The organism is Enterococcus ureilyticus (genome assembly GCF_001730315.1).
In the GTDB taxonomy this organism is placed as follows: domain Bacteria; phylum Bacillota; class Bacilli; order Lactobacillales; family Enterococcaceae; genus Enterococcus_L; species Enterococcus_L ureilyticus.
Genome location: NZ_MIKC01000006.1, coordinates 1 through 57,671 on the forward strand (window position 1 = coordinate 1; position 57,671 = coordinate 57,671).

Annotated in this window: 40 protein-coding genes and 1 pseudogene (1 of these 41 running past the window's edge); 30 read left to right on the forward strand and 11 right to left on the reverse strand. The window is 36.1% G+C overall.

The window, feature by feature from the left end; all coding sequences use genetic code 11:
• Positions 1–417: 417 nt before the first annotated feature.
• On the forward strand, positions 418–1,209 hold the full coding sequence (locus tag BCR24_RS04405) for an LssY C-terminal domain-containing protein (RefSeq protein ID WP_069639357.1): 792 nt from the start codon (positions 418–420) through the stop codon (positions 1,207–1,209).
• A gap of 43 nt (positions 1,210–1,252) precedes the next feature.
• Here BCR24_RS04405 and BCR24_RS04410 read toward each other — a convergent pair whose 3' ends face one another.
• A complete protein-coding gene (locus BCR24_RS04410) occupies positions 1,253–1,870 on the reverse strand; it encodes a YczE/YyaS/YitT family protein (protein WP_069639430.1) in 618 nt (205 codons plus the stop codon).
• Positions 1,871–1,935: 65 nt separating this feature from the next.
• On the opposite strand from BCR24_RS04410, the pseudogene BCR24_RS17370 reads away from it, so the two are divergent.
• From BCR24_RS17370 to BCR24_RS04420, 3 genes and pseudogenes are all read left to right on the forward strand, one after another.
• Positions 1,936–2,064: pseudogene (locus BCR24_RS17370) on the forward strand (DUF3788 family protein); the annotation flags it as partial.
• A gap of 102 nt (positions 2,065–2,166) precedes the next feature.
• A complete protein-coding gene (gene yeiL, locus BCR24_RS04415; protein ID WP_083244308.1) occupies positions 2,167–2,841 on the forward strand; it encodes a transcriptional regulator YeiL in 675 nt (224 codons plus the stop codon).
• A 179-nt stretch (positions 2,842–3,020) separates the two neighbouring features.
• Positions 3,021–4,280 (forward strand): MFS transporter, encoded by a 1,260-nt coding sequence (locus BCR24_RS04420; RefSeq protein ID WP_069639358.1) that lies wholly within the window; start codon positions 3,021–3,023, stop codon positions 4,278–4,280.
• 222 nt (positions 4,281–4,502) lie between these two features.
• On the opposite strand, the gene BCR24_RS04425 is transcribed toward BCR24_RS04420, so the two are convergent.
• On the reverse strand, positions 4,503–5,105 hold the full coding sequence (locus BCR24_RS04425) for a hypothetical protein (protein ID WP_069639359.1): 603 nt from the start codon (positions 5,103–5,105) through the stop codon (positions 4,503–4,505).
• A gap of 31 nt (positions 5,106–5,136) precedes the next feature.
• On the reverse strand, positions 5,137–5,928 hold the full coding sequence (locus BCR24_RS04430; protein ID WP_069639360.1) for a MurR/RpiR family transcriptional regulator: 792 nt from the start codon (positions 5,926–5,928) through the stop codon (positions 5,137–5,139).
• Between the two features lie 161 nt (positions 5,929–6,089).
• On the opposite strand from BCR24_RS04430, the gene BCR24_RS04435 reads away from it, so the two are divergent.
• From BCR24_RS04435 to BCR24_RS04450, 4 genes are all read left to right on the forward strand, one after another.
• Complete coding sequence (locus BCR24_RS04435) at positions 6,090–7,538, forward strand: glycoside hydrolase family 1 protein (protein WP_069639361.1); 1,449 nt, start codon at positions 6,090–6,092, stop codon at positions 7,536–7,538.
• A 202-nt stretch (positions 7,539–7,740) separates the two neighbouring features.
• Positions 7,741–8,589, forward strand: coding sequence for a PRD domain-containing protein (locus BCR24_RS04440; RefSeq protein ID WP_069639362.1), 849 nt, complete (start codon positions 7,741–7,743; stop codon positions 8,587–8,589).
• 4 nt (positions 8,590–8,593) lie between these two features.
• Positions 8,594–10,453, forward strand: a complete 1,860-nt coding sequence (locus tag BCR24_RS04445) for a beta-glucoside-specific PTS transporter subunit IIABC (protein WP_069639363.1) — start codon at positions 8,594–8,596, stop codon at positions 10,451–10,453.
• A gap of 79 nt (positions 10,454–10,532) precedes the next feature.
• The gene (locus BCR24_RS04450; RefSeq protein WP_069639364.1) at positions 10,533–11,963 is read left to right on the forward strand and encodes a family 1 glycosylhydrolase; all 1,431 of its coding nucleotides are present in this window, start codon (positions 10,533–10,535) and stop codon (positions 11,961–11,963) included.
• A gap of 73 nt (positions 11,964–12,036) precedes the next feature.
• Here the strand turns inward: BCR24_RS04450 and BCR24_RS04455 are convergent, their stop codons facing one another.
• The gene (locus BCR24_RS04455) at positions 12,037–12,273 is read right to left on the reverse strand and encodes a hypothetical protein (protein WP_069639365.1); all 237 of its coding nucleotides are present in this window, start codon (positions 12,271–12,273) and stop codon (positions 12,037–12,039) included.
• A 21-nt stretch (positions 12,274–12,294) separates the two neighbouring features.
• The gene (locus BCR24_RS04460) at positions 12,295–12,882 is read right to left on the reverse strand and encodes a TetR/AcrR family transcriptional regulator (protein WP_069639366.1); all 588 of its coding nucleotides are present in this window, start codon (positions 12,880–12,882) and stop codon (positions 12,295–12,297) included.
• 225 nt (positions 12,883–13,107) lie between these two features.
• Between BCR24_RS04460 and BCR24_RS04465 the strand changes: the two genes are divergently transcribed.
• The 5 genes from BCR24_RS04465 to BCR24_RS04485 all read left to right on the forward strand — a co-directional run bounded on the left by BCR24_RS04465 (position 13,108) and on the right by BCR24_RS04485 (position 16,399).
• Complete coding sequence (locus BCR24_RS04465; protein ID WP_083244309.1) at positions 13,108–13,842, forward strand: ABC transporter ATP-binding protein; 735 nt, start codon at positions 13,108–13,110, stop codon at positions 13,840–13,842.
• Complete coding sequence (locus tag BCR24_RS04470) at positions 13,839–14,522, forward strand: ABC-2 transporter permease (RefSeq protein ID WP_069639367.1); 684 nt, start codon at positions 13,839–13,841, stop codon at positions 14,520–14,522. The genes BCR24_RS04465 and BCR24_RS04470 overlap by 4 nt, the downstream gene beginning before the upstream one ends.
• An 80-nt stretch (positions 14,523–14,602) precedes the next feature.
• Positions 14,603–14,830, forward strand: coding sequence for a hypothetical protein (locus tag BCR24_RS04475; RefSeq protein ID WP_069639368.1), 228 nt, complete (start codon positions 14,603–14,605; stop codon positions 14,828–14,830).
• A 17-nt stretch (positions 14,831–14,847) separates the two neighbouring features.
• Positions 14,848–15,051, forward strand: coding sequence for a hypothetical protein (locus BCR24_RS04480; RefSeq protein WP_069639369.1), 204 nt, complete (start codon positions 14,848–14,850; stop codon positions 15,049–15,051).
• Between the two features lie 106 nt (positions 15,052–15,157).
• Positions 15,158–16,399 (forward strand): MFS transporter, encoded by a 1,242-nt coding sequence (locus BCR24_RS04485; protein WP_069639370.1) that lies wholly within the window; start codon positions 15,158–15,160, stop codon positions 16,397–16,399.
• A gap of 85 nt (positions 16,400–16,484) precedes the next feature.
• Here BCR24_RS04485 and BCR24_RS04490 read toward each other — a convergent pair whose 3' ends face one another.
• Positions 16,485–17,171, reverse strand: a complete 687-nt coding sequence (locus BCR24_RS04490; protein WP_069639371.1) for a 4'-phosphopantetheinyl transferase family protein — start codon at positions 17,169–17,171, stop codon at positions 16,485–16,487.
• Positions 17,172–17,477: 306 nt separating this feature from the next.
• Here BCR24_RS04490 and BCR24_RS04495 point away from each other — a divergent pair, with 306 nt between their 5' ends.
• The 8 genes from BCR24_RS04495 to BCR24_RS04530 all read left to right on the forward strand — a co-directional run bounded on the left by BCR24_RS04495 (position 17,478) and on the right by BCR24_RS04530 (position 44,473).
• Positions 17,478–26,921, forward strand: coding sequence for a non-ribosomal peptide synthetase (locus BCR24_RS04495; protein ID WP_069639372.1), 9,444 nt, complete (start codon positions 17,478–17,480; stop codon positions 26,919–26,921).
• Positions 26,914–34,512: a non-ribosomal peptide synthetase gene (locus tag BCR24_RS04500; RefSeq protein WP_069639373.1), complete on the forward strand. Its 7,599-nt coding sequence runs from the start codon at positions 26,914–26,916 to the stop codon at positions 34,510–34,512. The genes BCR24_RS04495 and BCR24_RS04500 overlap by 8 nt, the downstream gene beginning before the upstream one ends.
• Before the next feature lie 2 nt (positions 34,513–34,514).
• Positions 34,515–40,154 (forward strand): non-ribosomal peptide synthetase, encoded by a 5,640-nt coding sequence (locus BCR24_RS04505; protein WP_069639374.1) that lies wholly within the window; start codon positions 34,515–34,517, stop codon positions 40,152–40,154.
• A gap of 26 nt (positions 40,155–40,180) precedes the next feature.
• Entirely contained in the window at positions 40,181–40,876 is a 696-nt protein-coding gene (locus BCR24_RS04510) for a thioesterase II family protein (RefSeq protein ID WP_069639375.1), read from the forward strand.
• A 325-nt stretch (positions 40,877–41,201) separates the two neighbouring features.
• Positions 41,202–42,215 carry a lipoate--protein ligase gene (lplA, locus tag BCR24_RS04515; RefSeq protein ID WP_083244314.1) on the forward strand — a complete coding sequence of 338 codons (1,014 nt, stop codon included), beginning with the start codon at positions 41,202–41,204 and terminating at the stop codon, positions 42,213–42,215.
• Between the two features lie 15 nt (positions 42,216–42,230).
• Positions 42,231–42,962, forward strand: a complete 732-nt coding sequence (locus tag BCR24_RS04520; protein WP_069639376.1) for a methionine ABC transporter ATP-binding protein — start codon at positions 42,231–42,233, stop codon at positions 42,960–42,962.
• Complete coding sequence (locus BCR24_RS04525; RefSeq protein ID WP_069639377.1) at positions 42,959–43,633, forward strand: methionine ABC transporter permease; 675 nt, start codon at positions 42,959–42,961, stop codon at positions 43,631–43,633. The genes BCR24_RS04520 and BCR24_RS04525 overlap by 4 nt, the downstream gene beginning before the upstream one ends.
• Positions 43,634–43,651: 18 nt before the next feature.
• Positions 43,652–44,473: a MetQ/NlpA family ABC transporter substrate-binding protein gene (locus tag BCR24_RS04530; RefSeq protein ID WP_069639378.1), complete on the forward strand. Its 822-nt coding sequence runs from the start codon at positions 43,652–43,654 to the stop codon at positions 44,471–44,473.
• A gap of 124 nt (positions 44,474–44,597) precedes the next feature.
• Here the strand turns inward: BCR24_RS04530 and BCR24_RS04535 are convergent, their stop codons facing one another.
• On the reverse strand, positions 44,598–44,780 hold the full coding sequence (locus tag BCR24_RS04535) for a hypothetical protein (RefSeq protein WP_069639379.1): 183 nt from the start codon (positions 44,778–44,780) through the stop codon (positions 44,598–44,600).
• A 1-nt stretch (position 44,781) separates the two neighbouring features.
• Complete coding sequence (locus tag BCR24_RS04540) at positions 44,782–45,990, reverse strand: MFS transporter (RefSeq protein ID WP_069639380.1); 1,209 nt, start codon at positions 45,988–45,990, stop codon at positions 44,782–44,784.
• A 252-nt stretch (positions 45,991–46,242) separates the two neighbouring features.
• On the opposite strand from BCR24_RS04540, the gene BCR24_RS04545 reads away from it, so the two are divergent.
• The 4 genes from BCR24_RS04545 to BCR24_RS04560 all read left to right on the forward strand — a co-directional run bounded on the left by BCR24_RS04545 (position 46,243) and on the right by BCR24_RS04560 (position 49,468).
• Entirely contained in the window at positions 46,243–46,899 is a 657-nt protein-coding gene (locus BCR24_RS04545; RefSeq protein WP_069639381.1) for a Crp/Fnr family transcriptional regulator, read from the forward strand.
• A gap of 170 nt (positions 46,900–47,069) precedes the next feature.
• The gene (locus BCR24_RS04550; RefSeq protein ID WP_069639382.1) at positions 47,070–48,008 is read left to right on the forward strand and encodes a helix-turn-helix transcriptional regulator; all 939 of its coding nucleotides are present in this window, start codon (positions 47,070–47,072) and stop codon (positions 48,006–48,008) included.
• 436 nt (positions 48,009–48,444) lie between these two features.
• The gene (locus tag BCR24_RS04555; protein WP_069639383.1) at positions 48,445–49,065 is read left to right on the forward strand and encodes a type 1 glutamine amidotransferase family protein; all 621 of its coding nucleotides are present in this window, start codon (positions 48,445–48,447) and stop codon (positions 49,063–49,065) included.
• Positions 49,058–49,468, forward strand: coding sequence for a DUF3224 domain-containing protein (locus BCR24_RS04560; RefSeq protein ID WP_010761591.1), 411 nt, complete (start codon positions 49,058–49,060; stop codon positions 49,466–49,468). The genes BCR24_RS04555 and BCR24_RS04560 overlap by 8 nt, the downstream gene beginning before the upstream one ends.
• Positions 49,469–49,977: 509 nt before the next feature.
• On the opposite strand, the gene BCR24_RS04565 is transcribed toward BCR24_RS04560, so the two are convergent.
• Positions 49,978–50,250: a hypothetical protein gene (locus tag BCR24_RS04565; RefSeq protein WP_069639384.1), complete on the reverse strand. Its 273-nt coding sequence runs from the start codon at positions 50,248–50,250 to the stop codon at positions 49,978–49,980.
• A gap of 979 nt (positions 50,251–51,229) precedes the next feature.
• On the opposite strand from BCR24_RS04565, the gene BCR24_RS16650 reads away from it, so the two are divergent.
• Positions 51,230–51,328 carry a type I toxin-antitoxin system Fst family toxin gene (locus BCR24_RS16650; RefSeq protein WP_141707030.1) on the forward strand — a complete coding sequence of 33 codons (99 nt, stop codon included), beginning with the start codon at positions 51,230–51,232 and terminating at the stop codon, positions 51,326–51,328.
• Between the two features lie 313 nt (positions 51,329–51,641).
• Here BCR24_RS16650 and BCR24_RS04570 read toward each other — a convergent pair whose 3' ends face one another.
• Positions 51,642–51,983: a type II toxin-antitoxin system PemK/MazF family toxin gene (locus BCR24_RS04570; RefSeq protein WP_069639385.1), complete on the reverse strand. Its 342-nt coding sequence runs from the start codon at positions 51,981–51,983 to the stop codon at positions 51,642–51,644.
• Positions 51,983–52,213 carry a type II toxin-antitoxin system PemI/MazE family antitoxin gene (gene mazE, locus BCR24_RS04575; protein ID WP_069639386.1) on the reverse strand — a complete coding sequence of 77 codons (231 nt, stop codon included), beginning with the start codon at positions 52,211–52,213 and terminating at the stop codon, positions 51,983–51,985. Before mazE ends, BCR24_RS04570 begins: the two co-directional genes overlap by 1 nt.
• Positions 52,214–52,455: 242 nt before the next feature.
• Here mazE and BCR24_RS04580 point away from each other — a divergent pair, with 242 nt between their 5' ends.
• The 4 genes in view from BCR24_RS04580 to cas7c are tightly spaced (at most 45 nt apart) and all read left to right on the forward strand, a layout consistent with a single transcriptional unit that may run on beyond the window.
• Entirely contained in the window at positions 52,456–54,885 is a 2,430-nt protein-coding gene (locus BCR24_RS04580) for a CRISPR-associated helicase/endonuclease Cas3 (RefSeq protein WP_069639387.1), read from the forward strand.
• 45 nt (positions 54,886–54,930) lie between these two features.
• Positions 54,931–55,662 (forward strand): type I-C CRISPR-associated protein Cas5c, encoded by a 732-nt coding sequence (cas5c, locus tag BCR24_RS04585; RefSeq protein WP_069639388.1) that lies wholly within the window; start codon positions 54,931–54,933, stop codon positions 55,660–55,662.
• On the forward strand, positions 55,662–57,584 hold the full coding sequence (cas8c, locus tag BCR24_RS04590; RefSeq protein WP_069639389.1) for a type I-C CRISPR-associated protein Cas8c/Csd1: 1,923 nt from the start codon (positions 55,662–55,664) through the stop codon (positions 57,582–57,584). Before cas5c ends, cas8c begins: the two co-directional genes overlap by 1 nt.
• Positions 57,585–57,587: 3 nt before the next feature.
• Positions 57,588–57,671, forward strand: partial view of a type I-C CRISPR-associated protein Cas7/Csd2 gene (gene cas7c / locus BCR24_RS04595; RefSeq protein ID WP_069639390.1) — the start only. The gene runs 780 nt beyond the window's last position; only the first 84 of its 864 coding nucleotides appear in the window; its start codon is at positions 57,588–57,590; its stop codon lies off the right edge, out of view.

Sequence of the window (57,671 nt, forward strand, 5' to 3'; positions counted from 1 at the left end):
AGACGACTTAATTCTAAAGGATATCAGGGTGTCTTTTCTATTATTTTGCATTAAAAAGATGCCGGTGATTTCTCACCAACATCAGAAAGTATAGAGCTTTTATTGGTTACTTCTTTTTTTATGTCTTAGTTTAAATGCTATCAGACGACTTTATTTCAGAATAGAGTATAATTTAATTAAACGAAAAAACATTTTTTCATTTTGATAACTGCCATTAAAGAAAGGATCGAAAAAACAAGAGCAATGCTTACAACAACTGAATACCAAAAAGGCGATGAATAATATAATTGAGATGAGCTTGGAACAAAAGATTAGTTCTGTTATACATTTGAAGGAGGACTGGATAATTATAATCGATAGGTCTCTTATAACCTAGAAAAATAGAGCCATAAGTTATATAAAAAGGAGAGAGAGTAAATGAAAAAGCAAACGGTGTTAAATAGTATATTTAGAGTATTTCGTTTCATTGTAATCGTGATTATTGGTTATTTAGTTTATCAGTCGTTATTTGCAGAAATTTTAACTAAAAAAATCCATCTATTTTTCTATATTGCGTTATGGCTATTTAGCTCTTATCTAGTGATTCCTTATATTAATAAATTATTGACAGGTCGCTATCTGCCAGATTATTTCATTGGTCGTTCAAGAACCAGTGATGGTTTGCTTGGTGATCCTATCAATCTTGCCTTTATTGGTACAAAAAAAGAATTAGAGAAACTTTTTCTAGAAGCAGGATGGACAATTGCGGAGCCATTATCGGTAAAGTCTAGTCTGCATATGATCACTGCAAGTGTTTTTGGGAAGTCATACCCTAAAGCACCTGTCAGTTCGCTATTTCTGTTCAACAAGAAACAAGATATAGCTTTTGAACGAGAGATAAATAATAACCCTAGAAGAAGACATCATATTCGTTTTTGGCAAACTCCAGAAAATTGGTATTTACCAGGTGGAAGAGAGGCAGACTGGTTAGGAGCCGCTACTTATGATAAAAAAGTAGGATTCTCATTTTTTACTGGACAGGTCACACATAAAATCAATTCAGATATTGATAAAGAACGAGATTTTGTTTTAGATTCGTTTAAGCAATCGAGTCAAGCCGTCTCAGTTGAGGTTGTGGAGCATTTTACAACGAGTTATCATGGTCGTAACGGTGGTGGAGATGAAATATTTACGGATGGTGCCTTACCATTTATTAAAATAGACAAATAAGAAAGAGCGCAGAATGAGCAATCACGTTTTCTGCGCCTTTTCTTTAATTGTTTCGTTTGAGTAAGTAGATTTCGTAATTAGCTTTGGTAAAAGAGATGACACCAGATAATAAGACTAAGCTGATCAGCGTCCCTTCCCTGACAAAAATCGGCAGATCATAAATAAATGAAAGGGCTAAGGAGCTAGCTACTGAAAACAAATCAATACCATACCTGAACTTAGCGAAAGAATAGCCAGTCAATTCTGATAAAGCAATACAGACACTTTCAATAGGAAAAGGTAACACCCCAAGGGAGATCACCATTCCAGTTGCAAAACCTGCAACGCATGTACCAAGAACAAAGACTGCTAACCGAAGCAAATAATTATTCAAACTCAGTGGAGCGAGTACTGTATATGTAAAGAAATTGATAATACTTCCCAAGCAAAGGACTGAAAGAAACATCAATAAATACTTCAAAAAATGTTTTTCCTTAGATAGCAACATATACAGAATCAAAGAACAAGTATTTAATAAGACGGTGATTGTCCCAACTTTAATTTCATTGATTGAAGCAATCGCTACATTGAGCGAATTGAAACTACTAACACCGATCTCGGCCTTTAAGGTTAAACTGATGCCAATACCGCTAAGTGTATAAAAGAACAATGAAGATATCATTTTTTTCACTATGAACCCTCCTAATATAAAAGCGAATCAAGCGTCGTTAGCACTGACAAAAAAGAATGAGGATGGGACAGAAGTGTTAAACCCCGAGAAATAAGAGGGAATTCACGAAAATTGTTCTTCAAATTTTTGTGAATTTCAGCTTATTTCCGAAGGGGTTGCTTCTGCTCCCACCGTTTATCCTGATTCCACGTGAGCGGGATATGACTCGAAGAGTTATGTCCCACTCACAATTTAACGGATAATCAGTCATAATAATAGGAGATATCTCACATTTTAAGGAGAATGACATGAAAAAAATCCATTTAGAGCAACTGAATGAAGTAATTGGAGAAAATAAAATTGATTTATCTACTTACTTTTCCGAAACAATACTCAAACAAGCCAAACTTTTTATTTATGATAGTAAAGAATACATTGTTCGTTTTGATAAACAAGTAGAGCATCTCTTTTTTGTCATTGAAGGTCGAGCTAAAATTTACAAAATACATGAAAATGGTCGACGTTCGCTGATTCAATTTTTAGGTGATGGAGATTTTATCGGAGAACTGTCTTTATTAGAAGTCGAAAAACAAGTCAAAGATGTGCAAGCAATCGACCGTTGTGTTTGTTTAACGCTGCCCTATCAGAAGGTAAAACAAGATTTGCTAAATGATCCTCATTTTTTAAGAATTCTTGCACAGTATTTAGGTGAAAAAGTTCTGCTAAGAGTAGAGCATTTTTCAAATAATCAAAATTATGAATTAAAGCATCGTTTAGCGGCATATATGCTGCAGACAGAAGTTGAGGGAGTCTACACTGAAAAACAAACGGAAACTGCTGAATATTTAGGGGTTAGCTATCGACATCTGATGTATACATTGACTGAATTTCAAAAGAATGAAGTGGTTATAAAAGAGGGAAAAAGCTATCACTTGAATCAAGCCAAACTAAAGCAACTAGCTCAAGGATTGAGCGATTTTTAAAAGTATCAAGAAGGACCGAATCTAATAACACTGATCTGTAATAATCAGCCGAAAGTCCTAGAAAAACTAGTTCTTTTGAATGAGTAGGAAACTACCATAAAATGGTAAGCTTATAAGTGATATAAAAGTAATCGCTTTATTGTCAGATGGACACAGAAAAGGATGTTAGGAGAGAGAAAATGAAAAAGGGTCAAAAGAATATTCTATATTTGATATTGGGACAAGTTATTTCGGTGTTTGGAGGTGCTATTTTACGATTTGCTTTATCACTTTTCGTGTTGGATCAGACCGGACGAGCAGATATTTTTGCAACGGTTTTGGCGATTTCGAGTATCCCTGTTTTATTTGCACCAATCGGTGGTGCAATCGCTGATCGATTTGATCGACGGATGTTAATGGTTTTGATGGACATTGCGAATGCAGTATTGGCTGTGTTTCTATTTTTTGTTTTAGGGATGAATCAATCGATTTTCATGATAGGAGCGCTGTTGTTCCTCTTATCGATCGTCGGCAGTTTTGACACGCCAGTTGTTACCGCCAGTATTCCTTTATTGGTAGAAGAAAGCAAGTTAGAAAAAGTGAATGGGTTAGTGAATGGCGTTCTTTCCATGTCTAATGTTGTGGCACCGATTATTGGCGGTATTCTCTATAGTATTTTAGGTGCTCAGGTACTGGTTGCGTGCAGTGCACTTTTTTTCCTTTTGGCAGCTGTGATTGAATCCTTCCTTCAAATTCCGTTTGAAAAAAGAGCGTTAGAAAAGGGGTTGCTCACAACACTGACCTCAGATTTGATTGAAGGCTTTCAAGAGGTCCGCAAAAATTCAGTAATTTTAAAATCGATTCTGATTGCGGCGCTTGTCAACTTTGTGTTAGCATCATTTTTTATTGTAGGTACGCCTGTTATATTAAGAGTAATGCTACAGGCCAATGATTCGATGTATGGTTTTGGCATGTCTTTAGTCAGCCTTGCAACAATTTTAGGTGCTGTATTTGCTGGTTTTTTTACAAAGAAATTACGTCTGAACAACCTGTATCTTACGTTTACATTATCAGGATTGTTGTTGTTTGCTATGAATCTTGGGTTAACTTTCGCCGGGACACCTTCTGGGAATGTACTAGGGTTTGTCTTATTTGTGATCACAGGTATTCCAATTGGTATGTTGATGAGTGTTATCTCGATTTACTTGATTTCCATGGTCCAGCGAGTGACGCCTAAAGAAAATCTAGGAAAAGTGATGGCAACAATTGTGGCATGTGCGCAATGTGCAGTTCCATTAGGACAAATAATGATTGGCATGATCTTTAAGCAAACGACAAGCAATGTCTTTTTGCCGCTAACCTTCATAGCTTGTAGCGTCTTGTTGCTCTCTTTTTTATGTTATTATTTGTTCAGAAAAACTGTAGAAACCGATATTTATGGAAGAAAAGAAATGATTTAAATAAGAAATTGAACACCTTTGTAAGAAGAAAGTTGCTTTTTTTTAAGTGCTTTTTTCTTCTTTCTTTAATTTAAAGAAAGTACAACGCTGCCTGTAACGAATACAAAAGCAACAATGGTGAGGGATAGAGTGAAGTGGTGGACTCTGGGGAATCGAACAGTGTAGGCCTTGGGAGTTAGATAAAAAATCTAGGCACAACAGTGATTGTTAGCCTAGATTTTTTTATTCAGGTGGTGTATCTAAATATTCGTGAATAAAATCAGCATATTTAGATACAATAAACTGACCTTTCTCCATTAAAACATAAATCCCGGGATCGACCATATTTACGATATAATCAGCGGTAAATTCCTTTTTCAATACTTGGATAGCGCGTTCTTTCGTATCATATTGGTTGAGACCATTTTCCTCTAAAACTTCATTTAGCTGAAATAAAGACCAATAATCAATAACAGATGCATCATTTAAAATATCTAGATAATCAGCAAATAATAGTTGATTCGTTGCTTCTACGGGATCAATTCCAAACTCCATTTCAAAGAACTCTGGAAAACACCCAGTAGTCGAGTCTTTTTCATTGACCCAATCAAGTAAAAGCACTTCACCAGGTAATAAACCATCTGCATTTCTGATCATATTTTCTTTCGGAACAATTTTGCCACTACCATCTGCAATTGTTTTTAACCATTCATCAACGTTACGGTCAGCTGACATCGCTGGAAATTCAGGATAATCTTCATAAATAGCGACGATTTTAGCGACTTCCTCATTTAAATCAACCACTTCTTTTGGCTCTTCCTTTTTAAAAAAATCAAATATACCCATAATTCCTCCTATAATAACAATCTTAATTTATTTACTGATACAAACTTGCATAGCGTCTTACAAAATAATCTAGAAAAAAAGTCAACGGATAATTTCCAATACGCACATAATTTGTCGTCGTTACATTGACAGCTAAGTCAAATTGGTTGGTCAAAGTATTTTGTGTATGCTGTGTCAAAAGAATCGACCGTGCGGGACTGTCGCTGATTTTTCTCATTAGCTCACTACTGCGATTAAGGACAGAACCATAAGATGAAATAACGATCACCATCGAATCTGTGCTAAGGTCTTCAATAAAAGCTTGCTGTGTTTCTTCTGTTTCTCCTACCAAGACTAATTTTTGGCTGAGTAGAAAAGAGGTTTGTAAATCTTTAGCTAAATCTAAAGTGGAACTGTAGCCGATAAGAACGATTTCTTCAGCATGATGGATATCAGCCAAGATCTGATCCACTTGGTTTATATCGATCGTTTGTAAAACATCATTGATTGCTGTGCTGATTTCATTTCCATAAGAAGCGAGATAACTTTTGGGATCACTAGTCAAATCTGCTAATTCCTGTTCTTTCATCCGTAAACCACTATGCTTTCTCATTGTTCCTAAAGAAACTAACGATTCCCGTAAAGAGGCAAAGCTGGAAACACCGAAGTGACGACAAAAACGTGTTAGTGTTGCAGGTGAGACGAAACAAGATTCTGCAATTTCAGTAATCGTCATCATTCGAATTTTGTCAAGATGAGTAAAGAGATAAATGATGATTCGTGAATAGGTTGCATCTCGCTTATTCGTATTTAAATAATGGAGAAAATCAAATAGATCAAGCATCAAAAAACTCCTTCGTAGCGATTCATTTTCGCAAACATGAAAATGAATCGTAATAATGAAAATCGTATCAGAAACATAAAAATAGCTCGGGCTCTTCTCATGGTAAACTAAAGTTGTTAAATCAATTATACACTAAATCAATGATTGAGAGGATGGGAAATATGAGCGGATTTCCACAAAATTTTTTATGGGGCGGCGCAACAGCAGCTAATCAGTTTGAAGGGGCATTTTTAGAAGACGGTAAGGGCTGGTCAACAGCTGATACTGCACGTTTTATCAAAGAAAACGGAATAAGTATGGCAGAATTACTTAAACCAACGACCAAAGCAGATGTTGAGTTTGCGATGAATGACAAAGAAGGAGTCTATCCGAAACGTCACGGCATCGATTTTTATCATAGATATAAAGAGGATATTGCCTTATTTGCTGAGATGGGCTTTAAAACGTTCCGTTTATCGATTTCTTGGCCGCGCATTTTTCCAAACGGAGATGAGTTAGAGCCAAATGAAGCTGGTTTAGCTTTCTATGATGCGGTTTTTGATGAGTGCTTGAAATATGATATAGAACCACTCGTAACGATTTCTCATTATGAGTTTCCTTTAGGATTAGCATTTAAGCAAAATGGATGGGAAAGTCGTAAGACGATTGAAGCGTTTGAACGTTATGCACGTGTTCTTTTTAATCGCTACAAGGACAAAGTGAAATACTGGTTGACCTTTAATGAAATCAATATTATTGGAATGACAGGCTATTTAAGTGGTGGAATCTTAGCTGATGGAGAAAAAAATATGCTGCAGGCGCAATACCAAGCAGCCCATCATCAATTTGTAGCAAGTGCTCTAGCAGTTAAAGCCTGTCATGACATTATTCCAAATGCGAAAATTGGTTGTATGTTAGCAAGAATGGAAGCTTATCCGGAAACCTGTCATCCGTTAGATGTAATGGAAAGTGTGAATAGTGATCACAATAACTTATTCTATTCAGATGTTCAAATTCGTGGATATTATCCAAGTTATATGAATAAATTCTTTCGTGACCATAATATTACGATCAAAAAAGAAGCAAGTGATGATCAAATTCTGAAAGAAGGAACAGTCGATTATATGTCTTTCAGCTACTACATGAGTAGCATTGCGTCCCATAAAAAAGAGGGCAATATTACAGAAGGCAACTTACTGGGGTCTAAGAAAAATCCCTACTTAGAAGCAAGTGAATGGGGTTGGCAAATTGATCCAGTTGGCTTACGTGTAACCTTGCATAAGCTATATGATCGTTATCAAATTCCATTATTTATCGTAGAAAACGGGTTAGGTGCTAAAGATGTTGTCGAAGCAGACGGCAGTATTCATGATAGCTATCGTATTGATTATTTAAGAAGTCATATTGAACAAATGGAACAAGCCATCAATGAAGGTGTGGACTTAATGGGCTACACGCCATGGGGCTGTATCGATTTAGTCAGTGCAAGTACGAGTGAAATGTCCAAACGTTACGGCTTCATTTATGTGGATTTAGACGATGAGGGAAAAGGCACCTTGGATCGCTCTAGAAAAGATTCTTTCTATTGGTACAAAAAAGTAATTGAAACAAATGGCGGCAATCTGGATTAAGAGAAGAATACCGAAATATATTCAATGTAAGCGTTGCTTATTTTAGCTGAATGGATTATACTAAACACAAGAGAAAAAACTGATAATGACGATGTAGTCATTTATAGAGTATGTTACTGAATAATGCAGGCAGAACTCAGATTACCTAGGAATGTCCTTTCCTGGGTAGTTTGAGTTTTTTTTCTGGAAAGGAGTATATCAAGTGAAAGTAAGTCAAATTTTAAACAACAACGTAGCAATCGTAAGCCGTGGAGACAACGAGGTCATCGTCTATGCCAAGGGTTTGGCGTTTAGAAAAAAAGTCGGTCAAGCCATCCATGAAGATGAAATTGAAAAAACGTATGTGTTAGATTCTAATGATATGTTGGAGCACTTTAGTTATTTGTTGTCTCATTCTGATGCGAATCATATCACTTTAGTCAATCAAATCATTGCTTACGGGGAAGAAAAGTTGGGTGAAAAATCAAATGACTATCTCAGTTTGACCTTACTGGATCATATCGAATTTGCATTGAAACGTGCAGCCAAAGGACAATTTATTCGCAGCCCATTAACTTGGGAAGTAAAGAAATTTTATCCGCAGCATTTTGACATTGGCATGTATGCATTGAACTTGATCAATGACCAATTCCAAGTAACATTTCCAGAGGATGAAGCTGTTTCGATTGCGTTACACTTTGTCAATCTGCAGGAGGATAAGAATAATCTAGACGAAACGATCCGCTCAATGGAGAGTTTAAGAGATATCTTATCGATCATTCAGTATCATTTTCAGATTAAATTAGATGAAGGCTCTTTGAATTATATGAGGCTGATGACCCATCTGCAATACTTTATTCAACGAATCATGACTCAAAATAGTGATGAGGAAAGTGATTCAATCTTAAATGAACAAATCAAGCTCTTGTATCCTAGTTCGTTTGAATGTGTGCAGAAAATCAGAGTCTATGTTCAGCAAAAGTACAGCTGTGATCTAACGATCGATGAAGAAACCTATCTTATGCTCCATATCCATCGAGTGACGCATCGGAGTCAAAAAGAGAGGACATAAGAAAATGAAATATCAAACATTTAATGAAGACATCATCCGCCTAGTAGGTGGGAAAGAGAATATCCAAGCGGTCGTTCACTGTATGACCCGTTTACGTTTTACCTTAAATGATCGCTCAAAGGCTGACACAGAAGGATTAAAGGCGCTAGATGGCGTAATCGATGTTGTCTCTAATAACGTAGCTTACCAAGTGATCATTGGGACACATGTTAGTGAAGTTCACGCAGAATTGATCAGTATGTTGGGAATAGCACCCAGCTCAGATGAGGAAACAGAAGTAAAAGAGAAAAAAAATCCGTTAAAAGCAGCAATGGACTTACTTTCTGAAACAATGACACCTGTGATCGAGCCGATTATTGCTTCTGGATTACTAGCTGGTTTTTTATCATTATTTTCAATCACAGGGCTGATTTCTGCAGATAGCCCAACGTATCAATTATTAGATTCGATTCGTTCAGCAGTCTTTTTCTTTTTACCAATTTTAATTGCTATGTCTTGTGCAAAGCGCTTAAAAGCGAGTCCTTATTTGGCAGTAGCGTTAGCAGCAACGCTTGTTTCAAGTTCAATCAATGATGTAGCAGGTTTGAGCATCTTTGGGATTCAATTACCGCAAATGGTTTATGCGAACTCATTTATTCCAATTATTTTAGCTGTTTGGTTTATGGGACAATTAACAGTATTATTAAAAAAATATGTTCCGAAGTTTTTACAATACTTTTTAAACCCATTATTGATCATGGTGATTTGTTTGCCAGTAACATTATTAGTATTTGGACCGATCGGGATTTGGATTGGCGACGGTATTGGTTGGTTCTTTGAAGTCTTACACAATACATTTGGTAGCTGGATCGTTGTGATGCTTTATGCAGCATTCCAACCGTTCTTGATCATGTTAGGTGCTGGAAACTTCATGATGCCTTTAGCACTGAATTTTGTAAACAAAATGGGGTACGACCCGATTTTCTTAGCAGCAGCGACAATTTCTGATTTAGCTGTATCAGGTGCCATGTTAGGTTACTTCTTAAGAGCAAAGGATTCTAAACAGAAACAATTATTTGGGACAGTGAGTTTTAGTGCGTTGATGGGTGTCACAGAACCAGCGATTTATGGTGCCTTTATTAAATATAGAAGACCGTTTATTGCCGTTATGATCGGTGGTGGAATGGGTGGTTTGTTTGCAGGTCTAATGAACGTAAAAACCTATTCTATTGTTTGGGGCTTGATGGGGCTACCATCGTATGCGGATAATCAAGATTTCTCTAACCTGATTTTTATGATCATCAGTGTAGTGGTTGGTTTTGTAGCAGCGGGTGTTGCTGCTTACATTTTAGGGATTCCTCAAGAAGAAAAAGAAGTCCAGTCAAAAGAACCATTAAAAGAAACTGAACAAGTCTCAAATACGACCTTAAAGAAAGTTCCCCTGGCTTCAGTTGTAGAAGGAAAATTGGTTCCATTAGCTGAAATCAACGATCAAGCATTCTCAACGGGTGCATTAGGTAAAGGATTAGGAATTATTCCAAGTGATAGTCAAATCGTTGCACCTGTTGCAGGTGAAGTATCAGCTGTTTTTCCAACGAAGCATGCAATCGGCATCAAAACAGAACAAGGCGTAGAAGTACTGATCCACATCGGTATCGATACAGTAGAACTTGATGGCAAACACTTTGATACGATCGTGGAACAAGGCGATTATGTAAAACAAGGTCAATTACTATCAACAGTTGATTTTGAAGGAATCAAAAATGATGGGTATGACCCAACTGTTATCGTGGTTATTACAAATACAATGGATTACTTAGACGTGATACCAGCAACACAAGAAAATTTATTCGCCGATGATGAGTGTTTGACCGTTATTTTATAATATCTAGCTTTGCGGGCTATCTATCAATTTCTAAGAGCTGAGCGAGCCCGCGTTGCTTTTAATTTAAGGAGAATACACAATGAAAAAAAATGAATTTTTATGGGGCGGCAGTATTGCTGCTCATCAATGTGAAGGTGCTTGGGATCAAGACGGTAAAGGTGTGGCGATCATGGATCTGGTCACGCAAGGAAGTCATGAAACTCCTCGTGAAATTTGTCAGACAATTGAGGCAGATAAATATTATCCATCACATGATGGGATCAATTTTTATCATAGCTATAAAGAAGACATCGCTTTATTTGCTGAGATGGGTTTTAAAGCACTACGCATTTCCATCGATTGGTCAAGAATTTATCCTAAAGGCGATGAAGCAAAAGCTAATCCATTAGGGGTTCAGTTTTATCAAAAAGTAGTCGATGAATTATTGAAAAATGGCATTGAACCGATCGTGACATTGTATCATTTTGAAATGCCCGTTCATTTAGTCAGAGAATATGGCTCATGGACGAACAGAAAAGTCATTGACTTTTATTTAAACTATTGTCAAACAATGTTTGAAGCGCTAAAAGGCAAAGTCCGTTATTGGGTAACGTTTAACGAAATGAACCATATTGATCCTCAAACAGAAGCATCAGATATTTTTACCTATATTATTGCTGGATTGAAATACACTGAGATGGAAAACAAAAAGCAAACGTTAGCAACAATCAGCTACAATATGACATTAGCTAGTGTAGAGGCTGTCGCGTTAGCTCGAAGAATCGATCCAACGAATCAAGTTGGCTGCGTTTTTGGTTTGACACCAGCCTATCCGTTAAATTGTGATCCGCAAAATGTTATGAATTCGTTGAAAGAAACAGATCGTGAATTTTATCAGATCGATGCTATGTGTATGGGGAAATTTCCAGCGTACAAATTGAAAGAATACAAGGCTCAAGGCATTGAGCTAGAAATTTCTAAAGCCGACCAAGATGCTTTTGCAAAAGGCAAGTTGGATTTTATAGGACTAAATTATTATTCTTCAAGTGTGGCCCATTATGAAGGGGACGACGATAATGAAGAAACTTTATTCGGCGGTGTTCAAAATCCGTATCTTAAACAGAGTAAGTGGGGTTGGGCAATCGATCCGACTGGATTAAGATATCTTTTAAATTATGTATATAGACGCTACGGGTTACCGATCATCATTACGGAAAATGGCTTAGGCGCAGTGGATCAGGTGGAAGCTGATGGTTCGATTCAAGATGATTACCGCATCGATTATCTCCAAAAACATTTAGAACAAATGGAAAAAGCAATCGTTGAAGATTATGTAGATTGTTTTGGCTATTTAATGTGGGGACCAATTGATTTAGTCAGTGCAACAACTGGTGAAATGAAAAAACGCTATGGGTTTATCTATGTAGATAAAAATGATGATCAGACAGGAACTTTAGAACGCAAGAAGAAAAAATCATTTAAATGGTATCAAGAAATGATTAAGCAAAACCCAAATTTTTCAACAAAATAAATACAAAAAAAGCGTGTGTCAAAAAATTTATTTGGCACATGCTTTTTTTATTCCTGTAAGTGAGTACTACTATTTACTTATCTCGACCAATTTCTTCGTTTAAAAATAATGCAGAAAGAACTGAGAGGCCACCTATTACACAATAACTTTTCTTTTTTGAAAGGAGACCATAGCAGAAAGCCGTTGTCCCTAATAAAAAATTGACAGCAGATGCCTTGGCTAGTCGGTCGTCATTTGGTGTGGGTAAAGAAACATTGACATCTAAAGCGTCGTTGACTTTGTTTAAAGTAGTGTTGATTTCTGATAACATGCTTATTCCTCCTTTATAGTGCTATTCAATCACATTATCAATGGTAGAGTTTAAAATAAACTCAAAAATAGTCTCGAAATCATCGGTTACCCTGTTGCGGATAATAATAATACTTAACAAAGTATTGATGATTTCAAAGGCTTTTTTTTCGCTTACCTTAAGTTTTAGATTGGCAATGTGTAATGCCTCTTCAAAAAACTTCCAGTTGTCCGTTTCAAGTTCAGCGATGAGATCTGGTGGTAATTTGCCAATAAAAGCTAAAAAATCAGGATTAGAGAAATCATAAAGAAAAGGCGAGTTTTTGTATTCTCTAAATAAGAATTTCATTGCTTCGACAAAACCTTCTTTAGATGGTTCCGCATATAAAATGTTGCGCCAATTTGTTTTTAAGCGATTTTGAACTCGATTTAATGTATCAACAAATAAATCTTCTTTTGTGCCATATAATAAGTAAAATGCGCCAGTAGAAATGGCTGCTTTAGAGGTCAATTCAGCGATATTCGTTTTCTTATAACCATTGATCCCCCAGCTTTTTTCACATTCCATACAGAGAGTACTTCTTAGTTCTGCCCGCTTTTCTTCTGAAAATCCCTTAGTACCTGTCTTCATTAGTAGCCTACTTTCTGACTGTTGAATAAATTTCTATTAATATTCATAATTGTAGATTAAATAAAAAATTTGTCAAGTTTTTATCATGCGAATCCATCAAAAAATAGAACATTCATTTATTAATTTCAGCAAAAATGTTATAAAGACTTGACAGAACTTTAGACAAGCATTATCATGTGAATATAAAGTTATGAATATTCACAAATAAATATTCAAGAGAAATGAGTGAACTGGTTATTGGATAATGTGTTGGAGATCAAACAACTGACGAAAACATTTGGTGAACAACTTGTTTTAGATGATGTCTCGCTGTCCTTAAAAAAAGGGATGATTTACGGTTTGTTGGGTGCGAATGGTGCTGGAAAAACAACAATCATAAAAGCTATTTTTGACCTTGTAAAACCGAATAGTGGGGAGATTTATCTGTTTAACGAGAAGATGCCGCAAGCTGTGGATCAATTTAAGAAACTTGGCAGTATCATTGAAACACCTGTTTTTTATGAAAATATGACGGTAGAAGAAAATCTTCTGCTTCATTGTGACTACATGGGAGAACAGTTTAAGGTCAATGTAGATAAGGTATTACAAGATGTTGGCTTAAGTGAGGCGAAAGGGAAAATGATCGATCAGCTCTCACTAGGAATGAAACAACGTTTAGGATTAGGTCGAGCACTTTTAAATGAACCACAGCTATTGATTTTAGATGAACCGATCAATGGATTAGACCCAGAAGGAATTATTGATTTTAGAAATTTGATTTTACGTATCAATCAGACCTATGGAACCACTGTTTTGATTTCTAGCCATATCTTGATTGAAGTATTCAAAATAGCTGATACGATCGGGATTGTCGCGAAAGGTAAGCTGATTAAAGAAGTGGGTAAAAAAGAGTTGGAAGAGATGGATATGGACATTGAAGAATACTATCTATCCTTAGTTAAAGGAGGAGGGAATGAATGAGCAAACTATTAAAAATCGAATTAAAAAAAATTAATTTGAAAAGCCAAATTATTTCGTTGCTCGCGATGAACTGCATCGTCTTACTTCTTTCGATTTTTACGTCGACATTACTAGCAAATCCAAGTGAAGGTACGCCAACAGGTGTAGCTATGCAACTGACGACTTCTGAGTTAGCCCTACTGATTACACGAGCTGTTCTAATTGTATGGCAATCGATTTTGATTGTTCAAATCATTATTGAGGAGTACAAAACAAAAACAATCACCGTGTTATTTACTTATCCATATAGTAAAAAACAAATGATTCTAGCTAAATTCTTGCTTGTTTTCTTATTGACAGCCGCATTTGCCGTATTTTCTACAGTATTTCAAGAAATCAGTATTTATTTATTAAGTCGACAGCTTACATTTGTCACGTTTATGCCTGAAAGCTTATGGTCTGTAGTAATCGTGCTTATTTCTAACATTTGTTTAGGATTTTTACCTTTATTTATTGGGATGAGGAATAGTTCGGTTATTGCAACAATCGTTTCATCATTAGTGATTGTCGTGATTGGTTCTAATTCGCAAGCTTCACCTTCAGGATTACTAGGAATTCCTGTTGTTTCGTTATTTCTGGGAGTGGTTAGCCTGATTTTGCTAGTCATAACTTATCGCTCAATGTTAGTAAAAGAAATTTAAGATTCTCAAGTTTCGTAGTCGATTTTTTTATCAAAACAGACTAAGTACACTATATTTTATATTAAGGGAGAGTATTAATCATGCCAACTAAACTTTTAGACAATTCATTTATCAAAATTCCTGATCAGTCCGTTCTAATATATGTATGGATCGGAACCATTATTTTAGGAATTATATTACTTATTATCGGATTGGTATTAGGCAAAAGAAATAAGAGTAAAAATAAAAATCTTTCTAAAGTCTTGATTTGGGGTGGGATCGTTATTGTTCTGGCTCAAGGTGCACAGCTACTAACAAGTTTACTATAGGGAAAGGGATGATAAGAATGGATCAAATGACTCGTTTTTTTGAAAATATCGGTGAAAGTTTAGGAATCAAAGTGAAATTACCAAGAGTGACGAATAAATATTCGCTCATTAGTTTGCTTGTTATGATCGTTAGCCTTGTGTGTTTAAAATTCTCATTCGTTTTTTTAATACCAGGCATTTTAGCTGGAGCAAACTTTTTGTTAGTCAATATGAAACGCTAAGAGCATGATGTACCAGTTTTTTGGGGAAAATACCGTAGCCAATTCTTTCTATTTCCCTGTTAAAACTGGTCTAGCTCTTTTAGCTTTTAAATTTAGGAGGCAAAAAATGGAGATTGAAAGTCGTACGATTTGGAGTAGGAATTTTGCTTATATCATTATGGGGCAAACCCTATCTGTTTTAGCAAATTCTGTAATGAAATTTGCGTTATCCCTATATATTTTAGATCTAACAAAGTCTGCTGCATTGTTTGGTACGCTTTTAGCAGTATCGATCATTCCAACAATTATTTTTTCCCCAATTGGTGGTGTTTTAGCAGATAATTTCAATAAAAAAAATATGATGGTTATTATGGATGGTTTGTATGCCTGTGTTGCGGTACTAGTTTACTTTTCAGTCGTTTCAAAAGCGAGTATTGCGGTCGTTGCTATTTGTTTGCTCTTGATGTCAGTTGTGTCAGCATTTGAAACGCCGATTGTCCAATCAAGTATGCCATTGTTATTTAAAGAAAATAATTTGTTGAAGGCAAACTCAGTTGTGAATCAAATTCAGTTGTTTGCAAATTTTGTTGGGCCGATTCTTGCTGGTTTTCTATATAGCTTAGTGAGAATTGAATGGATATTTATTATGTGTTTTATTTTATTCTTTGGTGCTGCGGCTATCGAATGTTTTATCAAAATTCCTATTTTGACAGTTAAATTTGAGAATGGTGCCATTGCAACGGTTATTAAAGATTTGAAAGAAAGCTGGTTGTTTATTAGGAAAGAAGAACCAGCAATTATAAAAATTATCGTAGTTTTAGGTGCTATCAGCTTCTTTATATCTGGGTTGTTATTTGTTGGTATCCCTTATATTATTCGAATCGTTTTGGATCTGGATAGTCAATATTTGGGTATCAATCAAGGCTTGATTTCTTTAGCTGGAATTGCTGGAGCTATCATGGTAGGTGTACTTTCAAAAAAATTAAATATGAAAAATAGTTATTTGATTGTTGGGTTATCGAGCCTGTTAGTTCTTCTCATGGGGGTTATTTTTACGATCGATATGCCTGCTACAGTAACGTTTGCACTATTTACATTTATGATCATGTTATTACAAGCTTTGTTTACCTTATTTTCAATTTTTGTTGTTTCTAATATACAGGCGAATACACCTGTTCAGTTAGTTGGAAAAGTAATGTCTTATGTAACGACATTAAGTTTATGTGCGCAGCCGCTTTCACAGGCTGTATATGGTTTTTTATTTGATATTTTTTCAAACTCGGTCTATATCCTATTTCTATTTACAGGGTTAGTCATGTTGTTAGTTAGCTATTTTTCAAAGAACTCGTTTAAAAATTTTAATCAATGAAAAGAGCGGTTAACACTGCAAACTAGGTGACGTTTTGTGCTTAGCTTATCACTTATAAAATGATAAGCTAAGCATTTTTTTGCATTTAAAAAGGTATAGTTTCAATCAACTCAGTTAGAGTCAAACGTTTTTCATTATTTTCTGAAAGAATTGGGGAACAAAGCCCAAATTTATAGTGCTTTTCAATAGACTGTGAAGAAAATTGAGCATTATTTTTTAAATGTGTTGAAAGAGAAATCGTTTTTCCGCTTAATGAAAATGAATAACTGTCCAAAGGAATCGATAGACCGCAACCCATTTTTTTACTAAAAGCTTCTTTCAGGGTCCAGATAGAATAAAAGGCATCTAAACGTTTTTGCTCGCTTCCTTTAGAAAAAATATAGTCTTGTTCTGAAATAGAAAAAAATGTAGCAATCTCTTTAATATTAATTTGCACCATCTTCTCAATATCTATCCCTACAGGAGCACTGCTGATTGAGCAAGCAACATAACTAGCAGAATGAGTCAAATTAAAAAAGATAGTTGGGTGAGAAATTAAGAAGGGCTTTCCCAATTTAGACGTTGAAAAAGTCAATTCAGAAAGAGTTAATCCACAATAATTGGATAGCATAGAGCGTAACAAGATGCCCGCTGTAAGTGAGCGTAGTCGGTCATCGGGGAAGCAGAATTTCGCTATTTTGTATTGCTTTTCCAATTCAAGTAAGTGGTACCATTTAGAGTAAGTATCTGTTTTTAGTGAACAATCTAGCTTCATTAAATGTGTAATTAGCATATGGACTCCTATACAAAGACTAGTGGATCGATTATTTGAAGTATCGTAAGTATATTTTACATTTTGGTAAATGTCAAATTTACATATCATTGGTATATAAGTTGTATATAAAGATGAAAAATAAGATAAAAAGAATAAGCACTAATTTTTTATTGAAAAATACGTTTGACATTTAGTGAAAAATTTAATAGAATTTGAATTAAAATAACTGAATATTCACGTGTTTAAATTCAAAAAGTAATCGCTTATGAATTTGAAATAGAATTTTCAGCCTTTTTAATATAACAAAATGGAGTGGGTTATGAGTTGGAAAATATACTGATTAATCTATTAGGAGAAAGCGAATATGAAAAAGTTATTCATGAGTTTAATCCAAATAGAAATACGAATTATAAAGATTTGGATTTAGTAACATGGTTTGAACTGGAAGTTCAAAAACATCCGCAAAGAGATGCAGTTAGTATTAGTGGAGAGACTGTGACGTATGAACAATTAGATCAAAGAGCCAATCATATTGCCAAAATATTAGTAGAATCTGGCGTTGGACAAGAAGATCTGATTGGTATTATTTTGAATCGTTCAATTGAATTAGTTAGCACCATTTTAGGTGTTCTCAAATCAGGCGCTGCTTTTTTACCCATAGATCCTGAGAATCCAGAAGAAAGAATCAAGTATATAATCGAAGATAGCCATGTCAAACAAATAATTACAGATAACAATTCAAAAGAAAAATGGGCAACCTCACTAACTAAAAAAGTGATTAGTCCTAACTTTACTACTGCATGCAACAAAGCACCAGCTTTATCTTATTCCCCAAGTCAACTAGCATATGTTATTTATACCTCAGGTACAACAGGCAATCCTAAAGGCGTTATGGTCGAACATAAAGGCTTAGTAAATTTTATTAAGTGGAAACTTGGAACAACAAATTTTGACAAAAAAAGTGTCATGTTACAAAAAGCGACCTGTTCATTTGATGCTGCAGTGGGAGAGATTTTTTTAGGAATCTTGGGAGGTGTCAAGTTACAATTATTAACAGATCAAGAAAATAATAATTTTAGTTTGCTGCTAGATGTTATTCAAAAAAATCAAGTCACACATATGGTTATGATTCCTACAGTACTCTCTGTTTTTTTAGATTATGTGGTCGAAGTGAACAAAGAGTCTTATTTATCTTGCTTGAACACTTTATATATTGCTGGTGAAAAATTAGAAGAAACGCTAGTGAAAAAAATTTGCACAGTGACTTCTCTAAAAAAAGAGAATATTTATAATTTGTACGGCCCAACGGAAGCCTCGATCGGATCAACTTACTTTCATTTAGCTGAGCTGAAAGAGCAAACGGCTGTTTCAATTGGTAAAGGGATTGATAATGCAACAATTTATATTATGAATGGCGATCAACTTTGCGGTGTCGATGAAGCAGGAGAACTGTGTATTGGCGGTGCTGGAGTGGCTCGTGGTTATTTGAATCGTCCAGAATTAACAGCAGAAAAATTTGTTGATCATTATTTTGGTCTACCTGGGAAAATATATAGAACAGGAGACTTGGCTAAATGGCAAAGAGATGGGAATTTAGAATATTTAGGACGAATTGATGAGCAAGTCAAGATCAATGGATTAAGAATAGAACTAAGCGAAATTAAAAATACCTTAGCTAGTTATCCTAAAATTGATGATTCAGCTGTAATTGTTTCTGAAGACAATCAATTACTTGCTTATTACGTTTCTAAAGAAGACTATCAAGAAGACCATTTAAAAGCATATTTAGAGAAAAAATTACCGCTGTATATGGTTCCAAAAAGATTTATAAAAATAGCTGTATTACCTGTAAATAGTAATGGTAAATTAGACAAAGAGAAGCTCCCAGCTATTGAAGATGAACCTAGTGTTTCAGTCCAAACGATCGTAGCAGCTAAAACAGAAAACGAACGTATCCTTATTGAGGTCTTTTCAGCTGTTTTGAATAATAAAAATATTGGGTGTAATCATAACTTTTTTGAAATTGGTGGCGATTCAATCAAAGCAATTAGGATTGTCTCTAAATTAAGGGAACTTGGCTACAATTTAAGTGTTCCTACAATCATGGGTGAAAAAAATCTAGGGGCTATTGCAACTTATATGGAATCTATCCAGCTTGAATCAGTCGAACAAGATGAGCAAATGATTGTGGGGGAAACACCGTTATCTCCGATTCAACAGTACTTTTTTGAGAGTAAACTACCAGAACCAGAACATTTTAACCAGACTTTTTTATTAGAATGTGCCAATCTGCAACCTGACATTTTTGAAAAAGCGCTGCAAGCGGTTTGCAACCATCATGATTTGTTAAGAGCTGTTTATCCAGATGATAAACAAATCATCCAGGAGCCCAATAATTCAGCTTTATTTGAGATGCGTTCATTTGATTTAGCTTGTGAAAAAGCAGATGCTATTTCTGAAAAAATAGAAGAATTAAGTAACAAGCTGCAAGCAAGTTTACATTTAGCAGAGGGTCCATTGATCAAAGTGGGTATGTTTCATACAAAGGAAACATCTTACATTTCATTGATCGTCCATCATTTAATGGTAGATGGCATTTCTTGGCGTATTTTAGTAGAAGATATCAATATAGCCTATAAACAAATTTTAGAAAACAGAGCAGTTGAACTCCCAATGAAAACAGCATCGTTTTCTAAATGGTGTCAGACCTTAGAAGACTTTAGTACCTCAGAAATGCTGGAAAAAGAGCGACCGTATTGGAATAAAATCAGTAAACTAGCCCAACAAGCAAATACGCATTTGTGTGTTCCGCAAAATGATCTTGGTACTGGTTTGGATGAAATCTCGTTATCTAAAGAGTTAACAGAGAATCTTATTTTACATTCCAATAAATCATATAACACAGAAATCAATGATTTATTAGTAACAGCGTTATTTAGAACCATAAACAAACGGACTAAAGCGAACACAATCAGTGTACGAATGGAAGGACATGGCCGTGAACCAATTCATAAGCCAATCCACATTGATCGAACAATCGGTTGGTTTACAACGATATACCCAGTGGTTTGTACTGAGATCGGTAGCACTTTACAACAGGATATAAAAAGAGTCAAAGAAAATCTACGCCGTATCCCCAATCATGGTTTAGGCTATAGTATTTTAGACTGCTATGACGAGCAATTTGAAGGAGTCCAAACTGAAATAACGTTTAATTATCTAGGCGATTTTGAACAAGAATCATCTGATTATGCGATTCAAATCAATCAAGTTGAATATGGCTATCAAATCGCAGAAAATAACCATTTTGGGACGCCAATTTCGATCGATGGTTCATTGAATAATGGGATTATTTCGTTTGTTTTCATTTATGATAAATCACAATGCAGTGAAGCCATGATTAATGAGTTGAAACTATCCTTTGAAGAAGAATTAGCATCAGTAGTAGACCATTGTCTTAATCACGCATTACCGGAAAAAACAGCTTCTGATTTTGGTGAGACCGAATGGAATGAAGAGGAATTTAGAAGCGTAGAAATAGCTTTTGCAAAGCAGAATGCTCAAATTGAAAAAATTTACCCTTTAACACCACTACAAGAAGGGCTATTGTTTCATGAATTCGAACAACAATCAGCAAGTGCCTATATCGTTCAGTCCTTGTATGGATTAGGCGATATCAAGGTAGCAGAGTTTAAACAAGCACTTAATTTGTTGGTACAAAAGCATAGTGCGTTAAGAACGACTATTGTTTATAAAGAGGTTAGTGTTCCTAGACAGGTTATTCGTCAACAAGCTATTTGTGCTATTGAAATCATTGATTTGACAGAGTGTTTAGCGAATGAGAAGGCTTTAGAAGCAATCAAAAAAGCAAATATCCAACGAGGTTTTGATCTTGAAACAGATGCTTTATTTCGAATTAAGTTAATAAAGAGTGCGCCAAATAATTACAAAATGTTGATGAGTTTCCATCATATTATTTTGGATGGATGGTGTAATGCCATCTTACTGAATGACTTACGAGACTTCTATGATCAATTATTGGCAGGACAGATTTACGAAGATATCAAGCAAAGACTTGAGCCAGATTATGCTCATGCGGACTATGTGAGTTATTTAATGGAGAGGCCAACGTCTGAGTCAAAAGAATATTGGCATAGATTACTAGAAGATTATACAACGGTTGCAAGTATTTTACCGACAAATGCGATAACTGTCACTTCTGACCAAAATCAAGTCAAACATATTTTGAATACGCGAGAAAGTGAGCAGATTCGATCTTTAGCAAAGTCATTAAATACAACCGTTAATACCATTTTTGAAGCAGCTTGGGGACTGTTATTGCAAAACTATACCAATACTGAGGATGTTGTTTTTGGTCAAGTCGTTTCAGGTAGAAATAGTCCAATCGCTAATATTGAGGATAAAGTTGGCTTGTTTATCAATACGATCCCAGTTAGAGTACAAAATCAAAAAAATACTGACTTTAAGACAGTTGTTACTAATTTGCAAATACAATTGAATCAAAGTGGTGCCTATGACTTATATCCCTTAAGTGAGATTCAAAAAGAACATAAGCTAGGAAATAAGCTTGTACAAACAATCGTTGCGTTTGAAAACTATGAGGAAAATGAGTCACCTAAACAAAAAACACCGCAATTTTTATTAGAAGATATTAGAGAAGAGACAAACTATGATCTGACCTTATCCATTCAAAATGGTGAAACATTCGCAATCAGCCTTTTATTTGATGTTGCAAAATATACAGAGCAAGGCGTAGATCACATTCTGACCTATTTTTGTCAATTGATGAAATCAGTGATAAAAGCGCCAGCACAGCCAATTTCGACAATTGATTTTCTTCCGAAGAATCAGCGAGAATTGATTACCAATCATTTCAATCAAACACCTACAAGTTATCCTGAAAATCGTTCGATTACGGAAATGTTCACAGAAGTTTTATCAAACTATCAAAACCAAACTGCCGTTTCTTCTGAGGACCAAGCATTGACTTATGAACAATTGGATCAACGTTCAACGAATTTAGCACATAAATTGAGAAGTCTTGGTGTTGTCACAGGAGATTTAGTGGCTGTTGTGGCAGAACGGAAAGTAGAAACGGTCATGCTTTTTTTAGGAATTTTAAAAGCTGGTGGGGCATACTTACCAATCGATAGTAATAGTCCGATAGAAAGAATCAATTTCGTTCTCGAAGATGCTAAATGTAAAGTGTTGTGTGATTTTGGACAACAATTAATTGGTACGGAAGAACTTGTGACTTGCACAGTTATCACAAATGAAGCTTTTGATACTGGGGACACAACTAACGCACTCCCTCAAAATAGTGCAGAAGATTTAGCTTATGTTATCTACACTTCTGGTACAACGGGGGTTCCTAAAGGGGTTATGATCACGCATAAAAATGTCTTGCGCTTGGTTAAAAATACAAATTATGTTGATTTTAAAGATACGCATATTTTGCAAACAGGTTCTCTAACTTTTGATGCTTGTACCTTTGAAATCTGGGGGGCATTATTAAACGGCGGCGCCTTATTTATGACGACGGCTAATGTGTTGATGGATCCAAAATCTTTAGAAAATGTCATCGTATCGCAAAAAATCAATACGTTGTTTATGACGACCTCGTTGTTTGTCAACGTTGTGGAAATGCATCCGACAGCCTTTCATTCATTGAAACGAGTACTCGTTGGTGGGGAAAAGATTGTTGCGTCCCCAATCAAACGCTTTAAGGAATATAATCCAGCGGTCAGTATCTGTAATATTTATGGGCCAACTGAAAATACGACTTTTTCTTTGTATGAAGATTTAGACTATGACATTGAGACGCTTATACCGATTGGAAAACCGATCTCAAATACTACAGCTTATGTCATGAAAAATGACCAATTATGCGGCATCGGAATTCCAGGAGAGCTGTATTTAGGCGGAGCAGGTTTGGCAAAAGGCTATTTAAATTTGAAAGACAGTACAGAAGCAAAATTTATACATTCTGATTCAAATCAGCGGTTATATAAAACAGGAGATCTTGCTCGCTGGCTTGAGGATGGTTCGATCGATTATCTTGGACGCGTAGATGATCAAGTGAAAATTAGAGGGTTTAGGATTGAATTAGAAGGCATCACAACAGTCATTAAACAACTTCCGTATGTGAGTAATGCAATGACGATTATTTTCGAAGAAAACGGGCAAAAAGAGATTTGTTCGTATGTCCAATTAGAAGAGCCAGTAGAGATTGAATTGATTCGTCATGAGTTATTACTGAAATTACCACATTATATGGTACCTAAAGTCATCATGCACGTTGAAAAACTTCAACTCAACAAAAACGGAAAAACCGATAAATTATCTTTGCCGACACCTGAAATATCAGAGACCGCACATTTTATAGCACCACGAAATGAAGCAGAGTACATTGTTTGTGAAACATTTGCTGAAATTTTGTCACTGGAAAATGTCAGTGTGACTGATGATTTCTTCAAGTTAGGTGGGCATTCACTTAAAGTAATGCAGTTGTCAGGGCAGTTAGCTACAAAAACTGGCATTAAATTAACCTTAGAAGACATTATGACCGGCCGAACAGTTGAGAAGATTGCATTCAACCTACAAAAAGGAGAAACTTATCGTCCAATCGAACCAGGAACGAGTTTGGAAGTAAGCCCGGCTCAAAAGCGGATCCTTTTAGTAGAGGAAACCTTGAACAATAGTACAACATATAATATTCCAGTTGTCTTAACAATCGAAGGTGAGCTGTCTATTGAAAAATTACAAGCTGCTTTACAGCATTTAAGTGAAAAGTATGAAATTTTAAGAACTACCTTTACCTTTAAAGAAGGTCGCTATAGTCAAACCATTGCGAATAAAATAACGATTCCAATATCTAGTTCAGTTGTTAAGAAAGAGGAATTAGACCAGGCTATTTTTGATTGGATTGAACCATTTGATCTAGTCAACGGTCCTTTGATCAAAGGACACGTATTCTCTATTTTACCGCAGGAACAGATTGTGGTTGTGGATATCCACCATGCTATTTTTGATGGTGAATCGATTCCGACCTTTGTTGCCGAATTAGCCGCCTTTTATAATGGAGAAGAAACAAGGGAAATCGGGATTCAGTATAGAGATTATAGTTCATGGAAAAATCAATTGGATTTACAAAAACAAGAAGAATTTTGGCTGGATACATTAGCTGATGCAGAATTAAATACGGAGTTTCCAACTGATTTTAGCAGAGGCTCCGAAGCAAGTTACGCAGGGAAAAGTTTTGCAGTCGAACTGCCAGAAAAACTGAAGCAAAAGATTCAAGAGTTTTGTAAACAACAAGGAATCACTAGCTATATATTTTATGCTGCATTATTTAATTTACTCCTTTCACGATATACCAGAAAAACAGAAATCATTACAGGAACAGCCATTTCAGGTCGGAATCATCCAGATTTGGAACAAATGTTAGGAATGTTTGTAAATACGGTCGCATTAAAACAAGAAGTTGATTCTGATGTTGCATTTACGGATTATGTAAAACAAGTGCAAGCTAATTTCTTTGAAGTTTTTAATAATCAGGATTATCCGTTTGAAAAATTAGTAGAGAAACTTGAAATTAAGCCAAGTCAAACACGGAATCCAATCTTTGATGTGATGTTTTCTTACGAAAACATTGAAGATGTTCATTATTCATTGGGTACGGCTAAGATGAGTTATTATGAACTGCCGAATAATACAGCGAAATTTGATTTAACATTAACGGTCAAAGAGCATGCTGAGCAAGTATCCATCAATTGGGATTACAATTTCCAGTTATTCAAAGAAGAAACAATGAAAAAAACATCAGAACATTTTATCATGTTGCTCACGAATGCACTTGATCAGCCAAAAAGTCCCTTAACTGAACTTTCAATGATCGATCAATCAGAAAAAGAAAAAATTTGTTACACATTTAATAACCAAGAACAAACATCATTGCAGCATGAGACGATTATTTCTTGGTTTGAAGAAAATGTTATAAAATACCCAGACCGTATTGCCGTAGGTATTGAGACGACCGAGGTCACCTATGCTGAATTGAACGAAATGGCAAATGGAATTGCCAAGAGATTAAAAGAAGCAGGTGTGAAAAGACAAGATGTTGTTGGCTTATTATTCCATCGTTCGATTGAATTTGTAGCAGCGATTTATGGTGTATTAAAGATAGGGGCGACGTATCTACCAATTGATGTTGAACTACCAACAAAGAGAATTGATTATATTTTAGAAAATAGTCAGGCAAAAGAGATCTTAACGAACGGGTGGTCGAATTCTTCAGCTATCCAAACGATTGTGGTATCATCGATCGATCGAACATCAGAAAATTTAGCCTTAAATTGTTCCGGCGAAGATTGTGCCTATATTATTTATACTTCTGGCAGTACTGGACATCCTAAAGGTGTCAAAATCAGACACAATAGTTTGATCAACTTGATTGAATGGCAAAAAGAACAAGGAAAAGTGAATGACCAAAGTGTTATCTTACAAAAAGCAACGTGCTCCTTTGATGCATCGGTATGGGAGATTTTCTTAGCTACATTATCTGGTGCAAAACTACAAATGCTGACAGAAGATGAAAATCAAGATTATGCTAGATTGCTACAAGTGATCCAAACCAAACAGGTCACCCATACACTGATGGTTCCCACTGTTTTTGATTCTATTTTAGATTTTATGAAAGCAGAAAATTTGGCTGAAGCGTTAGATGGACTGGAAAAAATCTATCTAGGTGCAGAAGCTTTAACGACACAATTATTAGAGAAATATGCTGAAGTTACTCAAAACAAAAGGAATCTAACCAAAATCACGAATTTGTACGGTCCAACTGAGATAACCGTTTGTGCTACTTTTTATGAAGTACAGGTTGAAGATTTAAATGATCGTATCGCCATTGGACAACCTATTCAAAATACACAGGTTTATATTATGAATGAAGAAAAACTGTGTGGAATCGATGTTGTAGGAGAAATTTGTGTCGGCGGGGCTGGCGTATTCAAAGAATATTTAGGCTCTGAAAGTCAAACGATGGAAAAACTAATTCCTAGTATCGTTAAGGAAAACGACTATCTCTATCGAACAGGAGATCTCGGAAAAGTAGATGAAAAGGGGCAAATTCACTATCTTGGACGAATCGATAAACAGGTTAAAATTCGTGGGTTTAGAATTGAAATCGAAGAAATTGAAAAAGAATTATTGAAACAGCCAATGATTTCAAGTGCGGCAGTGATCGTCAATGAGCGTCTAGGAAGCCCACAATTATGTGCCTATTTAGTAAGTGAATCAACCTTAACGATTCCAGCGATCTTGGCAGAGCTAAAAGACGTATTCCCTGATTATATGATTCCAAGTTTTATCAAACAAATTGATGAACTGCCTAAAAATCACAATGGTAAATTAGATGAAAAGGCCTTACAAGAAATCCCAATTGAGTATCACACAACAATCGTTCCACCATCAACCAAAGATGAGGCAAAACTATTACCGCTATTTAAAGAGGTCTTAAATGTTGACAATATTGGTATAACGGATAGCTTCTTTGAACTTGGCGGCTATTCGATCAAGGCAGTTGAGCTAACAAGAAGAATCGAAAATGAATTTAGCTTAAGAGTATCTCTAAAAGATATTATGAAAGAACAAAACGTGAAAAACATTGCGAAAATGATTAAGAAAAAAAATAAAAAAGTTTTTCAACCGTTACTAAAAGCTGCTGAGGAGTGCCTAGATGAGTAAAAAATATTTAATGAGTTCCAATCAAAGAAGAATTTATACACTTGAAAAAACACAAGAATCGAGCGTTACGTATAATATGCCGATTATTTTGAAACTTGAAAAAGAGCTGGACTATAACCGCTTAAATCAGGCATTTAATCAGTTATGTGAAAGGCATGAAGCGTTCCGAACAAGTTTCTCGATTGAAAAAGATAAATTTGTCCAAAACATACATCCGCCAGAAATCAGACAAATCGAAAGAATCAAAGGGGATACCAAGAATGAAATGATTGAACAATTTGTTCGACCCTTCGATTTGAACCAAGCACCTCTAATCAGATTAGGAATAGGCAAAGATCAAGAGGGATATACACTGGTGATTATCGATGTTCACCATATTATTTCAGATGGTACCTCGACAGGGATTTTATTAGAAGAATTAAGTGAGCTTTATGATGGAAATGAAATGGACCCAGTTGACCTTCACTATAAAGACTTTTCGGCTTGGCAAAATAGTATAGATTTAGAAGAGCAAGCAGAATTTTGGGAAGCAGAATTTTTCGAACCTTTACCAGAAACAGAGCTGCCAGTTGATTTTAAAAAGCAAAAGAGCCAAAAAGTGAAAGGGAATCATGTAGAGATGAAACTTGATGCTTCGATCAAAGCAAAAATCGAAGCATTCAATAAACAAAAGCAAACAACAAGTTTCATGATCTATTTGACCGCTTTGATGATTTTTCTAACCAAGTTAAATCGTCAAGATCGTGTAGTAATTGGAACTGCTGCACAAGGGCGTAATCATCCTTCAGCGCAAGAAATGATCGGCATGTTTGTTAATACTTTGCCAATCATTGGTACTATCAATGATCAGAAAAATTTTACCGAGATCTTAGAAGATGTGAAAAATAAAAGCCTAGATGTTTTTGAGAACCAGGATTATCCGTACGAAAAAATCGCCGCATTAGCTCCTAAAAATCCGATTTTTGATGTGATGTTTTCTTATGAAGTCGGTTATGATGAAACAGTCTATTTAGGTGGTCAACTTGCAAAAGTGGAGCAAATTCAGCTAGAGGTGTCAAAATTTGATTTGACGGTCACATTGATCGAGCATGAGACAGACTATACAATCAATTGGGAGTACAATACGGAGCTGTTTAAAGAAGCGACAATTCAGCGATTGGCAGACTATTTTGGTGTGTTGTTAGCTAATTTATTAGCAGAGTCTGAACAGCCTGTTTGCGAGCTTCAATATTTAAATCTGGCACAGATCACTGAAATAAAAGAAACCTTTAATCAATCAAACAGTCACGTCAATCAAGAGGATTTTATTTCACCAATTGAGCAATTTGAAGCGCAAGTACGAAAAAATCCAGAGAAAATGGCTGTTCATTATTTACAAGAACAACTAACTTACAAAGCGTTAAACGAACGAGCAAATGCGGTAGCAAAAGAATTGAAAGCGGAACGGGTCGGGAAAAATGATGTAGTTGCCTTGATCGTTGAACAAACTGCGGAGCTGATAGTAGGTATTCTTGGCATTTTAAAGGCTGGTGCTGCGTATCTCCCAATTACACCAACGACACCGATCGAACGGATCAACTATATCATAAAAGACAGTCAAGCCAAGGCAGTTCTATGTTCACCAACAACGAATCAGCTGGTTGGGAAAGCACTTATTTGCAAACCAACGATTCTACAAGCGGAAAAAAGTCGCCGAGAATCTGTTGAAAGAGAGGCTGTTGCAGGTTCAGATCTAGCCTATATTATTTATACTTCAGGTAGTACTGGAAAGCCGAAAGGTGTAATGATTGAAAATCATTCTTTGATGAACTTGATAGAATGGCAAGAAAAAGAAGGCAATGTAACTGAAAATAGCGTGATTTTACAAAAAGCAATCTATACGTTTGATGCCTCTGTCTGGGAGATTTTTCTAGCACTGCTTTCAGGTGCTTCACTACAAATGTTATCACCGCAACAACACGATGATTTTGGTCAATTACTGGATGTATTTGAAAAGAATCACGTGACACATTTCCTGTTAGTACCAACATTTCTAGAAGCCTTATTGAACTACACGAAAGAAAATAAACGTGAAAAAGCATTTGAACAGATTGAAGCAGCCTATGTAGGCGCTGAAAAAGTGACGAATCTGTTACTTAATCAATTTGTGAGCTGTACGAACAAGAAATTGTCGATTATTCGTAACTTATATGGACCGACAGAAGGAACGGTTTGTGCAACGTATTATCGCTATCCAGATCAGTTGGATAACCAAGATACACTGATAGGAAGTCCTATCCAACAAGCCCAAGTGTACGTGATGAATAACCAGACATATTGTGGTGTTGGAATTCCAGGAGAGTTATGTATCGGGGGTGCTGGTGTTGCCAGAGGTTATTTAAATCAACCAGAATTAACTGCTAAACAATTCGTGTCATTAGAGGACCAAGTGATTTATAAAACAGGTGATTTAGGGAAATATAGAGCTGATGGCTCGATCGATTATCTTGGACGAATCGATCAGCAAGTGAAAATCCGTGGATTTCGTGTGGAGTTAGCGGAAGTCAAGCAAACACTCTTACAAGTGCCAGAAGTAATCTCTGCCGCTGTGACAGTCAGAGTGCAAAAAGAGACAACCTATCTTTGCGCCTATATTGTGACACAACAGTTAGTGGCAGAAAGTACCTTAAAAGATTATTTGGGCCGAACATTACCAGATTATATGGTACCGAATTATTTCATTTTCTTAGAGAAATTACCCATCACTGCAAATGGTAAATTGGATGAAAAACAACTGCCTGAGCCTAAGATAACGAAAGGAAAAGCCTTTTTAAACCCAACAACAGAAACCGAAGAACAAGCAGTGGCTTTGTTCAAAGAGATTTTACAATTAGAGAAAGTCAACCTGTTAGATAGTTTTTATGAACTAGGCGGCGATTCAATTAAAGCAATCCGCATCGTTTCCAAAGCGAGAGAACTTGAGTATCAATTAACCGTTAAAGAAATCATGCAAGCAGGAACCATCAAAGAAATAGCACAGAAAATGAAGCCGATCACTCGAAAAATGGCTCAAGAAATGGTTACAGGCATAGTACCACGTAGCCCGATACAAGAATTTTTTTATTCAAGTTTATTAGACAAGCCAGAACATTTTAACCAGTCACTGATTTTAGAAACAAACTCTTCCTTAGATGAAATGCTGTTGAAAAAAGCTTTAGATGAAATTGTTCAGCATCACGATCTGCTTAGAATGACGGTGGATCAAGAAATGGAACAAAGAATTGATGCCTGGGAGCCAACAAAAAACTATGAGTTTCATTCTTTCCAGCTAAATGAGAGTGTGCTGGATATAGCGAAAGAACTCCATACAATCGGAGCACCTTTTCAAGCAATGTTTACATTTGAGCGATCGCCGCTACTTAGGATTTTAGTTTTTCACACTAAAAATAAGACCTATCTTTGGGTTCAAATGCACCATTTGATCGTGGATGCTGTGTCATGGCAAATCTTTATTGAAGATTTAAATAATAGCTATGAACAGTTGAAGAAGGGCCAAAGAATCCAACTTCCACAAAAAACAATTTCTTATTCAGCTTGGAGTGCTGGCTTGAGTGAGCTAACAACGCGATATGAAATCAGCAAAGATGAGGCCTATTGGCAAGAAATCAATCAGAAAATTGCCCACACAGCGATTTTTGATCGTGACAGTCCTTCGATTCAAAGCCATACAATGACCTTTGCGTTAGGAATAGCAGAAACCAAGCAGCTTCGCTTTGAAGCAAACAAGGCGTTTTCTACGGAAATCAGCGATTTACTGTTGACGGCCTTGGCTAACGCTTTAGAAACGACTGTTGGTCAATCTAGTCTTTCTATTACATTAGAAGGTCACGGTCGTGAATTTTTTGACTCAATAGGCTCTGTTGACAGAACGATTGGTTGGTTTACTTCGATGTATCCTCTAGTAGTTACAGTGGCAAAAACGTTACCTGAAACAATTAAAAGTGTGAAAGAGTCGATTCGAAAAATACCTAATAAAGGGATGAGTTACGGTTTACTAAGAACATATACTGATAAAATCACAAATAAAAAAACAGATGTGGTCTTTAATTATCTTGGAGAGCTAGGCGAAAGAGTAGAGGGGACAAAGCCATTTACCATCAGTACCATTAAAAATGTAAAGGATAGTGCTAAAGAAAATACGATCGGAAGCCCGTTGTCTGTGAACTGCTATATTCAAAATGGACAATTGATTACTGATTTAGTTTATATGGAACCGATTCTTTCACATGAACAAATGCTTGCAATCAGTAATAGCTATCAAGAAGAACTCACTGCCGTTGCAACTTATTGCGCAACGATTGCGAAACCACAAAAAACCGCTTCTGATCTAGGTGAGCTTTCATGGAATCAGGTTGAATTTGATATTGCACAACAAAAAGCTGAGGAACTTGGCATTGGGGAAATGCAGCGCATCATTCCATTAACTTCAATGCAAGAAGGGTTACTATACCATAAATTATTGGATGAAACTTCGACCAGTTATGTGATTCAATGTTCTTACGATGTAAACGGGCAAATGAATGACAGCATACTTATAGAAAGTTTAAAAGTACTTGCTGAAAAACATCCTGCATTGAAAACCAATATCATGTATAAAGATATCAAAAATCCAAGACAAGTGATCTTTGCGAATCGTTTATTGGAAAGTGCAAGATTGGACTTTTCTAAAGATAGAAACGCCGATGAACGATTTATACAATTCAAAATCGCAGATGTAGAAAGAGGTTTTGATTTAGAGCAAGAGGCACTATTTAGAGTGACGTTGGTAGATTTGCCAAAAGGGCAACGACTTATTTTCACGTTTCATCATATTATTATGGATGGTTGGTGTTTGTCGATTGTTTTGAATGATTGGATGCAGATTTATGAAGCGTTACAAAGTGGTGAAGAACCAATCACTTTGGCTCAAATTGAACCGGATACGGTGTACGAAGACTATGCAAGAACAGTAGCTGATTTAGATAAAAAAGCAAGCTTAGATTATTGGGAAAACTTACTAGAAGGATACGAAACACAGGCTAGTTTTACAGGAATGTATCCTAAAAATGAGAACAATGCTGAGGTCAAAGCGATTTTTGAATCACTTTCGCAAGAAGAAACAAAGGTACTTCAAGCGTTTGCTAAACAAAATAACGTTACATTAAACACGATTGTCGAGGCAATTTGGGGTCTTATCTTACAACGTTATAATCATACAGATGATGTCGTTTTCGGGAAAATGGTTTCTGGTAGAAACTTACAATTAGCAGGAATTGAGCAAGCTGTGGGCTTATTTATCAATGCCATTCCTGTTAGAGTGAAAACAGAGGAAAGTGATTCGTTCGCAACGCTGGTCAAAACGATTCAACAACAATCGATCGAAAGTGATGAGCATACGTATTGTTCCTTATCTGAAATTCAAAATAGAAGCTTATTGGGCAAAGAATTGATCCATACAATCGTGGTTTTTGAAAATTTTGCTGTTCAAGAAGCCAATGAAGCAGTAAATTTACTAGGGGAAATGGAAGACTATCGCGAACAAACCAGTTATCCAATCTCTTTAAGTGTGGGTGCCTCAGATGAGTTGAGTTTTAAATTAATGTTTGACGAACGCTTATTTACAGAAGTCGAGGCCAAGCTTATTTTATCTCGCATTAGTTGTGCTTTAAAAGAGCTAGTGCAAAATCCAACATTGAATTGTGAGGATTTTTCTCTAGTGAATGCAGCGGAACAAGAACAAGTAGTCGTTGATTTTAATCCAAAAGAACAAGAGAAAAATAGCTATCCGACTATTCTAAGTGCGTTAAAAGAGCAAGCGAGTGCATGTCCTGAGCAAATCGCCGTTGTGTTTGAACAAGAGCAGCTGACCTATGCTCAATTAGAAGAAAAATCAACACTTCTAGCAAAACGTCTAGTTGCAGCAGATATCGGGAAAACAGGCTTTATTGGTTTATATAGTGAGCGAACGATCGAAATGGTGGTTGGAATTTATGGAATCATGAAGGCTGGAGCAGCATATATTCCGCTTTCACCAACATTGCCGGAAGAAAGAATTGCTTATATTCTAGCAGATAGCGGGATTGAGTTTGTATTGAATGGAACAAAGGAGCATTTGCCGGCAATAGAAGCTTCTGTACTCGATTTTACAGTGACTAGTTTACAAAGCAACCTATTCGATCAAACACTATTACCTGAGCTTACGCCTGATGACAAGGCTTATGTGATCTATACTTCTGGTACAACAGGTAATCCTAAAGGGGTCACAGTTGGACATGCTTCTTTGATGAATTTAGTCCAGTGGCAAACGAACTATTTTGAGCTTGATGGGAGTCAGACAATTTTACAGCAATTTTCATTTATCTTTGATGGTTCAGTATTTGAATTATTTGCAGGGTGCTTAGTGGGCGGAACGTTGGAAATTATATCAGACGAAGTCAAAAATGATCCTGATCGTTTCCTGAAAAAATTAGATCAAAAAATCTTGATCACAGTTCCCTCTGTCTTTAAACTGCTATTGGAATTTGCAGAAGAAAATGACCGTCAGCATGAAATCAATCAACTAAGCAAAGTCGGATTAGCTGGAGAAGCCACTACCATGGCGTTAGTTGAGAAGTTTTATCACGTGATGACGCAAGGGAAAACAGCTCTTTATAATCTCTACGGTCCAACGGAAACAACTGTTTGCGCGTCAGCCTATCAAGTAACCAATCAATTATACAAATCAGTACCGATTGGTCAAGCGATTGCTAACTCTAAGTTGTTTGTCTTCCAAAAAGATAAGTTGTGCGGCATTGGTATGCTAGGTGAATTGTGTATCAGTGGAGATAATTTAGCATTGGATTATGTAAATAACCCACAGACGACCACTGAAAAATTTGTGCAAAATCCTGTGATACCGACAGAGCGGATGTATCGTTCGGGTGATTTAGTGAGATGGCAGGAAGATGGTGTGATTCAATATGTAGGACGAATTGATGAGCAAGTCAAAATTCGTGGTTTTAGAATTGAATTAGGTGAAATCGAAAACCAATTAGGCTTAATTCCAGCTGTGTGGGATGCTTGTGTGATCACACGAATGGTCAATCAAGAGCTAGCTATTTGTGCTTATATTGTTACAAATAAAACAGTGACAGTTTCCGAGATCAAAGAACTGTTGAAAAAGGTGTTGCCGGATTATATGGTCCCAGCGTATATCACAATGGTTGACAAGTTGCCTGTGACAAAAGCAGGTAAAATCGATAAACGAAATCTACCTGAACCCGAACAAGTGCAACGTGTTTCTTATGAAGCGCCAAGAGATGAAACGGAAGCTGCGATTTGCGGTTTGTTCGAAGAACTATTGGACGTCGAGCAAGTTGGGCTCAATGACGATTTCTTTGAATTAGGCGGACATTCTTTAAAAGCTGTTCATTTAGCCAATGGGATTTCAAAATTCTCAGGCGTAAAGGTTCCTTTAAGCGATATTCTTCAAGAAAAAAATGTTCGAAGTTTAGCAGAAAAAATCAAAGAATTAGTAGCTACAGGATCGTTGGCACTTGATAGCATTGAAATTGTGGATGATGAGGAGTTGTAAAGGTGAGTAAAAAATATTTAATGAGCTCTGCTCAAAAAAGAATTTATACGATTGAGCAAGTACAAGGAGAGAGTATCACATACAATATCCCGATTGCTTTTCAAGTATCTCAGCCAGTTGACTTAACGAAATTGACAAAATCTTTAAATGAATTGATTGAACGTCATCAAGTATTAAGGACGTATTTTGAAATGATTGATGGAAAATTTGGTCAAATCGTAGAAGAAGAACATCAAGTGACAATTGAGAAAATCGTAGATTCCTCCAAACCATTGTCTGTAGTACTTGATGAATTTGTTCGACCGTTTAAAATCGATACTTTACCTTTGTTACGAGTGTGCTACTGCACACTTGTAACAGGGGAACAGTATTTACTATTTGATGCACATCATATTATTATGGATGGCGGATCGATGGGACTGTTCTTAGAAGAATTGAGTCGTTTATACAATGATGAATTATTACCACCGATGAAGTTGCAGTATAAGGACTATAGTGCTTGGCATAGAAAAAAAGAGCAGCAGACGAGCAAACAATTTTGGCTTGATGAATTTTCAAATGGATTACCAGAGTTTGAATTATTCTATGATTATCCTCGTCCAAAAGAAAGAGAATATTTGGGGGATACCGTCAGTACAAGTTTAGCACCAGAGCAGGTCAAGCTGTTGTCTCAATTAGCTGAAAAAACGAGTACCACCAACTATATGATTTTTATTGCATGTTTTATGATTTTCCTATCAAAATATTCTGGCAGTGAAGAGGTTGTAATTGGTACAACGGTCTCTGGACGAAATCATCCTGATATTCAAAACTTATTAGGTATGTTTGTAAATACTGTGCCAATCAACGATACTATTCATGGAAACGAAGATTTTATTACCTATTTAGAGCGAGTAAAACGTAAAATAATTGGGATTTTTGATCACCAAGACTATCCATTAGATGAGATTGTTGAAGCGTTAAAAGCACCAGTATGCGAAAATAAAAATCCGATTTTTAATATATTATTCAATTACCAAAGTAATGGTCAGTTAGATGTCGCTTTGGGTGATAGTAAATTAACGGAAGTAGATAGAGATTCTCACGTAGCAAAATTTGATTTGACGTTTAATTTAGGGATTGCTGACAATCAAGTAGAGCTTGTTTGGGAATACGATGTGAACTTATTGAAAAAATCAACTGTTGAACGAATGCAGCGCCATTTTGTGACCTTGATGAGCGCTATTTTAGCAGATACAACCAAACTAATTAGCAAAGTGACTTGTTTAGAGCAAGAGGAAATCAAGCAAATTGTGACTGAATTTAATCAACCAGATTACGAATTACCAAAAGAGGCGACAGTGATTAACTCTTTTAATCAGCAGGTGAAAAAAACGCCAACGCATCTTGCTTTGGCAAGTTTCGAGCGAACACTCACGTACGCTGAATTAAACGAGCAGGCAACGAAAATCGCTGCACTAATTCAAGCTAAACAAGCAGAATCAACGATTGTTGCGATCGTTGCTGCTAGAGAAATTCAAACGATCATTGCGTATCTAGGAATTTTAAAGGCTGGTTGTGCGTATCTTCCATTAGACCCCAAAAGTCCCAAAAAAAGAAACTTAGAAATCATAGAAAAAAGCCAGGCGAGTCTATTGATCGATTTTACTGTGGATGAACCAGACGATACTCTTGCTATAAGCCAGCTAACAGCGAGAGATTTAAAGCCGACGCAACCGATGCCAGACTTCCAACCAATCTCGCTGACAAAAGACGTATTAGCCTACGTAATTTATACCTCGGGGACAACTGGAGAGCCTAAAGGAACGATGATCGAGCATAAAAGTATTATTCGTTTGGTCAAAGACCCTAATTATGTTCAATTGAATCAACCAAATATACTTCAAACAGGCTCGTTGACTTTTGATGCCAGTACCTTTGAAATTTGGGGTGCGTTGTTAAACGGCGGTACGCTGTATTTATCCGAAATTGAAAATTTAGTTGACCCAGACAAACTAAAAAACATGATCGAAATGTGGGAAATCGAGGTCATGTGGTTGACGGCTTCCTTGTTTAACCAGTTAATTTCGATAAATGAGCATGCTTTTTCAGCACTGGATTATTTACTGATCGGTGGCGAAAAGCTGTCGACATATCATGTTTCCAAATTTAAGCAAGCCAATCAAAAGACGCATTTGATCAATGGTTATGGTCCAACCGAATGTACAACGTTTGCCTTGACCTATGAAATCGAGAACACTTTTGCCCAAATGATCCCGATCGGCAAGCCAATCAACTATACTAAGGGACTGATATTTTCTGATGATGCCCTTTGTGGAATCGGTATGCCTGGGGAATTATATCTAGGTGGTGAAGGTTTAGCCAAAGGGTATTTGGGTAAAGAAGAATTGACTAATGAAAAATTCGTAGAAAATCCCTTCAACTCTGCTGAAAAACTGTATAAGACCGGTGATTTGGTCCGTTGGAATCAAGCCGGGCAAATTGAATTTCTAGGTAGAATCGACCAACAAGTAAAAATTCGAGGCTTTAGAATAGAGTTAAAAGAAATCGAAGCACACTTATTAGCTATTGCTGAAATTAAAGAAGCCGCAGTAAAAATGATTGAAGTGGAAAATACTTCAGAAAAACAATTACTTGCTTATATTAGTACGACAAGTGACATATCGGAAAAACAAATAAAAGCTTATTTACGAACACAACTTCCAGAATATATGATTCCCAAAGCTATTGTCCTATTAGATGCGTTACCAACCACTAAAAATGGGAAACTAGCAGTTAATCAATTGCCCAATCAGATCACTAACCTGGTGTTAGAGGAAAAGGAAGTACCTGAAACGCAGTTACAATCAGATATCTTGATGATTTTTAAAGAAATCTTAAATCTTGAGTTGATCGGGATAAATGAAGATTTCTACGATCTCGGTGGTGACTCGATCAAGGCGATTCGGATCGTATCGAAATTAAAAGAGCAAGGTTATGCTGTAACGATCAATGATATTTTACGTCAACGCACAATCAAGGAGTTAAGCAACAATCTTAAACAAAATCAAAAAGTAGCATTCGATCAAAGTGCAGTGACAGGCGAAGTTCTTTTGACACCGATCCAAAAGAAATTCATGGATGAACAATTAGCTGAGCCCAATCACTTTAACCAATCAATCATGCTTGAATGTTCAACTGAGCAGCTAGATAAAAAGAAAGTAGAAACGGCATTACAAGCAGTAATGAGGCATCATGATATGCTCAGGGCTATTTATGACGAGAAGCAGACCATTTGTCCGGTAGATACAGTAGCGTCGTTTTCTGTAGAACACATAATTATTGAGCAAGAGAGCCAGTTAATCGATTGGTTTGATACAACAAGTGATAGTTATCAAGTAATGCAAAAAATGAGCAATGCAGCACAAGCAGATCTTTCATTGTCGGATGGCAAGGTATTTAAAGCAGTTATTTATCAATTTAACGATCAGAGTTTCTTGTTATTAATTGCTCATCATCTTGTTGTAGATACTATTTCTTGGAAGATCATCATAGAAGATCTTGAGACAGCATATAAAAATGTACTACTTGATCAGAAAATCAAACTACCATTGAAAACAATGTCTTATCAAAAATGGAGCCAAGAACTTTTTGATTACAGTAAAAGTGAGTCACTAACGCAAGAACTCCCTTTCTGGCAAGAAACAGCCGCAATTGTTGAAAAAAGCCAGTTACCGCTGCAAAAAAATAGCGAATCAATGAATCAACTAACCATTTTATCAACACAGCTGGGAACTACAAAAACAGCTGAATTATTAACACAAAAAAATAGTTATAACCATTTTTATGTCAATGAAATTTTGATTGCCGCATTAACAAGAGCACTCGCAAGTGTCACTGGAAATCCAGCAGTTTCGTTATTGATGGAAGGCCATGGAAGAGAGCAGTTGACAGACGCAATCGAAATCGATCGAACGGTCGGTTGGTTTACAGTCACTTATCCAGTTGCATTTTCATTAGGAAATGGAAGTATAGAAGCTGATATTTTAGAAGTAAATCGTGCGTTGAAAGCCATTCCTAAAAGTGGTATTGGCTATGGGTTAGCTAAATCTGTCTTACCTGAAATTGCGAAGATCGAACCGATGGTTACCTTCAATTATTCAGGAGAATTTAATGAAACACAACAAGGAGAGCAACTGTTTACGATGAGCCCCGCTCCCCAAGGGAATGAAGTTAGTTCGAATAATCATTTTGGAACACCGATCGCTGTAAATTTAGTCATTGTAGATAAGAATCTAAATAGTAATATCGTTTATGACAATCGCCTTTTCTCAGAAAGTTTTATCCAAAGTATAAATGAACAATTTTTGAAAGAAATCGATCAGATTGTTCACTTTTTAAATTTTGAGGACAAAAAAGCTGTAGACGAAGACAATTTATTTGCTCCAATCAGCTGGGACAATCATCCAATAAAACAAACATTTAAACCAAACGCGATGCAGACAATGTTTTTAGACACGTTACAAGAAACAATGGTGTATGCCACATTTGAATTACCAACAACGGATCAAAAAGTAATAAGTGCCTCTTTAAAACAGGTGATCCAAAAGCAACCTTTTCTACGAACCAGTTATGAAAAACAAGGAAAAGAATATCTTTTATATGAACATCAATTTTCCGAGAGCTTTACTATCCCTTTTCTTGATTTAAGTTTGAGAAATGAAGAAGAAAGTCGTTCTTTCCTGCAAGAAATCAAAGAAAAAATGGTTGTAAGGTTCAAAAAAGAGACGTCAAATGCGCTCTATCAAATGTTATTAACAAAAGTCAATGAAAGAACCACGATTTTACATGTACTGATTTCGCATAGTATTTGGGATAAATATAGTGACACAGTTTTCTATAATCAGTTAAAAGAGGGCCTTTTGACTCATCCAGAAAACCAAACAGCTATACCTGAATTTACCCCCCACACACCTCAAATCAATGAGGGAACAAAGTTGGAGGGGCTACAAGATCATTTGATGCTATTTAAGCAACTAAAAGAAAGCAGTCAAAATCAGCAAAAAATGGGAGATATCTTTTCTATTCGTTTATCTACACTAATTTTAGGAGATAAAACAAAAGAATATTATGCTAAAAATCAATGGTCGTTGATTATGTATCTAGCACAAGCGATTATTCGAAAAAACCATGGAATCAGTGATATTCAATCAATTCCTGTTTATGTGGTACAGGAGAATAGGACATATATGCCAGCAACTTTTGCACAAACGATTGGTCCATACATTGACTTATGGCCAGTAGTGCTGAAGAAACCGACAAGTGGCAATTTTAATGACGTAGAACAGCAGTTGAATCAATTACAACAAATTAAGTTAGACACTCAAATCAGTTTGATTGATGAATTAAGTAAGCTTGATCGCCATTATACCGACAAATCGATCTATTCGATCAACAATCAAACGATTTTTGAATTCACCCCCGAAACGTTAGCGATTGCTAGAAAACAAGTAGACGCTCTAGATCAGGTCAATGGTTTCGAAATCGTTATCAACAAATATTCTGATCAATTAGTACTGATTTATCCAGAAAATACGAAGCAAGAAAATCAATTAGGAACAGTGCTCCAAGCAATGTGTGATCAATTGGAGCTAGCATTATGATGTCCTACGAAGATAGGAGAAAGCCAATGATTCAGTTAGTTATGTTTCCTTATGCAGGTAGTATCGTAAATCCTTATAAAGAATGGCTAGAATTGAATGATGAACAATTTGAAATTATTCAAATTGAATATGATGGGCGTGGACGCAGAAGTTTTGCAGATAGGCCATTGACGTGGCGGGCATTGATCGACAAAACACTTAAACAAGTGTTAGATTGTGTGGATTTTACCAGAGAATATATATTATTTGGGCATAGTATGGGGGCTAGAGTGGTTGCAGATATTTATAAAAAACTCATCGCTAGGGCAATCAAACAGCCTAAATGTCTGATATTTTCAGGAACAGAAATATTTCGGTCAAAGAGTTATGAATCAATCTTAAGTGCGCCAGTCAAGAAGTTTAATCAGTTTTTCTTTCAATTAGGTGGAATTCCAAAAGAAGTTTTTCAAGAGGTGGAACTTTTAGAATTAGTAACGGACTATCTGAGAGAAGACCTGGTTTTATTGAATCAATTTAAGTTTAACTGGACCAAGCAAGAGATAGGTTGTTCTGTTCTTATTTTGAATGGTACACAAGAAGCTAGTAGTGAATTAGATCAGTGGATCGAACTGATAGGTGAAAATTGTCAACAGTTATTTTTTCAAGGAGACCATTTTTTTATCCGAAATAATGTTCAGGAGATTCTTTTTGCAATTAAACGAAAATTAGATGAAATCAAGTAGAAATAGAAGAACACGTAAAAAGTATTTGTTCAGCTTCTAAGGGATTGGGGTGTAGCTCGTAGAGTTATGCTCCATTCTCTTTTTTTGTCAAAAAAGAGAATAATCAATTTTCTGTGTACTAAAAACTGTTTCAAGTTCAAATTTCTGTTATATAAAATATCGTTTTTCCTTATAATATAGAGTTTTTTTGAGCAAATAGGTGTAATATTATAATTAGGAATGATAGACTGATCCTGATAGTTCAATTATCAGAATCTTTCCAATTTTTACTTTGAAAGCACTTTAATTAGTTTGTAGATCTTGGCAATCAGAAAAGGAGCGCAAAATGTATTATGTTATTATGACTTCCCATGACATCCGCAGAAATTTAGCAACGGAACAGTATTTGCTGAATCAGCGAACGTTTGATGAACCGCTTATTTTATTTTACATTCAAAAACCATGTGTAATTGTTGGGCGTAATCAGAATGTGCGGGCAGAAGTCGATCTAAGTTATGCAAATGAGCATCAGATTACTGTTACGAGAAGATTATCTGGCGGCGGAGCGGTTTACGATGATCTAGGTAATTTGAGTTTTAGTTTTGTAGTGAATGCAGACCATGAGTCTTTTGGTGATTTCAAGTTGTTTACACAGCCGATCATTGACGCCTTACACAAGCTAGGCGCAACTGGTGCGCAGATCAGCGGCCGCAATGATCTATTGATTGATGGGAAAAAATTTTCTGGCAATGCGATGTATACGAAAAATAAAAAAATGTATTCACATGGAACGTTGATGTTGAATGTTGATTTAGATGAGGTTAGTCGGGTGTTGACTGTTTCTGAAAAAAAATTAGCATCAAAAGGCACGAAATCTGTCAGAAGCCGAGTAACTAATCTCAAACCTTATTTAGCTAAAGAATATCAAGGGATTTCTACAGAAGCGTTTCGAGATTATTTGTTGCTACACTTATTTAATGCTGAAACTATGGAGTCTATCCAAACACAGGAATACCATTTGACTCTAGAAGATGAGCAAGCTATTGATCAATTAGTAGCCGATATTTATGGGAACGATGCTTGGATATTTGGAGAGGAACCAAATTATACGATCAAACGAGAAGAGAAATTCAAAGGCGGACTAATAGAAGCGAATATTTCAGTAGAGAAAGGCCGAATTATAGCAATTACCATCTATGGCGATTATTTTAGTCAAAAAGATACAAAGGAACTGTCAGACTTATTGGTGGGCTGTAATTATGAGCAAGAGGCAATCGAGCAAGCACTGGCGGATATTACAATAGGTCAATATTTTAACAATGTTTCGAAAACTGAATTTATTCAGTTGCTGGTCGATTAAGTTGGAGGAAATGAAATGATTACTTTTGAACAAGTCACAAAAAGCTATACGCATCATGGAACGATCATCACTGCGCTGGATAAGGTTGACCTTCAGATTCAGGAGCATGAATTGTTTGGCGTGATTGGTGAAAGTGGTTCTGGTAAGTCCACCTTACTGCGAATGATCAATACATTGGAACAGCCCAGCCAAGGTGTCGTAAAAGTAGCAGGGACGGATTTACTGCAGTTGAGTGAAGCAGAAAAGCGCCGAAGCCGTAAACAAATCGGGATGATTTTCCAACAATTTAATCTACTTCATAATCAAACGGTAAGTGAAAATGTGGGACTACCATTACGGTTAAATAAGACCTATGAACAACAGCAAGTTCAAGAAGTTCTTAAGTTTGTCCGCTTATCGGATAAAGCCGAGCATTACCCCAGCCAGCTTAGTGGCGGTGAAAAACAACGAGTTGGCATTGCTCGTGCGTTGATTACACAGCCTAAAATTTTACTGTGTGATGAACCAACTTCAGCTTTGGATGGGCAAAATGCATATGACATTATGGAATTATTACGGAAAATCAATCAAACGTTCGGCACGACAATGGTGATAGTCAGTCATGAGTTGAGTTTGATCAAGCAATTGTGTGACCGAACAGCGATTTTAGAAAAAGGCAAAGTCGTAGAAACAATGACTATTTCCAAGGACAATCAACAACAGCAATTCGGTTCTTATTATGAAAGAGTTCGGGAGAGTTTAGGATGATGACAGAATATATAGAGAAAATTAACTATTATCTACCTGAGTTGAGCAAAGCGTTATTAGAAAGCGGAATAATGATTCTAATTTCTATTATCGCGGCAATTGTCCTTGGTTTACCGCTTGGAACCTTTGTTTATCTGACAAAGAAAATACCGACTAAAACCAATAAGTGGATCGGGATTGTATTAAATGGGTATATCAACATTGTTCGTTCCTTTCCGTTTTTGTTGTTTGTCGTTGCGTTGATTCCTTTTACACGTTTAGTATTAGGAACAGCTTTTGGAACTTATGCTGCTGCATTGCCATTAAGCTTTGTAGCTATTGCATTATATGCAAGACTCGTGGAACAAATGTTATTAGAAATTCCAAATGATATTTTAGAACTTGCTCAATCTTTAGGGAGCACAAAGCTTCAATTGATTTTCAGATTTTTATATGTGGAAGCACGATCTGGTTTAGTTTTAGCCCTGACATCGGTGGTTATTAGTATGGTTTCCTATTCAACTGTTATGGGTGTGATCGGTGGTGGTGGCATTGGGGATTTTGCGTTGCGTTATGGCTATCAGCGCTATGAGTATGCTGTTATGTACACCGCGATCGTTCTAATGATCATTTTTGTCAGTTTGATTCAAATCAGCGGTAGCTGGTTCGCAAAAAAAATAAATAAAAAATAAGCGTTAGGAGAAAAAAACATGAAAAAGAAAGTATTGATTAGTCTTTTGGTAGTAGCAGGATTAGTGATAGCAGGATGCAATGGACAGAAAAAAACGTCAGATACAGGAAAACAGGCCGACAAAGTGATCAAAGTGGCTTCTCATATTCCGTCTACGGTTGAAGTTGTTGAATTAGCAGGCAAAAATATTGAAGACGGATACAAAGTAGAACTAGTCCAAGTGAATGATAATATTCAATACAATGAACTATTGAATGCCAAAGAAATCGATGCGAACTTTGCTCAACATGAGCCCTTCATGCAAAAATTCAACGAAGAAAAAGAAGGCAACTTAGTTGTCGTTCAAAAAATATATAATGCCAAAGTGGGCTTTTATTCTAAAGACTACCAAGATGTCAAAGACTTACCTGACGGGGCAAAAATTGCATTACCAAGTGATATTTCTAATGAAGGCCGGGCATTAGCAATCTTAGACGATGCTGGATTGATCACATTAAAAGAAGGTGTGGGGTTTAATGGTACCATCAAAGATATTGTGGATAATCCACAAAATTTTGAATGGGTATCCGTTGATTTATTAAATCTGGCAGAAGCCTATAATGAGAAAGACATTGCGATGATTTATAATTATCCAACTTATATTGCTAAAATCGGTTTGACACCAAAAGATGCGATTCTATTAGAGAAGAAGGTTGATGACCGCTTTGCTATCAGTTTAGTTGCCCGAGAAGATAATAAAGACTCTGATAAAATCAACGCCTTGAAAAAAGCGATGACAAGCGATGAAGTTCGAGAATTACTAGAAACAAAATATAGTGAAACATTAACACCAGCATTTTAGAAAAATAACTGAAAAAAAGATCTGAATGAACAGCAACTAAACTGCGCATTCGGATCTTTTTTTAGTGACAATTTATTACTAATATAGCAAATCCAAACCTGTCGTACATCTAGAGTTATAGGTTTTACCCTATAATATTATTATTTTCAGTTACTAATTTAATCTCTTGTGCATACTGACTAAGGGTTGCTTGATAATGATCGATTGATGTAAGATCACTTTCAATATGTCCGATACGAGTATTCAATTCTTCGATTTTGACTAAGGTTTTTTGTAACACTTCTAACATTCGTTCATCTGTACTCATGTTAATTCTCCTTTGTAAGTATTTCTTTGGCAGGTGTTTTAGAGCGATAGAATAAAGCATAAAGAACGATACAAACGACAGGAATAATACTTGCAGTCAAATACAATCCTGAAAATGATGTAATGCTACGTAGCTCACCTAAAAGATAAGGCCCGACCCCAAGACCAAGGTCTAAACCGATAAAATAGGTAGATAAGGCAATACCGATTCGATGACTATTTGGGCTGACCTTTAGACAAATCGCTTGCCCATTAGACATAAATGTTCCGTAGCCCAAACCGATCAAACCTCCTGAAACTAGTAACATCCAACTAGTTGTGGTCATGCTCAATAAAAGTAAACCTGTCGTTAGAAAAATAAAACTAGGATACATCACAGCATTTTCGCCATGGGCATCAAAGATTCGACCAGATAAAGGTCGTGTCGCAGTAATCACTAACGCATAGACCACGAAGAAAAATGAACTAGCACTAACAAGGTCGATTGCTTTAGCGTAAGAAGAAAGAAACGATAACACACTAGAATAAGAAAGACCCATCAAAAAAGCGATAAAGGAGATAAATAAAACTTTCTTTTCAATGAAACTATCCACACTAAAGCGAGCCAAGCTTGCTTTGTGTTCGGGACTTAATTGAATATTTTTTACTGGGAAGATAAAACAAGCAATGGTAGTAAATAGAATCAATATAATCGAAAATAGAATAATAAAATAAAAACTCATTGTGTTCAGAAGGACCATTCCAATAAATGGACCGATCGCAGCAGCTAAACTCGTGCTTAATCCATAATAATTGATTCCTTCCCCATGTTTTGATTTAGGAATATAAGCAGTGACAATCGCATTGGTTGCCGTTGACACAGTCCCATAAGCAAAACCGTTCAATAAACGAACAAGGTAAAGAATCCCAATACTTGGAATGTAGAGATAAGCAATCGTTGTAATCAGATAAAACAAAGCACCGTATCGTAAAACTGCTTTTCTCCCGATCAGTTCCAACATTTTTCCCATAAATAGTCGAGCAAATAAAGTACCGATAATGTAAATCCCTGAGGCAAGACCAGCTTGACCTAGAGTAGCATGAAGCGTATCTTGCGCAATCACTGCGATGATTACCATCAATAAGTAATAAACGAGATAGACCACAAAATTGATCAACGTAATGCTGATAAACCCTTTATTGAATAATTTTTCTTCTGAATGTTCCGTCATTGTTGCACGTTCCTTCTTTCTTGTTAGGATAAGCTCAAATTGCAAATTACAATTCTTTTCTGAAAGCTAGTTGTATGGATACTATACGAAAAAAATGAGTAAAAAAAATGCGGATTTGTTTCTAAAAAAAGTCATTAACAAAAAAGAACAACAAAAGTCATATACATTTGTTGTTGCTTTTCGATGTGTTATCATCTTAAATAAGAATAGCTTTTACAGAAAATTTTCATATAAACCGTGAGGAGTTACTAGATGGATAGCCATGTGTTACAAGAATACTTAGACGATCATTCGTTTCCAGTCGTAGTGAAGAAAAAGAGAACGTACCTTACTTATGAAGGGTTACAAGACCGTTATGCTTATATTTTAAAAAGCGGCATTATCAAAACCAGCGTCATTTCGCCAGATGGACGAGAATTCAATCTTAGATATATCAATAGCTTGGAAATCGTCTCGCTTTTAAGGGATGAATATTCTCAGTTTATCGATGCGCCGTTTAATATTCGAATCGAGTCAGAGCAGGCAGAGTTGTATCAGATCGATCGTGTTCAGTTTTGGAAGGATATCAATCAAAGCAAAGAACTGCAGATGTATGTGAAAGATTATTATCGTGTGCGTTTGATGTATTCAATGAAAAAGATGCAGCAGATGTTGATGAATGGGAAATTTGGCGCGGTTTGCACTCAGATTTATGAGTTATATGATACGTTTGGTGTGCAAATAGATGACGGATTATTGATTGATTTTGTTGTGACGAACGAGGAAATTGCTCATTTTTGTGGGATCACTTCTGCTAGTAGCGTCAATCGAATGATGCAGCAGTTGAAGGACTTAGGCGCAATCAAGATTCAGGAACGGAAGATTGTGATTACGGATCTGGAGATTTTGAAGGATAATATTATTTTGTAGAGCCACGTAGATAAATTCTGATTTTGGACTGTTTGCTTACTGGATTAAATTGTGTGATAATCCGTTACGAAGTATAATGATAATAGAAAAATCAAGAAAGAAGGAATCGATGAGCATTTAGCAAATGGATTCCTTTTTTATCTGTATAGATACAGTGAAAAGGAGAAATTATGAAAATAGATCGCTTGCTCAGCTTGGTAAATTTATTGACGGAAAATGACCGAATGACCGCCAAAGGGTTGGCAGAACGGCTGGAAGTATCTAAACGAACCATTTATCGTGATATCGAAACCCTGAATTTAGCGGGGATTCCGATTATTTCTTATTCAGGGATTCATGGCGGTTACGGTATCGTCGATGGTTACAAAGTAAGTAAACATGTTTTCTCAACTGAGGATATTTCGACGATTATGACAGGACTTTCAGCGATTCAAAGTATTTCAACATCCGCTGAAATTAGTCCTTTGTTGGCAAAAATTGCCCCGAATACGAAGGTACAACAGCCGCAAAGTGATTTGCTGATCGATTTATCTTCCTGGTATAAACCAAACGAAGGGAAAAATAAAGTGGATGATTTACGACAAGCGATAGCAACGCAGCAAATCATTGTGATTCAATACCATTCTAAGAAAGGCTACTCTGAACGGGAAATAGAACCATACAAGCTTATTTTTAAAACTTCGCATTGGTATCTGTATGGTTTTTGTTTAAAAAGAAAGGCATTTCGCTTATTTAAACTGACAAGGATTCAAACATATACGCTGTTAGATGAACGATTTGAACCTAGACCACTAGACCCTGTGGAGCTAACCAGAGAGTCTGAAATTGATTATTTAGAAGCGATGGTATCGCCAGATGTTCAGCAAATCGTCTTAACTTATGAGCAAAAAGATAAATTATATTTGATTGATAAACTAGGGGCAGATTTTTTTCAGGAACATGAAAAAGATTTAACTACTGGAACGATTGTATTTCCACTGATAAATCATAAAAAATCGGTCGATTTTATTTTACGTTTACAGGATAAGGTACGAGTTATTGAACCGCCGAGCATAGTTGATGCAGTCAAAGCGAAAATCGAAGAAATGTATTTTCTTTACAAAAGCTGACAATTAGTTGTCACACTTCTGTTGTATGATGAATTCCAACAGGTATCTAGCTACGCGGGCTAGCTCCTTGGGGAAAAGATAAAAATAGTTTGTGGTAAAAAGCACCACAATCGATTTTTCCTATTTTCCAGTCGGAGCTGAACGTGCCCGATTCGCTTTTAATGTTATCTAGCTATGCGGGCTTAGCACTACGCTGTGCTTCGATCTCAACAATTCCTAAGAGCTAAAGCTCTAAGGATTGAAGGTCTTCGGGAAAAAGATAAAATCTAAATGAGGCAAAAAGCACCTCAGTTAGATTTTCCTATTTTCCTGTCAGAGCTGAACGAGCCCGCTTCGCTTTTGCTTTGAAACACAGTGAAAAAAACGAACTGATGTTGAAAAGTACAAGGTGTAGCATAGCGGAACGTTGTTACCTGTATATAAGGAGGAATAAATCATGACAGAAGTGTTTTTTGTATTATTAGAAGATTATGCAGATTGGGAAGCAGCATCGATTGCAGCAGCCCTGAATCAGCAAGAGGGGTTCACGGTTAAAACTGTTTCAAATGAAAAACAAGCGATTCATTCAATGGGCGGTTTTTCGATATTACCAGATTATACGCTTACCGAAGCGTGTCAAAAAGAGTTTGTTGCGTTGATTTTAATTGGTGGAACGTCTTGGCGAACGGATAAAGCCAAAGAAGTCGATGCTTTAGTAGCCAAAGCGGAACAACAAGGTGCTGTGATTGCAGCGATTTGTGATGCGACTGTCTATCTGGGAAGTCTAGGGTTACTAAATGATCACAAGCATACAAGTAACCAATTACAAGACTTACAAGATTACGCTGGCGCGCGTTATACTGGTGGGAATCACTATTTAGAAGTTCAAGCAATAAGAGCAAACAACCTGATTACAGCCAATGGGACTGGGCATTTAGAGTTTGCAAGAGAAATTTTGTTGGCACTTCAAGTAATGCCTGAAAAAGAAGTGGAACAATGGTATAACTTTTATAAGTTAGGCTACTATGAAGCAATCAAACAAGAATTAAGAAATGCAGGTGAGGATCGTGTTGGCTAAAAGTACCTTTGAGCTTGTTTCATGGGAGGAAGAATTATTGGCAGATATCCCAACAGAACAACCAGTGGCGAAAGCTTCTGCTTGGTATAAAGCCTTACAAGAAATCACAGGTAGTTTCAAAGCCGATTATTTATTGCATTACTCGCAGTACAATCAAGAAAACCCTCATCTATCAGAAGCGACCTATTTAGGGTATCTGTTCTTTGAAGGGGTGCTAAAAGGCCGCAAAGGCACGTTTGTCTTAGAAGAACGAGGGACTTTTGAAAAGGGACTTCCGCACAATGAATTAGTGATAAAAGAGAACACTGGAACGGAAGAACTTTCAGGAATTCAAGGTACGGGCAAGTATTTTTTAGATGGAGACAACTTGGTTATTGAGATTGATTATGGGATTGAGAAGTAAGGTGTTTATTAGTAGCGGAACAATCCAAAATGTATGTAAATATATTACGATAATCAGTAAAATGATAAGTGGACAGGTTGTTTATCGTGATAGGACAAGATAATAACAATTTTTATCACAGTGATTTTGCATAGGAAAACTGTTTGTCAGTAATAGTAGCGAAAGGCTTAGAAAATAGTATTCATTTCTAGGTCTTTCGCTTTTATACGAAAACTACTTGAAAACAAGCGCCTATTAAAATTTTTAATGAATTGTTTCGTGAGAAAGACGTTCTATTTTGGAATAAATGAAATAATCCCTTCTTTATTTTTGTAGTAGTAGAATTCTTGATTTTCTTTTATAGCTAATTTTTTTTGGAAAGATAATAACAATTCTCTCTCCTTGTTTTGTTGCTTTTAGTAAATCCAACATAATCCCTCCCATTTTTAATGTGACTTAAAATAGTCCAATCATATTTTTGTTCCTGACACTATCTAAATACGCAAAAGATCATTCCTTTCATTTTTTAATCAACTATTTTGATTTTGTGTAATAATAGCCAATTGTTTTTGCGACTCTGCTATCAATAATTCAAATTCTTTATTAAACGTCTCAAACAATTTGGCACTAGCGTAATACTGTTTTACGACCTGTTTTTTGTTGATTGGTGTCGTTGGATTGGTAAAATACTTTTCCAAAACTTCCAAGGGTTCTTTCCAAGATTCTAAACGTTCCAGTGAATCTCGAAGATATAGAATCTCTTGATACGGGACCGTTTTAATGCAGATGACGGAATTATTCATGATAGTTCTCCTTTTCTTATTGGGATGTAGAACAAAAGAAAAAATGAAAGCTGTCCGTCTCTATCGTTGAATTAGGCCAGTATGTAGGGAACTTCTTTGTGTAACCAGAGAAAAATTCAAAAAGTGTCTAGAAATTCTTACAAGAATTAGGTACAATAAAGAAGCTAGTGCTTCGGTACTGGTAAATGGGCAACTTGGATAGAGAGGTACTGCTTTCTATTCAGGGCTTCATTGAACGGTTGGCGCCGAACAATGGAGTGCCTTTTTTGCTTTGAATCACTACGCTGTCGCTTCGATCGCATCAATTTCTAAGAGCTAAAGCTTTAAGAATTGAAGGACTGCGACTGGCTATAAGACATAGCGGATGATGAAAAGTACAACGTGAATAAAATGAACGTTGTTCCCCTGAAAGTTCTTCTTCGTCTCAAATTTTCTAGGATAGAAATAAAAAAAGACGATCCACAGGTGACCTGTAATCGTCTACAAATAGGCAAGATAAAGAAACTATAAAATGTGTCGTCACTATAGAAGTGTACAACAAAAATAGATCCATCCTTACGCTATTGGCAAAGTTGTTTTACAGATACTGCTGTTTAAACAAGGCTTCTGGTTTGGTTGGCGCCAGACCACGAAGAGCCAATTTATTTATTTTTAATGTTAGTTATTTCTATCCTATGCGTTTTATTATACAGAAAGAGTGGCTTGTTCACAACGAATTTTTTTGTGGGAAGGGATTAAATAACAGGGAAATTAGGTTCCTTATATATAAGGAAAAATAACAAATTGTTTTTGAGTTGGCTGACTATTTCTGCTGAGTGTAAATTAGAGTAAATGATCAAATCAGTCCAAAAAATAGGACAAGTTTGACAAAATCAGAATTATTTATAAGGAAAAATTAGCGAAGTATAAAAAGTTTGATAAGCTGAAAATGGTCGCTTTCACTTTTGCGATGGCGATACGTATCGCAGAAAGGAGGTGCATGACCATTCTTCTGTTATTTACAACGATCATTGGTCCGATTATTGTCGGAGTGGTCTTAGGGATATTCAAACATTGGCTTGATAATCGAAAAGGCTAGAAAGCGACTAGAAGCCAAAATAAACCCCATCACTTTCGGAGAGTGATGGGGTTTTTGGTGTATGACCATTCTTCTTTTATACGTATAAGATACATGAAAAAAATTGGATAGTCAAGTTTTTCTTGCTTTAATACTAGGAAATTTATCTGTAAAAGTACGTCTAAAGAATTATTAAAAATTAAAATAGTAGAGATGACGTCATCTCTACTAAACACTTTTACAAATTTTAGAAAACAAACATAAATACATTTAAATCCACACATAAAATACTGTGACATAATCGTGAATACTAAATTATATAAGGCTTCCCCATTTAAAAAATATATTCAATTACTTGATCTATCTTAGATATATCTTTAACGGGTAATCGATCAGCAAACTCAATTTTTCTTGAAACAAAATCCAATGATTTTAGTTGAGAGATAATTACCTGTCCTTGTATTTCAATTTCTTCAGGAAGAGTATACCTAGTAGGCATCTCTTTTTTAGTTGTAGTAATTGGGCATACCACAGCAAATTTTGTTTTCCTGTTAAAGTCATAGCGAGAAACAACAAGACCAGGTCTGCGTTTTTGAATTTCTTTGCCAGTTGAAGGGTCAAAGTTAATCCAAATGATATCACCTTTTTTAGGGATATAAGGCTTATTTTTAGGCATTAAAATAATTCTCTCCCTTCAGGTGTTAGTTCAGACCATTCGTCTGTTTCATAAAACTCTCCTTCAGTTCCACCAGAAAATGGGTCATCAATTTTTGGTATTAAAGTAATTGTGCCATCTTCTGAATAGACAACAACATATTCTTTATTAGATTCAGGTTTTTCTCCATTGCTAGCTGGTAATGTTACTACAACAGAACTACCTTGTAATCTTGATTTTGTAAACAACATGAATATCACCTCTTGATTCATATTCTACTACGATATATTAAGTGTTGTAAAGAATTCCGAGTGATATGTAATGTTATTTTTTATTGTACAGTATTTATTTTTATAAATTTATATTAACAAAAATAAATACGAATTTGTTTTTTTAGAAATTAATCCAACTATTTAAAATTTTAGATAGTTCTTTTTTTTATAAATGATATAATGTATTTAAGACATTTAGAAACTAATTAAGGAGAATAAGTATGTATATAGCCCATGTGAGAAAGTCGGATGGAGAAGATCAGCTTTTAAAGGATCATCTAGCAGAATGCGCCGAACTAAGCGCTGATTGGGGCGGAAAAATAGGACTGAGAAAAACTAGCTATTTAGCTGGTTTACTTCATGATCTAGGGAAGTATTCAAATGAATTCCAAGAGTATTTAAAAAAAGCTGTTGCTGATCCAAAAAGTGTGACACGTGGCAGTGTTGATCATTCAACAGCTGGCGGTAAGCTTCTTTTTGATTATTGCCACAGAAATAGTCGTGATCCATTTTCATATATACTTGCTGAATTGGTAGGCAATGCAATTATTTCCCATCATAGTAGCCGAGGTCTGCAAGACTTTTTTACCCCAGAAGGGGAAGCGACTTCAGATTATCTCAGACGAGTAGATGAAATTGAGGTTGTTGAGTATGAACTAATCAAAGGTCGTTTTTTCCAAGAAGTAATGTCAGAAGAACAGTTTCAGAAATTACTGTTGGAAGCAACAAAAGAATTGAAAGGGTTTTATCAAGCTGAGGGAAAGAGCCGAGTCAAACAAAATGATACCTTTTTCCTTTTGAAATTCATTTATAGTTGCCTTCTGGATGCGGACCGAACGAATACGATGTTATTTGAAGAAAATAAAACATTTAAACAACATGAAAATGACATATTACTTCAATCCTATAGCCAAAGCTTAGAAGAATATATTTCAACATTTACTGCTGACACGCCAATCAATCAACTTCGTAGTCAAATGTCGGAACAGTGCAAAGCGTTCTCTGAAAGAAAAACAGGGATTTACACCCTTTCGATTCCAACGGGAGGCGGAAAGACGTTAGCTAGTTTACGTTTTGCGTTGAATCACGCTATCAAATATGGAAAAGAACGCATTATTTATGTCGTGCCCTTCACAACCATTATAGAGCAAAATGCTGCAACCGTTCGAGAAATTTTAAAAGACGAGATAAATATATTAGAACATCATTCTAACGTTTTTACGGATCAGGAAGAAACGAAAGAAAGACAAACAGAGGAGTCAGAAGCAGAAAAAGAAGCGTTAGAGCAGAAACAAGCATTAATGAAAGATAACTGGGAAAGTCCAGTAATCTTTACCACAATGGTGCAGTTTCTAAATACGATATACAGTCGAGGAACCCGAAATCCACGTCGTTTTCATAATTTAACAAATGCAGTGATTATTTTTGATGAAGCACAAGGTGTTCCAACAAACTGCACTCATTTATTCAATGAAAGCTTGAACTTCTTAAAAAATTATGGCACAACGACAAGTGTTTTATGTACAGCAACTCAGCCATCTTTGGAAAATGTCGGTAGAGCATTAGCCAAAGAATCCGATGGCGAAATGGTCTCTAACTTATCAGAAGTAGAATCAAAGTTTAAACGAGTAGAGGTTGTTGATCGGACAACGGATGAACCATGGACGCTTGAAGAGCTAGCAGAGTTTAGCCAAGAAATTTTAGCTGAAAAAGAAAACGTGTTGATTATTTTAAATACAAAAAAAGCTGTTCGAAGTCTCTATCAATATTTGGGGAATACGCAATTAGAGAATATTGAATTGTATCATTTGAGCACCTCAATGTGTGCCAAGCATCGAAAAAATTTATTGAATGAATTACGTGAAAAGCTAAAAGATGGCGATACAAAACTCATCTGTATCACAACCCAATTAATTGAAGCTGGTGTGGATATCAGTTTCCAATCCGTTATTCGTTCAGTAGCAGGTTTAGATTCAATTGCTCAAGCGGCAGGACGTTGTAATCGACATGGTGAAACCAATCCACAACCAGTTTACCTAATCAATCTTTCAGCAGACCATGAAAATCTGACTCATTTACCAGAAATTAAACAAGGTCAAGAAATTACACTAGAGATTCTGAAAGAAAAAAGTGAAGTTGTTCAAGAGGAACTACTCTCTCATACAGTTCAAAAACGATACTTTGATCAATATTACTCTTGTTTTAAGAATGAACTAAATTATCCAGTAAAAAAGACATCCCTCAATCTATTTAGTCTATTAGGTGAAGGCGCTAATGCTCTAGAGCACTACAAACGAACACATGGCTCTGCTCCTCTATTGGCTTTTAGAAGTAGTCCTAAAACAGTAGGGAAATACTTTCAGGTCATTGATAGTCCAACAACATCAGTACTTGTTCCGTATGAAAAAGGCAATGATCTGATTGCTGATTTAAACGGAGAGCTGAGGCCAGAAGAGTATGCTCCTACTTTAAAAAAAGCGCAACAATATATGGTCAATGTGTTTCAGCACGAACTGATGGAACTTCAAAAAGCGGGCAGTATTTATCCGCTGCTGAATGGAGATATTTTAGCCCTTACAAGTAATGCATACGATTTGAAATTTGGTATCGATTTAGAAGCAGAGGCTGCGAGCGGTTATTTAGAATTTTAGTATTATCTAGCTGCATGGTCTCATTCAAATAAGGAGGAAGCATCAATGAAATATAAAAATCAAATTTCTTTTAGAGTTGAAGGTGAGTATGCCCTTTTTACTGATCCTTTGACAAAAATGGGTGGTGAAAAAATGACCTATCAAATTCCTACCTATCAAGCATTAAAAGGAATCACAGAAAGCATCTACTGGAAACCATCCATTGTTTATTACGTTGATGAAGTTCGCATAATGAAATCCATTCAAATGGAATCTAAAGGTATGCGACCGATGAAATACAACGATAGTAATGCGAGTGATTTAGCATATTATACGTATTTGAAAAAGCCTATTTATGAAGTCAAAGTCCATTTTGAGTTTAATCAACATCGTCCTGATTTAAAAGGCGATTGGAATGAGGATAAACATTATCAAATTTTAAAACGTTCAATCAAAGCAGGTGGAAGAAGGGATATTTTTCTAGGTACGCGAGAATGTCAGGGATATGTAGAACCTGTTGATTTTGGTGTGGCAAAAGGGGTCTATGATGATTATGAAGGTGAGCTACACTTTGGCACAATGGTGCATGGGTTATCCTATCCAGATGAAACAGGGAAAGACGAACTAGCTGTTCGTTTGTGGCACCCGATCATGGAAAAAGGGATTATTCAGTTTCCACGCCCAGAAGCCTGTACCTTAGTTCGACCGCTTAGAACGATGCAAGCTAAGCCATTTGAACTTTCAAAAATAGAACCCGTCGATCAGTTATTTGAATCCTTGGAACAGGAGGTCGAATGATGAGTTGGTTGAATGATTTATATGAAACGTACAGAGAAAATGCCGACCAAGTAGGAAAAGTCCAACGAACTTCGTCTGGAAAAGAAATTGTACTTTTACCCATTGCACATGCGTATCAAAATGCTCAAATCGAAGTAACGATAACGCCAGAAGGTGAATTTTATTCAGCAAGCGTCGTTCCAAAAGAAGACGCTCAAACAATGATACCTGTAACGATCGAATCTGCTGGAAGGGCTGGTTCAACATCTGCACCACACTTGATCCATGACAATTTAGTTTATGTTGCTGGTGATTTTGAGCACTATGGTGGTGTTTACAAAAAGAATAAAGCTGGAAAAAATTCTTATCAGATGTATTTAGAAAATTTGCAAGCATGGTGTGAATCAGAGTATGCTCAGCCAGTCGTTAAAAGTGTTTTAAGCTATTTAGAAAAAGGCAAACTAATTGAAGATCTAGTACAAGCAAAGGTAATGGTTGAAAAAAATCATCAACTCATTCCCAAATGGTCAAAGGAATTAGAAGCAGAATTTGGTGAGAAACCAGCTTTATTTAGTGTGGTAGTTGGAGAACAAACAACCTCTTTCGTTCGATTTGCTGTTCAAGAACAAGGAACAGGAAAACGACCACTCTGGGGAGATTCAGAAATCATTGACTCCTTTGTCGCTTATTATACAAACGAACTGACGAACGAGGGGCTAGATTATGTGACGGGCGAAATGTTACCTCTGACAGAAAATCACCCTTCAAAGGTACGTTATGGTGGTGACATGGCGAAAATAATTTCTGGTAATGATTCGGTGAATTTCACCTATAAAGGTCGTTTTACAGATAAAAATCAAGTGGCTTCAATCAGTTACGAAGTCTCACAAAAAGGCCATAACGCCTTAAAATGGCTGATTGGCAAACAAGCGTTTAGTTTAGACGGACGAGTCTTTTTAACCTGGGGGAAAAAAGAAACAGAGGTTCCTAATCCAGAAGAATCCAGTGCTGATTTTCTTGATTTTGATGCTATTTTTGCAAAGGATGAAGAAGCGGAAGTTTTACTAAACCCGGACACAACCCATCAACAATTTTCTGAGTTATTTAAAAAAGCCTTGAATGGTTATAGCGTGAAGCTTGCGTATCATGAACCAATTTACATCATGATTCTAGATGCAGCTACTCCAGGCAGAATGGGGATTCTGTACTATCGTTCGATTGAAAAGGAACAATACTTTGCTCGAATTGAAGACTGGCATCAAACTTGTTTCTGGCGACATACTTACGGCAGTAAAAATAAGCAGCGTTATACTTTTTGGGGAGCGCCATCTTTGAGGGATATCGCCGAAGCAGCCTACGGTTCACGAGCGAGTGATACGCTGATAAAAAATACAATTCATGAACTATTTCCTTGTGTTGTAGATGGAAAAAGGATTCCAATAAATCTAGTACGAAATCTTCTGCAAAGAGCGTCAAATCCCGTGAGTATGGAGAAATGGGAATGGGAGAAAACATTGAGTATTGCTTGTGCAGTAATGAAAAAGCATTTCAATTTTAAAAAGGAGGAAAAAAATGTGGCTTTAGATAAAAATCAGAAAGATAGAAGTTATTTGTTTGGAAGAATGTTGGCAGTTGCTGATGTTTTGGAAGAACGTGCCTTATATAAGGCTGGTATCAATAGAAGTACAAATGCGATTCGCTATATGAATGCTTTTAGCAATCATCCGTTAAAAACGTGGAGGATCATTCAAGAAAATTTAATTCCGTATCAAGCGAGATTAAGAGGAAAAGGAAGTTATTATCAAAAATTATTAGACGAAATTGGTGAGTCTTTTGAGTTTGAACATTATACAGATAAGGCTTTAGACGGGAAATATTTATTAGGTTATTACAGCCAACGAGCAGATTTGAAGAAAAAAACAGAAGAGAAAACGGAGGAATAAATCATGACAGTTTTAACACACAAAATCGACTTTAAAGTAATCACATCAGTGACAAATGCTAATCCAAATGGTGATCCACTAAACGGA

Coding starts and splice junctions, on each gene's coding strand:
- BCR24_RS04405 (WP_069639357.1), top strand. CDS start 418: ATGAAAAAGCAAACGGTGTTAAATAGTATATTTAGAGTATTTCGTTTC.
- BCR24_RS04410 (WP_069639430.1), bottom strand. CDS start 1,870: ATGATATCTTCATTGTTCTTTTATACACTTAGCGGTATTGGCATCAGT.
- yeiL (WP_083244308.1), top strand. CDS start 2,167: ATGAAAAAAATCCATTTAGAGCAACTGAATGAAGTAATTGGAGAAAAT.
- BCR24_RS04420 (WP_069639358.1), top strand. CDS start 3,021: ATGAAAAAGGGTCAAAAGAATATTCTATATTTGATATTGGGACAAGTT.
- BCR24_RS04425 (WP_069639359.1), bottom strand. CDS start 5,105: ATGGGTATATTTGATTTTTTTAAAAAGGAAGAGCCAAAAGAAGTGGTT.
- BCR24_RS04430 (WP_069639360.1), bottom strand. CDS start 5,928: ATGCTTGATCTATTTGATTTTCTCCATTATTTAAATACGAATAAGCGA.
- BCR24_RS04435 (WP_069639361.1), top strand. CDS start 6,090: ATGAGCGGATTTCCACAAAATTTTTTATGGGGCGGCGCAACAGCAGCT.
- BCR24_RS04445 (WP_069639363.1), top strand. CDS start 8,594: ATGAAATATCAAACATTTAATGAAGACATCATCCGCCTAGTAGGTGGG.
- BCR24_RS04450 (WP_069639364.1), top strand. CDS start 10,533: ATGAAAAAAAATGAATTTTTATGGGGCGGCAGTATTGCTGCTCATCAA.
- BCR24_RS04455 (WP_069639365.1), bottom strand. CDS start 12,273: ATGTTATCAGAAATCAACACTACTTTAAACAAAGTCAACGACGCTTTA.
- BCR24_RS04460 (WP_069639366.1), bottom strand. CDS start 12,882: ATGAAGACAGGTACTAAGGGATTTTCAGAAGAAAAGCGGGCAGAACTA.
- BCR24_RS04470 (WP_069639367.1), top strand. CDS start 13,839: ATGAGCAAACTATTAAAAATCGAATTAAAAAAAATTAATTTGAAAAGC.
- BCR24_RS04475 (WP_069639368.1), top strand. CDS start 14,603: ATGCCAACTAAACTTTTAGACAATTCATTTATCAAAATTCCTGATCAG.
- BCR24_RS04480 (WP_069639369.1), top strand. CDS start 14,848: ATGGATCAAATGACTCGTTTTTTTGAAAATATCGGTGAAAGTTTAGGA.
- BCR24_RS04485 (WP_069639370.1), top strand. CDS start 15,158: ATGGAGATTGAAAGTCGTACGATTTGGAGTAGGAATTTTGCTTATATC.
- BCR24_RS04490 (WP_069639371.1), bottom strand. CDS start 17,171: ATGCTAATTACACATTTAATGAAGCTAGATTGTTCACTAAAAACAGAT.
- BCR24_RS04500 (WP_069639373.1), top strand. CDS start 26,914: ATGAGTAAAAAATATTTAATGAGTTCCAATCAAAGAAGAATTTATACA.
- BCR24_RS04510 (WP_069639375.1), top strand. CDS start 40,181: ATGATTCAGTTAGTTATGTTTCCTTATGCAGGTAGTATCGTAAATCCT.
- lplA (WP_083244314.1), top strand. CDS start 41,202: ATGTATTATGTTATTATGACTTCCCATGACATCCGCAGAAATTTAGCA.
- BCR24_RS04520 (WP_069639376.1), top strand. CDS start 42,231: ATGATTACTTTTGAACAAGTCACAAAAAGCTATACGCATCATGGAACG.
- BCR24_RS04525 (WP_069639377.1), top strand. CDS start 42,959: ATGATGACAGAATATATAGAGAAAATTAACTATTATCTACCTGAGTTG.
- BCR24_RS04530 (WP_069639378.1), top strand. CDS start 43,652: ATGAAAAAGAAAGTATTGATTAGTCTTTTGGTAGTAGCAGGATTAGTG.
- BCR24_RS04535 (WP_069639379.1), bottom strand. CDS start 44,780: ATGAGTACAGATGAACGAATGTTAGAAGTGTTACAAAAAACCTTAGTC.
- BCR24_RS04540 (WP_069639380.1), bottom strand. CDS start 45,990: ATGACGGAACATTCAGAAGAAAAATTATTCAATAAAGGGTTTATCAGC.
- BCR24_RS04545 (WP_069639381.1), top strand. CDS start 46,243: ATGGATAGCCATGTGTTACAAGAATACTTAGACGATCATTCGTTTCCA.
- BCR24_RS04550 (WP_069639382.1), top strand. CDS start 47,070: ATGAAAATAGATCGCTTGCTCAGCTTGGTAAATTTATTGACGGAAAAT.
- BCR24_RS04555 (WP_069639383.1), top strand. CDS start 48,445: ATGACAGAAGTGTTTTTTGTATTATTAGAAGATTATGCAGATTGGGAA.
- BCR24_RS04565 (WP_069639384.1), bottom strand. CDS start 50,250: ATGAATAATTCCGTCATCTGCATTAAAACGGTCCCGTATCAAGAGATT.
- BCR24_RS16650 (WP_141707030.1), top strand. CDS start 51,230: ATGACCATTCTTCTGTTATTTACAACGATCATTGGTCCGATTATTGTC.
- BCR24_RS04570 (WP_069639385.1), bottom strand. CDS start 51,983: ATGCCTAAAAATAAGCCTTATATCCCTAAAAAAGGTGATATCATTTGG.
- mazE (WP_069639386.1), bottom strand. CDS start 52,213: ATGTTGTTTACAAAATCAAGATTACAAGGTAGTTCTGTTGTAGTAACA.
- BCR24_RS04580 (WP_069639387.1), top strand. CDS start 52,456: ATGTATATAGCCCATGTGAGAAAGTCGGATGGAGAAGATCAGCTTTTA.
- cas5c (WP_069639388.1), top strand. CDS start 54,931: ATGAAATATAAAAATCAAATTTCTTTTAGAGTTGAAGGTGAGTATGCC.
- cas8c (WP_069639389.1), top strand. CDS start 55,662: ATGAGTTGGTTGAATGATTTATATGAAACGTACAGAGAAAATGCCGAC.